The sequence below is a fragment of the Paenibacillus sp. YYML68 genome (assembly GCF_027923405.1).
In the GTDB taxonomy this organism is placed as follows: Bacteria; Bacillota; Bacilli; order Paenibacillales; family NBRC-103111; genus Paenibacillus_G.
In genome coordinates, this window is record NZ_BQYI01000001.1 from 928,186 (window position 1) to 985,856 (window position 57,671).

Consider the following 57,671-nt stretch of genomic DNA (forward strand, 5'->3'; position numbering starts at 1 on the left):
GCATGCTGGGAGACGGCACGACAGCTCCGGCCGAGGTGCCGGTAGCTGTAGCACTACCGCAGCATGTGTCGATCGTCTCCATCTCTGCCGGCCTGTACCATTCGCTTGCACTCGACAGCTCGGGTCAAGTATGGGGCTGGGGCAGAGGCGATGAACGGATGGGCACTGCTGTGGACGACTGGAACGATGCGAGCAATGTGACTTCGCCCGTCGTTGTACCCGCACTCTCAGGCATCGGAGCTGTCAAGGTGGAGGCGACTCAACAGAACTCCTTCCTGTTGAAGGCCGACGGAACGGTATGGGGCATTGGCAGGAATAGCTCAGGCGAGCTAGGAGCCGGTGATACGGCGGAGCATGTGACGGCTGTACCGATGAGGGAGGCTGCTCACGTGTCACGGATCGCAGCCGGGTCCAGTCATACGCTCGTCATGACTCACACAGGGAATGTGCTCGGCGCGGGTTACAACGTGTCAGGGGTGCTCGGCATAGGTGAGACAACGTATGAGGAATCTACACCGAAGCAGGCTCTGCTGTATGGAGCCGCCGAGCTGTCCGGTCTTCGCGTGGAAGGCTATGAGCTGGAGCCGCAGTTTGCGTCCAATACGTACTCGTATTCGATCACTGTTCCATTCGTGCAGGACGAGCTTGTCGTTACGCCAACGATGGCCCATCCGCTGTCAGCGACGCTCGAGCTGAAGGGCGCTGTTGGGTCAAGCTCCGGCGGACCGATTTCTGTCCCCTTGCAGGTCGGGCCGAATACGCTGGAGCTAGCGATTACGGCGGCAAGCGGCAAGGTGCTTACTTATACGTTGACTGTGAACCGTCTGCTTGGGGCGGAGGTCGCCGGTCTGGACATCCGTTCAGGGAACACAAGCTTCACGATGAACCCGGCTTTCAGGCCTGATATATTCGATTATGAGGTGAAGGTGCCGGACGGGGTGACGAGCATCAGTCTGGTTCCTGATGCGGATGCGATGCTGGAGCTGCTCGTTGAGCTTGAAGGCGGGACGAATCTACCTCTTGCTTCCGGTGAACCGATCACGGTGCCGATTGCTGGTACGGTTACGTCGCTGCAGGTGAAGGCGAATTTGCCCAAGGAAGGCTTAAGTACACTGTATACGCTTCGGCTGCTCTCGGGCACCAAGGAGCTTGCAGCTGGAAGCAATCATATGCTCGCGCTGCAAGGCGGTCGAGTATGGACGTGGGGCAGCTCTGCATACGGTCAGCTTGGTAACGGAACGATGGGCTACGATGTGAAGCGGACTGTTCCAGCGGCCATCGGCTTAACCGATATCGTGCATGTTGCAGCCGGAGGTATGCACTCGCTTGCGCTCAAGGCCGACGGAACGGTATGGACATGGGGCAAAAACGAGTACGGAGAGCTTGGCAACGGGAGGAGCGGCGGCTCGGAGGCGCAGACAGCTCCCGCACAGATTGGTGTAGGTCAGCCGCAATTTAGAGAGATTACGGCCCTTGCGGCAGGCAACAATTATTCCGCAGCGCTGCAAAATGACGGTACGGTATGGTACTGGGGCAGGCTGACGATCAACGCCTCCCAATCCAGCGCACCGATCAGGCTGACGGGCATTGACGAGGTGAAGGCGATCGCAGCAGGCCATGAGCACCTCTTGCTGCTGAAGAGAGATGGAACTCTGTGGACCGTTGGAGCGAATGAATACGGCCAGCTGGGCATTGGTACAACTGTGGCTGCGCACGCGCCTGTCCAAGTGCAGCTGCCGAATAACACCGCGGTAACGTCGATCGCAGCAGCAGCGGCTCACTCCCTTGCACTAGATCAGAGCGGGAATGTGTGGGGCTGGGGTTTATACGATGAACGACTTGGCTTCGCCAAGCCAGAGTCCGCTCAAGAAGCGGAGAAGCAGACGCAGCCTGTATTGCTATCGTCGCTGTCGGGGAAGGGCGCTGTTCGTGTCGAAGCGAACGAGATGAACTCTTATATCGCAGCTGATGACGGGTCGGTATGGGGAATTGGCGTGAACGGAGTGGGCGAGCTTGGAGACGGGACGTATGTATCCAGAGTCGAGCCGGTGAAGGCGATGCTGCCGGAGCCTGTACGCGCCTTTACAGCCGGAGGCATGTCGATCGCAGGAATGTCCATGGACGGAGCGATGAGAGCGAGCGGCTACAACGACTACGGACAGCTTGGCGATGGAACGGTCATCTCGAGCCCGTCACCGGTGATCACGCTTCTGTATCAATCGGCAGACTTGTCGGGGCTTGCTGTAGATGTAGGTGAGCTGACGCCTGCCTTCCAATTCGGACAGCTGGGCTATGAGCTGAAGGTGCCGAGCACCGTATCCAGCATCAGCATCACTGCCATACCAGCCTATGGCGACATCCTCGGGTTGTCCATCGGCGGACAATCCGGCTCGGGAGGTGTTCCGCAGCAGGTCCCTCTCGAGATTGGACTGAATACGGTTATGGTGACCGTGACTGGAGCTAATCAGACTGTTAAGAGCTACGTGCTTACGATACATCGTGAGGCAAGCGCGAGGCTGAGTAGTCTCCAGCTTGAAGCCGCAGGGGCTCCGATAGTCTATGAGCCAGCGTTCAGTCTGAATGATTATGAGTATACAGCGACCGTCGATCCATCCGTTACGGAGGTGGAGCTCTCCTTCCTGCCTCTTGACACGGGAGCGTCGGCTGTGATCGATGGGCATCCGGTCTCGGGTTCCAGCTCCGTATTGCCGCTTGAGAGTGGTACGAACGTCGTGGAGCTTGTGATTACGGGCAGCGATGGGATCACGAAGCAGCCGTACATGCTGAAGATTATACGCGGTCTGCCGTCAGAGTCGAAAGCGCAGGAGTGGAGCCGAAAGCTCGAGTATCAAGGCTATGCACTCGAAGGGAAAGCCGTGAAGGCGGTAGAGCGACCGGACGGCGGTTACGCAGCGCTCGTGGTGGATGAAGCTTCATTCGTACCGAACTCCAAGATCGTATGGCTGGATCGCAACGGTGAGGTCGAGACCTATACGATGCTGTACAAGCGACTTGTGGACTTGATTCGGGTCGGCGATGAGTATGTAGTGCTCAGCGACGATGGCTGGAATGGACAGTCAGCGACTATGTTCAAGGTCAATAAGGCGTCTGGGCTCGTCGCAGGAACGGATCGGTATTACGGCTCGTCCTACAATGGACAGGATACGGTCAAGGTTATACCGAGATCGATAAGGGCCACAACGGACAGCTCAGGAGCGCTGAACGGCTATATCGTCTCGAGTACGATGGAGAGGCAGCCGGGCATGCAGGAGGCGCACGTACTGAAGCTGAGCGCGGATGGCTGGAAGGAATGGGAGCGTGCGTTCGTTTCTCCGGCAGGCGACACACTGGATGTGACCAAGGCGTTCCAAGCTTCAGATGGCGGCTACTTCGTGGCCGGGACCGTCAATCCGGATAACCCAGACAGCGATATGTTCGCCTTGAAGCTGTCATCTGCAGGCTCTGAGCAATGGTTCACAGCGCTTGGAGGCAGTGGAGCAGAGTGGACCAGGGATGTGATCGAAACAAGAAGTGGAGCATTCCGTCTGATCGGACGAACGAGCACGGGCGTGACGGACGGCGGGACGCGCATCTATACAGCTGAGGTTGGTGCAGACGGCTCCAAGCTCTGGTCGAGAGCATGGACCGACCTGGGAGTCGCTTCCTCTGGTCAATCAATTGCAGCGGTAGATGGCGGATATGTAGTGGCTGCTACAGTCAATGGTCAAGCTTATACATTCATGACCAACGAAGCCGGGCACCGGATATGGTCAAGCGCGATATCACCTCTCTATAACGAGGAGACCGCCGTTCAGGTGGAGCCGACGCTTGATCAGGGCTGGCTGCTGGCGAGTACAATCGACGGCTCGAAGGGCTTCCGCTTCATCAAGTTCGCTGGCATCGACTTGTCGTTGTCCGCGCTGACTGTAGGCGGTCAAGCGATAGACTTGAGCGATAGCGTCAATGTGCGCACCCTGGCGAAGCCAGTCGAATCGCGCCATTCTTATCCGAACGGGAAGACGCAGACGTGGACGGTTACAGAGCCGGGCGCAGCGGAGATTCGGGTTCATTTTACCAAGATCCAGACGGAGAAAGACTATGATTACTTGACCACGAGCGCTGGAGACAGCTGGAGCACAAGTGATGAGCTGACGGACATCTGGAGCAGCTGGATGACGGGGGACCAAATCTCGATTCAGCTGAAAACGGACTCGAGTATAGATGGATACGGCTTCCATATTGATAAGCTGGAGTACAAGCTGCCGTCGACGGGCGACGGGCGAACGATCACGAAGGTCGTCACCATTCCAAGCGAAGCCCAGGAGATCGTGCTCGTGCCGACGATGGTCGATCCGACTGCCGGACTGCTGACGATCGACGGAACGCCGCATACGAGTGCTGCACCGATAACGATACCGGTTCAGACCGATGAGAAGACGGTCACGATCGCAACCGTTGGCTCGCATGCCGCTCTGGGGTATACGTACATCGTGAAGCTGATCAAGCTGTCCTCTGATGCGACCTTGAGTCAGCTGAGCTTAAGCGGGGTGGATCTCACTTTCGTTCCGACGCAAACCTTATACGAAGTGAAGGTGCCGTACGAGGTCGGCAAGCTGATCGTGCAGGCTGACCCGAATCACAATCGAGCATTATTGACTGTCGAGGGCGGGATGTACGATCCGGACACGAGGGCTCTGCTGCTGGAGCCAGACAAGACGACGGAGCTCATTATCCGTGTGACGGCTCAGAATGGCAGCGTGCTTGCGTATACGGTACGTATTCATCGCGAGGCCTCACCACTGTTGACCATACCGAAGGAGATCGAGTACATTCAGGAGCCGAGTGAGCTGATCGATAGGTACGGGCTTGGTACAGTGTACAGTGTAACCAGCGATTCCGATGGCGGCATTCTGCTTACCGGCGCGACAAGCGAGGAGGGCAGAGCACGAATTGTGAAGCTGACGTCGTCGGGCGAGGTGGAGTGGATCTCTCCATTCGAGGACAGGTACAGCTATATTCATCAGCTGACTGTGCAGACGGACGGAGCTTACACGGCGATCGGGACGACGACGGTGGATTGGATGGAGCATCTGCTGTATGTCGAGCTGGATCGGTCTGGGCAAGTGACGAAGCAGGCGCTGCTTCCATTGGAGATATCATTGAGCTTGCATCAGGTTCTGCGTACAGCAGATCAAGGCTACTTGATCGTTCTCTACGAATATGGTGAGTCGAATGAACACTCTCGGAAGATCAAGCTGATGAAGCTGAGCGCGGATGGAACGATGGTCTGGGAGGAGCAGGTTGAGGATAGTGAGGGCGACTCCATCGAGGATGTGGTCGAAGCACCGGACGGAGCTGTCTACTTGCTGGGTACTTCGTCTAACGGTGAAATGATCTGGTATCGTACGTGGCGTGAGTCTGACGAATCGTTCTCGGTGGTGAAAAAAACGTTCACTTCATCGCTGCGGCTGAACGGACGAGCGATTGCGGCAGCGGAGGACGGTGTGCTGCTTGCTGGCTCGATTGTGAGCGAGGCTGGGACGCGCAAGGGAATGCTGCTCAAGGTCGATGAGAACGGGACGGAGCAGTGGAGACGAATCTATGAATCTCCTTATGGTCTGGAGCTTCATACGTTGACGCCGACCTATGACGGGGGCTTCCTCGTAAGTGGCGCGGAATATGAGCTGCCGGATACGGAATACGGACAGCTCCGCATGCTGAAGCTGGATCAGGATGGCAATGAATATTGGAAGCTAGGCAGCGGAAGGTATGAAGGTCATGTCAGTCCGAGTAAAGTAGTTGAGACCGTCTCAGGCGGATATGTCGTATTGAATGAGCTGACGCATTCCGGATACTACTTCGTGATGAAGCTCGCTGATGAAGCGGTTAGTCTTAGCGCGCTGGTGCCTAGCACAGGCGAGCTGAGTCCTGCATTCGAGCCGAGCATTCTGCAATATGAATTAAACGTCGATTATGCGGTGAACAACCTGAAGCTGGGAGCTCAGTCTGATTCGAGGCTGCAGCCGATGACAGCTGAAGCGTATGTGCCGGGGACGACGGAGCCGATTGCCGTTGAAGTAACAGGCGAGGGCGTTATCCACATTGCAGACTTGCCAGTTGGTGAAACTGTCTTGAAGCTCGGTATCGTAAGAGCTGATGGCATAGCCCGCAAGTCGTACACGGTTCACGTGACGCGAGCTATTCAGGATGAAGCGGCTGCTGTGGCCGAAGCGCTGCAACAGCTCACGTGGGAATCGATTCGTGGAAGCAATGAGTTGATCGAGGCTGTCGTGAACGATGTGCAGCTGCCGAGCTCGGGCGCGGCTGGCACGAAGGTCGAATGGTCGTCGAGCCATCCGCAATATGTATCAGCTGTGGATGGAACGGTGGTGCGGCCCGCTTATACGGAGGCTGATCAAGCTGTCGTGCTGACCGCAACTGTTACGCTCGGAGCTGTAAGTGAGCAGAAGAGCTTCACACTGAACGTGGTGAAGCTCGAGATGACGGACGCGGACCGATTAGCGGAGGCCGCGGCAGCGTTGGTGGCATCCGCGATTACGGCGGATGCGGGGAATGTGACAGGCAGCAAGGTGACGCTGCCTGAGGCGGGTCTCCACGGCACGGTGATCGCGTGGAGCAGCTCGAATCCGTCCGTCATCGGAACGGACGGAACGGTGGTTCGGCCGCCGCATAACGGCGAAGACGCCGTCGTCACGTTGACAGCGACGCTCACGCTAGGCGGCCTGAGCGTGGTGAAGAGCTTCACACTGAACGTAGTGAAGCTCAGCATGACCGACGCGGACCGACTGGCGGAGGCCGCGGCAGCGTTGGTGGCATCCGCGATTACGGCGGATGCAGGGAATGTGACAGGCAGCAAGGTGACGCTGCCTGAGACCGGGCTCCACGGCGCGGTGATCGCGTGGAGCAGCTCGAATCCGTCCGTCATTGGAACGGACGGAACGGTGGTGCGGCCGCCGCACACAGGCGAAGACGCCGTCGTCGTGTTGACGGCGACGCTCACGCTAGGCGGCCTGAGCGTGGTGAAGAGCTTCACACTGAACGTGGTGAAGCTCAGCATGACTGACGCGAACCGGCTGGCTGCGGCCGCGCATGCCTTACACGCATCCGCGATAACACCGGATGCGGGGAATGTGACAAGCAGCAAGGTGACGCTGCCTGAGGCGGGTCTCCACGGCGCGGTGATCGCGTGGAGCAGCTCGAATCCGTCCGTCATTGGAACGGACGGAACGGTGGTGAGGCCGCCGCATAACGGCGAAGACGCCGTCGTCGTGTTGACGGCGACGCTCACGCTAGGCGGCCTGAGCGTGGTGAAGAGCTTCACACTGAACGTGGTGAAGCTCGAGATGACGGACGCGGACCGGTTGACGGAGGCCGCGGCAGCGTTGGTGGCATCCGCGATTACGGCGGATGCGGGGAATGTGACAGGCAGCAAGGTGACGCTGCCTGAGACCGGGCTCCACGGCGCGGTAATCGCGTGGAGCAGCTCGAATCCGTCCGTCATTGGAACGGACGGAACGGTGGTGAGGCCGCCGCACCATGGCGCAGACGCCGTCGTCGTACTGACGGCGACGATCACGCTAGGCGGCCTGAGCGTGGTGAAGAGCTTCACGTTGAACGTAGTGAAGCTCAGCATGACCGACGCGGACCGGCTGGCGGAGGCCGCGCAAGCCTTACACGAATCCGCGATTACACCGGATGCGGGGAACGTGACAGGCAGCAAGGTGACGCTGCCTGCCACAGCTCTCCACGGCGCTACCATCGCGTGGAGTAGCTCTGCCCCGTCCGTCATCGGAACGGACGGAACAGTGGTTCGGCCGCCGCACACAGGCGCAGACGCCGTCGTCATACTGACGGCGACGCTCACGCTAGGCGGCCTGAGCGTGTCGAAGAGCTTCACGTTGAACGTAGTGAAGCTCAGCATGACCGACGCGGACCGATTAGCGGAGGCCGCGGCAGCGTTGGTGGCATCCGCGATTACGGCGGATGCGGGGAATGTAACAGGCAGCAAGGTGACGCTGCCTGAGGCGGGTCTCCACGGCACGGTTATCGCGTGGAGCAGCTCGAATCCGTCCGTCATCGGAACGGACGGATCAGTGGTGCGGCCGCCGCATAATGGCGAAGACGCCGTCGTCGTACTGACGGCGACGATCACGCTAGGCGGCCTGAGCACCTCGAAGAGCTTCACCCTAACAGTGGTGAAGCTCAGCATGACCGACGCGGACCGATTAGCGGAGGCCGCGCAAGCCTTACACGCATCCGCGATTACACCGGATGCGGGGAATGTGACAGGCAGCAAGGTGACGCTGCCTGAGACCGGGCTCCACGGCACGGTGATCGCGTGGAGTAGCTCGAATCCGTCCGTCATTGGAACGGACGGAACAGTGGTGCGGCCGCCGCACACAGGCGCAGACGCCGTCGTCACGCTGACGGCGACGCTCACGCTAGGCGGCCTGAGCACCTCGAAGAGCTTCACCCTAACAGTGGTGAAGCTCAGCATGACCGACGCGGACCGATTAGCGGAGGCCGCGCAAGCCTTACACGCATCCGCGATTACACCGGATGCGGGGAATGTGACAGGCAGCAAGGTGACGCTGCCTGCCACAGCTCTCCACGGCGCTACCATCGCGTGGAGCAGCTCTGCCCCGTCCGTCATCGGAACGGACGGAACGGTTACGCGGCCGCCGCACACAGGCAAAGACGCCGTCGTCACGCTGACGGCGACGCTCACGCTAGGCGGCCTAAGCACCTCGAAGAGCTTCACCCTAACAGTGGTGAAGCTGCCGAGACCGCTTAGCTCCGACGCGAGCATTGCGGTCGTGAGGGCGGGTGCGGATGTTCTTTTCGAGGATGGACAGACGGTGCCGACGTCTTGGAGTTATTTTACCGACGGGACAGAAGCAAGTCTTACGATTGAGCTGGCCGATCCGAATGCGACGATGAAGCTGAGCAGTAGCGTAACGGATGTGACGTACGCATTCTCAGGGGCGATGGGTACGCTGACGGTGACGAATATTACGTACCAGGAGGTGCGCATTATTCCACTGCTCGTAACGGCGGAGGACATGACGACGAAGCCGTATCATATTATCGTGGCGCGCCTCACATTGACCGATAGTGAAATTGTGAGCAGAGCGGTCGACAGCATCAGCGAGCAGAGTATACGCGGGCAGAACGCAAGCTTGTCTCAGGTGAAGAGTAATCTGGTGCTGCCGGGGGACGGTCCGAACGGAACATCGATAAGCTGGATGAGCAGCATGCCGCACATCATTGAGACGAGCCCGATCGCCGGTAAGGTGGTCAGGCAGCCGAATCAGAATGTGACCGTGAGTTTGACAGCTACGGTGACGAAGGGTGTGTACGCAGCTGCGAAGACGTTCCAAGTGAACGTGCTAAAGCTAGACGCACAGGAAAGCGACGAGGCGCAGCTCCTACAGGTCACTCCGCTACAGAGTGGGCACAAGGTGCTGAAGGTTGGACCATCGTTCTCGGTAGTGCTGGCACAAGGAGCAGTCTCGCTGGATGTGGCGCTTGCCGTATCGGACAAGGCGAAGATCGTATCGGTAGAAGGCGCGGAGACGTTGAGCCAAGGCTACAGACTCCCTGCACAAAATGGCATCTACCGCGTCATCATTCAATCTGAGAGCGGCAAGCTCATGACGCATGAGCTCCAGCTGATCGTGCCTCTTGCGATGCAGACACCGATTGCGGCCGATACGAGCAAGCCTATGGTGTACAGCGGGGGCATTGTGCTGAACTTAACATCAGCCTTCGCAGGCTCGGCTTCTACTGTGACAGCCGCGTTGGTTCCAGTGAACGGACAGCGGGAGCAAGGCATGAACCGCGCGGGCGCCGTCGTCGATATTACACTAAGCGGTGTGACGATTGATCCTGCCAAGCCGGTCGCTCTAACTTTACCGGTAACGAGTGTAAGTGATTGGGCGAAGGTCGCTGTCTTCTATTACAATGAGGCGACGGGCGAGTGGGAAGCGCTGAAGACGGAGCGTGATTCTGTCAACCAACAGGTTACGGTTCATGTGACGCACTTCTCGACGTACGGTGTGTTCGAAGCTGATCAAGCTGCTTCGCCGCGGCTGATGCTTAGCGAACAGTCTGAGCTCATATTGCCGGTTGCGCCAGAGGGTGTAAGCTACTATTACACGCTTGACGGCTCAGAGCCTGGACGCGATAGCTTGAAGTACAGCTCAGCGGCTAAGCCGACGGTTGGACCTGCTGATCTCGTTCGAGTGACGGCTGTGAAGTCGGGGGTGCAGAACAGTCCGATTGTATCAGCCGCATCGCTGGGCTACATTCGCCAAGGCAGCCTGCAGCTGACCGATGTCAATCAAGACGGAGCGGTTAATCGCTTGGACATGATTGAGCTACTGAAGCTGCTCCCTGCAAGAATTGTTTTAGACTAGGAAAAAGGTAAGGACTAAAAAGGGCTTCCATTTAATTGGAAGCCCTTTTTGGTGTACGCTGTGGAAGGGTACCACTACAAGGTGCGCGATCCAGAGAGGCTGTTACGATGCAAAACATCGTAACGGCCAACCACCAGCGCCCCGCCGCGCGCGCCAAGCCTGCCATTACGATGCAAAGCATCGTAATGGCTCACCGTGCTCACCGAGAATAGCGTAAACATCCCCCGTTGACATAGGGTGGGGGGGTATTGTACGATGCTAACATAGATCAATATTCAAATGCTTACCATTCTAAGGAGGACCTATACGATGGCTACTATTACACTGCAAGTGGAAGGAATGTCATGCAATCACTGTGTGAATTCGATCGAAGGAACGCTGCGGGAGCTGGGGGCTTTGGGACAAGTGAATCTGGCAGCTCAAACGGTCACGGTTGAGTATGATGAGAGCAAGCTACAGGTAGAGACGATCAAGTCAGCAATCGAGGAACAGGGTTACGACGTGAAGTAGACGACAAGAAGCAGTCAGCACGAAGTAACACCCAGAAGCAGTCAGCACGAAGTAACACCAAGAAGCAGTCAGCACGAAGTAACACCAAGAAGCAGTCAGCACGAAGTAACACCAAGAAGCAGTCAGCACGAAGTAACACCAAGAAGCAGTCAGCACGAAGTAACACCAAGAAGCAGTCAGCACGAAGTAACAACAAGAAGCAGGCAGCATAACGTAGACCCGTCTAAAGCAAGCAGTCCGGATGCTTGATATCTAGTGCAAGTCGTTTGAAGGGGAGATGCGGGATGGAGAAATCAACAGCTGCACAGCAGCAAGCGACGCTGGGCATCACGGGCATGACGTGCGCCGCTTGTGCGAATCGGATCGAGAAGAGCCTTGGGAAGCTCGAGGGTGTCGAGCAAGCGAATGTCAATTTCGCGATGGAGCAGGCCAGCGTCATCTACGACCCGCAAGTGACCCGGCTGAGCGATATAGTGAACAAGATCGAGTCGCTTGGCTACGGCACGGCGAAAGAGACGCTTGAGCTTCGTATTGGCGGTATGACGTGCGCGGCTTGCGCGGCTCGGATCGAGAAGGGGCTCGGTAAGACGGCTGGTGTCTCTAAGGCAGCTGTTAACCTCGCTCTTGAGGTCGCACATGTTGAGTACAATCCGTCCAGCGTCTCCGCGGCAGAGCTTATTCGCAAGATTGAGAAGCTGGGGTATACGGCTGAGCTGAAGGAGAGCGTGGAGGAGCGGCAGACCGATCACCGTCAGGATACGATTCGCAGGCTGAAGCGGAACGTGCTGTTCGCCGCTGTGTTGTCGTTCCCGCTGCTCTGGGCGATGGTTGGACACTTCGCCTTCACGTCGTTCATCTGGCTGCCGGAGCTGTTCATGAACGCTTGGTTTCAGCTTGCACTCGCGACACCGGTGCAGTTCATCATCGGCTGGCCGTTCTACCGAGGGGCGTATAAGGCTCTTCGTAACGGCAGCGCCAACATGGATGTACTGGTCGCGCTCGGCACGTCGGCGGCCTACTTCTACAGCCTGTATGTGACACTCACGGCAGGGAGCGCGGCCACACACGGTCAAGAACACGGACAGCATCAACAGGTCGAGCTCTACTACGAGACGAGCGCGGTACTTATTACATTGATTTTACTCGGGAAGCTGTTCGAGGCACTGGCGAAGGGCAGATCGTCCGAGGCGATCAAGACGCTTATGGGCTTGCAGGCCAAAAGCGCTCTCGTCCTGCGGGACGGACAAGAGCTGCACATTCCGGTTGAGCAGGTCGTTACGGGTGACATCTTCCTCGTCAAGCCAGGCGAGAAGGTGCCGGTGGACGGCATCGTGCTGGACGGCGTGTCATCTGTCGATGAGTCGATGCTCACTGGCGAGAGCCTACCGATCGAGAAGCGTGCGGACGATACCGTTATCGGCGCTTCGCTGAACAAGAACGGCCTGCTGAAGGTGCGTGCGACGAAGGTCGGCAAGGAGACGGCGCTGGCGCAAATTATTAAGATCGTCGAGGATGCACAAGGCTCCAAGGCACCGATCCAGCGCATTGCTGACCGCATCTCCGGTATATTCGTCCCGATCGTCGTCGGCATCGCGGTTGCCGCCTTCCTGCTCTGGTACTTCCTCATCGAGCCGGGCGACTTCGGGAGCGCGCTCGAGAAGGCGATTGCGGTGCTCGTCATCGCTTGCCCGTGTGCTCTTGGTCTTGCTACGCCCACATCAGTCATGGCTGGCTCCGGCCGCGCGGCGGAGCTCGGCATCTTGTTCAAGGGCGGCGAGCATCTGGAGACGGCGCATCTGATCGATGCCGTTGTGCTCGATAAGACAGGCACGGTGACCCACGGCAAGCCGGTGCTCACGGACGTCATGCCTGCCCACGGTCAGGCGGAGGACAGCTTCCTTCGGGCGATTGGCGCTGCTGAGCGCGGGTCGGAGCATCCGCTGGCCGAGGCAATCGTAAGCGGTCTGCAGGCTAGGGGCGTTCAGCTTAGGGAGGCTGAGCAGTTCGAGGCGATCCCAGGCTTCGGCGTTCGAGCGGTCGTCGAGGGACGCGAGGTGCTGGTCGGTACCCGCAAGCTGATGTCAGCTCAGCATGTGTGGCTGCCCGACGACGCGCTACAGACGATGACCTCACTCGAGGAGGCAGGCAAGACCGCCATGCTTACGGCTATCGACGGCCAATACGCAGGACTTGTCGCCGTCGCCGATACGATTAAGGAATCGTCCAAGGCAGCCGTCGCCCGTCTGCGGCAGCTCGGCATCGAGGTCATCATGATTACCGGCGACAATACGCGTACGGCACAAGCCATCGCCGCCGAGGCAGGCATCCAGCAGGTGCTGGCAGAGGTGCTGCCAGAGGGCAAGGCCGACGAAGTGAGGAAGCTGCAAGCAGCAGGCCGTAAGGTCGCGATGGTCGGCGACGGCATCAACGATGCTCCGGCGCTTGCTACCGCGGATGTCGGAATGGCGATCGGCACAGGCACCGATGTCGCGATGGAGGCAGCGGATGTGACATTGATGCGCGGCGATTTGAACAGCATCCCCGATGCGATGGAGATGAGCAGACGCACGATGCGCAACATTCGGCAAAACCTGTTCTGGGCGCTCGCCTACAACGTCATCGGTATTCCGATCGCGGCGGCAGGCTTCCTCGCTCCTTGGGTAGCGGGCGCGGCGATGGCACTCAGCTCCGTATCCGTCGTGCTCAACGCGCTGCGGCTGCAGCGTATGAAGGTGCGGCAGTAGCTAGGCAGCGCAACGGCTCACACGAGGTGTGCGGCGGCAGGTACTCACTCCGTTCACGCGAGCTCTCAACAAGCAGTCGATTCATGCAGACACTCTCCCCACTCACACGAGCCTCTAGCAGGCAAGTGTACCGTTCAGGCAGCTCCTTAGCACCACACATGCCAACTTAAGGGACCCGATGGCTTCTCACAAGCCAGACGGTCCCTTTTGAGTGTTCATGCCGCTCGTACTTCTGCTTACTCATCTCAAGTGCGTCTGCTGGAAAAGTTTATAAAAAGTTCCCTTCTTCTTTACCGCTTGTTCTACTATAATAGGGGTTGATCTAAAATAGAGATAAACAGGACGAGGAGTGTGGAAAGCTTGAGCGACATCATGATTGGTATCATAATGGGCATCGTGGAAGGCTTGACCGAGTTTTTGCCGGTATCTTCGACCGGACATATGATTTTGACGGCGCATCTGCTTGACTTTACGGGTGAGAGGGCGAAGACGTTCGAGATCGTCGTACAGCTCGGCGCTGTGCTGGCGGTATTCATGCTGTATTGGCGGCGATTCATCGGATTTCTCAATGTCAAGCGCAGCTTCACGAACGAAGGCAAGGTGAATCTCGTGCACATCATGCTGGCGATGCTACCGGCTGTCGTGATCGGTCTGGCGCTGCATAGTGTGATCAAGAAGTACTTATTCGGTCCGGAGACGGTGATCGTCGGCTTGGTCGCAGGCGGTATTCTCATTCTGGTCGCGGAACGGATGAAGGTGAAGGTAACCGCCGAGACGATGGACGACCTGACGTACAAGCAGGCGTTCGGTATCGGACTGTTTCAATGTTTGGCGCTATGGCCCGGCTTCTCGCGCTCCGGCTCGACGATCTCGGGCGGTATGCTGCTCGGAGCGAGCCAGAAGGCAGCGGCTGAGTTCACGTTCATCGTCTCCGTACCGATCATGTTCGCTGCGACAGGACTTGATTTGTACAAGAGCCGCGAATTTTTGTCCGTGGACGATATCGGCTTGTTCGCAGCTGGCTTGATCAGCTCGTTCGTCGTTGCGATGATCGCAGTCGTCACGTTCCTGAACATTATTAAGAGACTGAGCTTGTCCTGGTTTGCGTATTACCGCTTTGTATTAGCAATTGTCTTCTATTTTATTTTGTTCGGCTAAAAAGCTAAGATGAACAAACCGAAGGCCGTCGAAAGACGCGCCTTTTTTTGTGCTGTGGAGAGGATGGGTATTCGTTAGAGCGTACATTGGACCCGTCCCCTAGCCTTCGAATAAATGAACGGCAGGTAACAGTTGACTTTTACAATGAGAACGATTATCATTATCTCATAGCAAGTATGAGAATGGTTATCAACATCATCCCGTTCGGTATTATTATACTCAAAATTGACCATATTTAAAGGAGCTGCAAGCATGCCATCCATATTGGTTGTTGGTGCTGATCATTTAGGCAATATGCCTGATCATTTGGCGGAAATCGGGTTCAACGAAGTGATGCATATGTCGGGTCGTAAGTGTCAGATGGTTCGCAAGGGCATTCCGGATAAGGTGGATGCGGTGCTGGTGCTGACCGATTACGTGAACCATAACTTGACTAAAGTAATCAAGCAGCAGGCGAAGGATCAGGAGGTTCCGATCTACTATGCGAAGCGCTCCTGGTGCTCGGTGAAGAAAGCGCTCTGTGATTGCACGGATACGTGTGAGCTGCTGCAGCAGCGCGGCTCGAGAGGTCATTAATGAACGACGTACATAGATGCACATACATACCGTCTGGCTTATGCGCCGGGCGGTATTTGGCTTAAGCTGCTTGGCGGAGTCCAGTCGCTCCTTGCCCTGTATACCGATGGGGCAATTCGGCAATGAAGAGCATGTATATTATTTGCTATAATAGAGCTGTACGAGCAATTGAGCATAAAGGAGCCGAAGCCCTTGAAGAAGTTCATATTAGGTATGCTGTGCGGAGCGGCCATCATGGCTGCCCCTGTCGTCTATGCAGCTGATGGCGTGTGGGCGCTGTTGTTCCCGGTGAAGCTGCAATTCAATGGAGAAGCCCGCGAGCTGGGGCCGGGTTATCAAATATTAAATGTCGAAGGACATACGTACGTTCCGCTTCGGTTCATGGCCGAGCAGCTGGGAGCGGGAGCCTCCTATGACCCTGAGAAAAAGCTCGTGAGCGTCGAGGCCGAGCCTCAGAACGGAAGCGCGGCGGACAAGCTGGTCTGGGCGGCGCAATACCGGCTGGAGCGGGGGAATGACGGCAAGGCGGTGAAGGCTCTGTTCGGCGAGCCGTCGCAGCTGACGTGGATCGACAGCTCGAAGCAGCAGATCGGGCGGTACGATATTGGAGCGAAGTCCGGGTATAAGTTCAGCAGTCTGACGGCGACAGATATTAAGGGACTGGAGAGCGGGGATCTGCAGGCACAGCTGTTCATTCACTGGACAGCAGGCGGGCTTGTAGATCGCTACAGCCTATGGTACGCGAGGACGCTGCAGGACGGAGAGAGAATATTATTTACTCACAACGTATTCCCGGACGGATCGGTCAGCGGGGCAAAATACGAGTAGCGCGGTACGTCGAGGCTGGAGCGTGAAGCGTTAGGCTCCAACGGGTATATAATTGTCAGCAGGATGGACATCCTATATTTGGTTAAGGTTCAATAAACAATTTACCATTAGGAGGTTCATTATTCACATGCATACCCAGCAACGCTTTGCCGCTCTTGAGTTTCTCGAAACGCAGGAGGCGGTGCGCACGAAGGCTGCGCATATCGAACTGTACGGCGTTCTTTTCTCCATGGTGAGTGATCAGCACTTGAAGGACATCTTGTACAACCAGCAGAAGCGGATGATCGAGGGCTACAACTTCGGTGTGAACCTGCTTCAAGGCCGCGGTGTACAGCTGCACCCGCACACGCCAGAGCTGCGTGTATACGAGCGTCCGCAGACCGGTCTGCAGCAGCCGTCGATGCCTGCTCCGAACCCGAACGCTACGCAACTGAGCGACGTGTCGATCTCGACGATCGCGCTGAACCTGCACAAGGCTGGCGCGTCGATGTCGATGCAGTGGGCTTGCGAGTGCGTTGATCCGCAGGTGCGTCAATACCATGCGACGTCCGCGAACATTTGCCAAGAGATGGCTTGGGAGATGTTCCAATACATGAACTACCGCGGCTACTACCAGGCGCCTCAGCTGGCTGACCACACGATGCGCACGATGATCCAGGCGGTACAGCCGTCCGGTCAGCAGCAGCCGTACCAGACGCATTTTAACCACTAATACGAGTAAGACGTGAAGCCGGCTCTTCGATCTGAGGGTCGGCTTCGTTATGTAGGAAGGCAAGCGCCCCCGTCATGAAGACGAGGGCGCTGTGCTTATTGGAACGAGTCGCTCGCGATTACAATACGAACGTGCGGCTGATGATAACGAGCAAGATGAAGAGCACCAGAATAACACCTGTGGAAGTAAAGCCTGCAGCGTGGGACATATTGAATTCCTCCTCGATTGTCGTTGTAGGTATCGGGGCCTCAGTCCCGATTACGTTAACAGTGTATGGGGGAGGACGGCTGCTTGTTTGGGCGGCAGCCCTTCTTAGGCTGAATTAGGCGTTCGCCGAGTGGATAGGACTTGTATACTAACAAGCCGGGACGACGGTATGAAGATCTGTTATTCGTCATGCAGCTGGGACAGGGGCCTGGGTATTCGTACACTGGTTAAAAATGGACATACCTGCTACGATACGGTTACTACTATTATGAGTGGGCAGCCTACATGAAGTTGATGAGGGGCGTTGCCGCGGACAACGCTTCACGAAGGGAGCAGGCGCTCGATGAATCAAGCGGAGACGATTGCACTCGCACAGCGATATGCAAGAGAGGCACTCGGTCAAGACAGCAGCGGGCATGACTGGCACCACTCGGCTCGCGTCGCTCGAACGGCGGTGCAGCTCGCTCAGCTGGAGCAAGCCGATTCGTATATCGCCGAGCTTGCGGCCTGGCTGCATGATGTAGCTGATGAGAAGCTGAACGAGAGCAAGGAAGCGGGACTGGCTAAGGTGGAGCGGTGGCTTCGTGACGTGTCGGGTGCTGCCGTCGAGGACAGTGCGCATGTGCTGCGCATTATTGCGAATATGTCGTACAACGGCGGTCATAGTCAGCCGCTCGATACGATGGAGGGCAAGGTCGTGCAGGATGCTGATCGGCTGGATGCGCTCGGTGCTGTTGGCATTGCGCGAACGTTCGCTTATTCCGGTTGGAAGGGTCAGCTCATCTATGATCCCGAGCTGTGCCCGCGTGAGCAGATGAGCGCAGCGGAATATCGGCAGCAGCGGAGCACGGCGATTAACCATTTCTATGAGAAGCTGCTGAAGCTGAGGGATCTGCTGCATACGGAGTCGGCCCGCAGGCTGGCGGAGGAGCGTCATCAGTTCATGCTGACGTATCTGGAGCAATTCGCACGGGAGACCGGAGCTGAGCTGCCTGATGTGCTGCGGTAGCAGCAGTCCTATGCGCGGTAGCAACAGCCTTGTGCTATGTAGGGTAGGGAACAGCACACGGTAGCTTCGCCAGTTACTTACGGCAGCGTCCTCCCCTTCCTTCCTCCTTCGGCTTCGATCGCGAGTTCGACAATCGTGCGAATGGTGACGGATGGTGCTGTTCGTTATACGGCACGATTCGCGCTTATGTGAGGTGTTGCGCAGGCTGTCGGTTGCTGGAGAAGCTTGCCGTATACGGGATGCTCGGCTACCCCTATAAATTGACATTGGATGACGAATATATAAGTAAGCACGTACAGCTTGTCTATTACATAAAGGGAGGAATCAACGATGCAGCTGATGAATTGTGGAGGGTGCGGCAAGCTGCAGTTGGGACGAACGCAAGTATTATGTCAGGATTGCTTGAGAAGTCATATGGAGCTTGGCCGTCGTATCCGCGATTTCATGAGCAGCCATCCGCGAGCCACTGTCATCGATATATGCAGGGAGATGGGCGTCTCGTTGCAGGTCGTCAATGAATATACGAAACGGGCATAGTCATCTCGAGCTGAGATGGCTATGCCCGTTGTCGTTCTAGGCGATGGCGTGCTGCGGGCGATTACGGAGCAGGTGTGTCCACAGTGGAGGTGCCTGGGGTGACAGGCTGTCGCTTGATGCGGCCGAAGGCGAGCCATGCCGCAGCGAGCAGCGTTAAGGCTGCTGTGCCGGTAAGGGCGAGCCCCGCAGCGCCGTAGGCGGCAAGACTGGCAGCGGCGGCAAGCGGGCCTAGCGCTGCGCCGGTATCGAGGACGACCGTATAGGTCGTCATGTAGGCAACTGCCGAGCGTGAGGCGGCTTCGTCGGCGGCGAGCGCGTCGGTCAACGTCGTGAGCGCGGTGCCGGCCAGCATGAGGCCGAGCAGTGCCCCAAGCCACGCTGCGAACGGCAGCGGTGTGCTGAGCGCTGCGAAGCACACGGCAGCGGCAGCGAGCAGCAGTGTGTACAGCCCTAGGCGGTCGCCGTGTCGATCGGACACTCGGCCGATCCACGGGGAGAGGAAGGGCGACCATGCCCAGCGTGCGGCTTGCACGATGCCGGTGAGCGCGGCTGCTCCGAGGGACGCGCCGAGTAAGGCAGGCCAGTCGCCGACGGTAAGCCGGTGCGCAATCAACGGGCTGAGGCCGGACAGGACGACGCCGAAGAAGACGAAGCCGAGCATGAAGCCGGAGGCGAGCGTCAGCAGGCTGCGCGGCGAGCCAGACAGCCGCCGCGGGCGTCGGCTCGGGCTCGGCTCGGCTGGTGCAGCAGCGGAGTCCGTCTGCGCCGCAGGCTCCGCAGGTGCGGAGCCTCTAGGTACGAAGCGCCACGCGAGCGGAGTCGCCGCTGCCATGAGCACGGCGAAGGCGATGGCGATCGGCCGCACGCCGAGCACGTCGGCGAGCAGCCCGCCGGCCAGCATGCCGCCTAAGCTGCCAAGCCCCATCGTGCCGTTGTAGCGGCCGAGCAGCTGGCCGCGCTCTCCTTGCTCCGGTGCGTTGCCGAGGATGGCCAGATAGCCGCCGATGCGCAGCAGCGACCAGGCGGCGCCCCACAGCAGCCGCGCGATCAGTAGCGGTAGGAACCCTTCGCAGACGCCGAACGTCAGCGTCGTTCCTGCTGCAAGCGCGACGGCGACCGTCATCCCTAGCCGCAGCGGGATGCGGCTGTACAGCCAGCCGATGCATGGCCCAAGCGGTAGACGGATGAGCCGATTGACGGAGAGCAGGATGCCGACCTGCCACAACGAGTCGAGGCCGAGCTGTGAGCCATAGAGCGGCAACACGATATACAGCATCGAATCGCCAAGAAGACAGACAGCGGTGAGCCAGGCGATGGCTGTAGCTGTTTTTTGACTGGAATGCGGGCGGGGGGTGTCTGCTTGATGCACCAGAGGGATCAGCTCCTATCTTGGAATTAAGCTCTATTGTACGTGGTAAAAGGGGAATAAAAAGTGTAGAGTCATATTCAAATATTTCACCTTTTACCACCAAACAGGGGCACAAGGGGGAGAGCGCATGCGCTTGGAGCATTACTGGATCGAAATGAATAAGCGGTTCACCTCATTGGCAGAAGGGGAATGGATGCACGTCAGTCTCGAGGAGCTATCTGTGCAATTGCATTGCACACCGCGCAATGTGAAGCTTGTCGTGAAGCGGATGGAGGAGAAGGGCTGGATCGAATGGCACCCCGGACAAGGCCGGGGGCGGCGCTCCCGTATGCGGCTCATGCTGCCGATGGAGAATGTCGTGCTCGTAGAGGCGGAGCGGCTGCTGGCGGAAGGCAAGTTTCAGGAATGCTTGACGCTGACGGAGGGGATGAGCTTAAGCTCGGCTGCACAGTCGCAGCTGGATACGCTGCTGCGGCAGGCGTTCGGATACCGGAGACTGGAGGCAGGCGAGGGTGAAGGCAGGAGCGTGCTGCGCTTTCCGTTCTACCGCACACCGGGCAGCTTGGACCCTGCATATACGACGCGGCGAACGGAGCTTCATCTTGTGCGTCAGCTGTTCGATACGCTGATCGTGTATGATCGTCAGCATGGAGGCTACATGCCGGGACTCGCTCATAGCTGGAGCGTGAGCGAGGATGGCTTATGCTGGACGCTCGACCTGCAGAAGCATGTTCGATTTCACGATGGCACGCTGTTCACCGCCGAGGATGCGGCTTATTCGTTAAGGCGGCTGATGTCAGGCAGCAGCGTCGCCTCACCCTACGCTTCGCTCTATAACGTCATCGCTGCCGTCGAGACGCAGGGCGCTTATCTGCTGCGACTGCGGCTGCGCGAGCCCGCGCCTTATATGCTCGCCCTGCTGGCAGCTGCGCCTGCGTCGATCGTGCCCGTCCATCGGGCAGCAGCAGCACCGTTCGCACTGCAGCCGATCGGCACGGGACCGTTCCGCATTAGCAGGCCGGACCCGCGCTGCGTGGCGCTGGATGCGAACCCGCATTACTACAATCGTCCGGCGCTGCTGGACCGGATCGAGCTGTGGCAGTGGCAGCCAATGCGACCGACTTCGGTAACGGGGACGGAGGCGAGCGTGACGTCGGGACGGCTTAACTTTCGCCATTATCGGCAGAGGGCTTCAGAGCGTCTGGACCAGCATTGGCAGGAGGGGGAGCGAATCGACCGCGGCTGTAAGTACGTGGTGCTGTGTAGAAATGGCGACGGACCGCTGGAGCAAGCTCGCGTTCGGGAGAGGATTCACCAGATTGTGCACAGTGATGCGGCGGCTCGTCAGCTGGGCGATAACCGCGGGCCGCTCGCGACGTCGCTGATGATGTCGGATGAGGAAGGGGGCGCGGACCGGGCAGGCCGTGCCTTGTCCGAGGCTTGCCACACCGATGAGCATCAGCAGTCGCTTATGTCGCTGTCCGGTGAAGCTCATGCGGAGCGTCATTCGACAGCGTTCCACGGCAATCGTGAGCATCTGCTTCCGCTGGCTCGTCCGCTTCGGCTATGCACGTATCGCGGGGCGGGCGATGTCGAGGACGCGCAGTGGTTATGTCGAGCGTTGACGGAGGCGGGGCTAGCGGTGCATGTCGAATATGTCGACTACGAGCAGCTGTATAGGTCCGACGAGGTTGCGCTTCCAGCCTGTGACCTGCTGCTGCTCGAGCTGCCGGCGGCTGAGGATGATGAGTGGACGCTGCTGAGCATGCTGGCTAGTGAACGCTCGCCCATACGGCGCAGCCTGCCTAGAGAGCAGGATGAGGAGCTGCAGCAACGATTGAAGCAGGGACTGGCCGCCCCTACTCGCGAGGAGCGTCTTGCTGTGCTGCATGAGGTGGAGCGAATGCTGATCGCACAGCGCAGCCTCGTTCTATGGTACCGCTGGAGACAGATGGCGTCTTGGCCACCGGGGATGGAGGGCGTGGTGATCAATGACTTGGGCTGGGTCGAATACAAGCGGATGTGGATGCGGGAGGATCGTTCTTTTACATAATCTTAACCTGTAGTAAAGATCTGCTTAATATTCCCTCCTTATACTGATTGAGGACAAGCCTGAATCTTGGGAGGAGCATAACGATATGAGTATTAAGAACGTATGGGCACGAGGTCTCTTGACGCTTGCGATGGCGGCATCTGTCGTAACTCCAGTAGCAGCGGCGGAGCAAGCGGCCAGCAGCGCGACGAATACTGGAACGGGGTCTGGTAGCGTTACGGGATCGACCAGCATGAAGACGATTACTTTGTTTCATACGAATGACATTCATGGCCGTGTCGAATCGACCAAGGACAATATTGGCTATGCCGAGATGGCTGCTTGGGTGAACGATTACAGAAAGTCTCAGCCGAATACGCTGCTCATCGATGCGGGCGATACGTTCCACGGACAGACGATTGCGAACCTCGTGCGCGGGGAGAGCGTCGTGAATGTGATGAACGCAGCGGGCTATGATGTGATGGCTGCAGGCAACCACGATTTCAACTACGGAACCCAGCGTCTCGTGGAGCTGAGCAAGCTGACGAAGTTCCCGGTGCTTAGCGCGAATGTGAAGACGGCTGACGGCAAGCGTCTCTTGGAGCCGTATATGATTAAGGAAGTCGACGGCGTGAAGCTCGGCATCTTCGGCTTGACGACACCGGAGACAGCTTACAAGACGCATCCGAAGAACGTTGAGGGCATTACATTCGTAGACCCTGAGGCAGAGGCGAAGGCGATTGTCGCGGAGCTGAAGGATAAGGCAGACGTCATCATCGCGATCGCACACGTCGGCATGGACGAGTCGAGCGTAGATAAGAGTCTCGATATTGCGAAGGCGGTTCCTGAGATTGATGTCATCATCGACGGACATAGCCACACGGAGCTGCCGACAGGCATGGTGGAGAATGGGGTGCTGATCGCGCAGGCCGGAGAGTATTTGAAGAATATCGGGCGTGTCGATCTGACGATTGAGAATGGCAAGGTCAAGTCCAAGACGGCAGCGCTTGTGATGAAGAAGGAGTTCACCGACAAGAAGATCGCGCCGGACCAAGCGGTACTGGATATCGTGAACGCGGTGAAGAAGGAGCAGGACGCCGTGCTGAAGGAGGTCGTCGGTACGACAAGCGTGAAGCTGGTCGGCGATCGTGAGGTCGTGCGTGTCGGCGAGTCCAACCTCGGCAACCTGATTACGGACGCGATGCTGAGCGAGACCGGCGCTGACGTGGCGCTGACGAATGGCGGAGGTATCCGTGCTTCCATCGAGGCAGGCTCGATTACGAAGGGACAAGTCATTACCGTGCTTCCTTTCGGCAACTACATTCAGACGAAGAAGGTAACCGGCGCCGACCTGAAGGCAGCGCTCGAGCACGGCGTATCTGCTTATCCAGAGTCGCTGGGCGCCTTCCCGCACGTGAGCGGCATGACGTTCGAGTTCGATGCGGCTCAGCCGAAGGGGTCGCGTGTTACAGCGGTGCTCGTGAAGGGTCAGCCGCTTGATCTGAATAAGACGTACGTGCTGGCAACGAACGACTTCATGGCGGCAGGCGGCGATAATTATACGATGTTCAAATCGCAGCCGCTTCTGAACGACTATTCCTCCCTCGAGGAGTCGCTCATCACGCATATCCGCAAGCTAGGCATGATCAACGCAGCAGTTGAAGGTCGCATCAAGGTGAAGGCTGCTCCTGCAGCAGCTGCTCAGCCAGCTGCTGGTTCGACTGCAGCACCTGCTGGAAGCATGACAGAAGCTGCGCCAGCCGTTGCTAAGGCATACATCGTCAAGTCCGGCGATTCGCTGTGGAAGATTGCGAAGCTGAATAAGACGACGTGGCAGACGCTTCAGAAGCTGAACAAGCTGTCGAACCCGAACCTGATCTTCCCGGGTCAGCAGATCGTTCTGCCTTAGCTGGTTCGATTCATCAGATGATACGAAGCACCCCCGCATGTATCCGTATGGATACATGCGGGGGTGCTTTAACTTAGGGGGAAGCGGGTAGTGGTGGCGCCGTACTGCCCGGCTGCGCTCAGCCTAGGCGGAGTGGTCAGGCGGCCTCGGTTCCTTCGACTCGCTGAACAGCACCTCGGTCATCGTCTTCAGCTTCTCCATCACCTTGCCGTAGCCGAAGCCGACGAGGAAGGCGATGCCGATCTTAGCCTGAACGGTGGAGCCGGTCTGCAGCAGAAGAATACCGCTCTGGAACAGAATAATGGTCATCACCGCCGCTCCAGCACACGTGATCGGCCGCAGCAAGTAGTACAGCACCCACCGCTTGCTGAAGCGGTCGTAGAACTCGTGGAACAGACGCAGCGCATACAGCGTGCCGCCAATCGCTCCTGCCAGTCCGTAGTACACATAAGGCTTAAAGCTGACGAGCGGAACGCCCAGCAGGTGCGTGATCGCCTCGCTCTTCACCAAGGCGCCGATCCAGAACGAGCCGACGAACCAGACGACTAAATAGACCGTGATCGTATGCTTCAGCCATGGAGGGGTGGAGGGCATGGTGAGTATCCCCTTTCTATTTCCGTACGTTCGCTGCTTGAGATGAACGGCTTGGAGCAAGCAGACGTCTTACTAGGTATATATGCACAGACGTGCGAGGCTACAACTATCGGATGACTTGAATAGGAGAGGGAGTATGGCTGCACCAGTTAGCCCAGTTGCACGAACGTATTTGTATTCATATTCCTATAAATAAAGCAGGTGAGGCCTGAATGTCTGAATCACTAGAAGAAAAGGTTGAACGGCTGGAACTATACGTACATTTATTGCGTGATATTGCACTCGAACCGGAACAATACCGACTCTGGGACTGGATTATTGTACATGGCTTAAATGGGGAGCAGTATAAGCAAATTAAAGCGATCTTAAAAAAGCACGTATTACTTCTTGGAAGCCTAAAAGATGGCGAAGAGCCTTCTTTTGAGGAGATTTCCAGCGAATTAATGAAGGTACTTTCCCCAAGTGAGTACCTTGCTAATGAAAGAGGAGTCATGCAACTATTGAGAAACGCTGTTAAGATGACCCCATTTGAATCCTTGCAGTACTATCTCGACAAGAGCGAACAGGTATAGAAACACGAAAGGCTGCTTCATGTGAGGCAGTCTTTCGTGTGCTTATCAATTCATATCAATCATACACGTACTGTGGGGGAGGGGGGGATATTACGAAAACTTACTTTACTTTGGTAACGCATTAATGTATTATCTAGTTAATTGAACAGAGAGTGAGAACAGCTTAGATATCGCGTGTTCATCGTAATCGAATTGATCATCTAGGAGGCTCGGAAGCGATGCGTAGAATCATGGAGACAACGGAGAAGGTTCGAATAGCCGGACGCGCACAACCGAACGGTTGTGAAGCGGAGGGGGCAGCAGGTACAGCGCTGCAGGGCCAGCTGCATGAGCAGGTCGAGGCTGAGCCGCAGTCCGGCATTCGCCCGCGTCGCGTGCTCGACCGTCTCACGCCTTACTCTGCTGGCAAGCCGATCTGGGAGGTGCAGCAGGAGCTCGGCTTGAAGCGGGTCGTGAAGCTGGCCTCGAACGAGAACCCGCTCGGCCCTTCACCGATGGCGATTGCTGCTATGCAGGACGCGTTAGGTGAGCTGCACCGCTATCCGGATACCCGAGCGAACCGGCTGCGCGCTACGCTGTCCGACGTATGGATGCTCAGGCCCGAGCAGATGATCGTGACCAATGGAGGGGATGAGCTCGTGACGCTGCTGTCCGAGACGTTCCTGGAGCCAGGGGATGAGGTTATCGTCCCAGCGCCGACGTTCAGCGAATACGAGTTCGGGGCTCATCTGATGGACGCAGCGGTTGTCACCGTTCCGCTATCTGAGAGCTTCCGCTATAGCGCATCTGAATTGCTGGCTGCCGTCACGCCGCGCACGAAGCTCGTATGGCTCTGCTCCCCGAACAATCCGACGGGGACGTACATCCCGAAGCCGGAGCTGGAGCGGCTGCTTGCTGAGCTGCCTCCGCGTGTGCTGCTTGTCTACGATTCAGCTTACTGCCACTTCGCGTCAGCGGATGACTATACGAGCGGACTCGAGTATGTGCGGCAAGGACGGTCGATTCTCGTGCTGCAGACGTTCTCCAAGGCGTATGGGCTGGCAGGCATCCGCGTCGGTTTCGGTGCAGCACCGGAGTCCATCATTCGTCGCATGATGCAGGTGAAGGAGCCGTTCAATGTGAACGCGCTCGCCCAGACCGCAGCGGAGGCGGCCGTTCGGGACTGGATGCACGTCGCGCGGACGGTGGAGCACAATGCGCTAGGTCGTGAGCAGTTATATGCCGCATTCGACAGACAAGGTCTTCCGTATACGAGAAGCATGGCGAACTTTGTACTAGTGGAGCTCGGTGAGCGTGCGGAGGAGCTGTATCAGGCGTTGATGGCTAGAGGCGTCATCGTCCGCTACGGCGGGGCTTGGGGGCTGCCCAGCCACATTCGCGTATCGGTAGGCACCGAGGAGGAGAATGCGTTCTTTATCGAGAGTCTGGAAGCCGTGCGGACCGAGACCGAGGCGGGCTGCAACAGCACGCAGTAAGCGATGGAGGCGGTACAGACAGAAGACTCGAGGAATGAAGGAGGAGCGCCAGACTTGGAAGTCGGAGACTTCATCCTGTAGAGCCCAGCTGTACGACCTTCGTCCCCCTCTCTTGAGAAAAAAAGAACGGAGCACGCGTTACGCGCTTGCTCCGTTCATGATTATAGTCCTTAACAGCGTATGTGTAACGGCGATCGGTTAGAACCTGCTGTTAGGAGGTGCTCCCGCACGCTACAGCTTCGGCTCGGCATGGCATTTCCGACAAACCGGATAGTACGAATCGTTGCCGCCGATCTGAATCTGCTCGCCGGTATAGATCGGCTTGCCGTCCTCATCGACCCGCAGGTTCATAATCGCCTTGCGCTCGCAGAACCAGCAGATCGTCTTCATCTCTTCAATTTTATCGGCATACAGCAGCATATATTGGCTGCCCTCGAACAGCTCGTTGCGGAAGTCGTTCTTCAGCCCGAAGCCCATGACCGGAATGCGGAGCTCGTCCACGATACGTGCCAGCTGCAGGATGTGACCCTTCCCCAGAAACTGTACCTCATCGACCAGGATGCACGATACTTTGGACGGATGCTCCTTCACTCGCGTGAAGACGTCCGTATCGGTATAGATCGGGATCGCCTCGCGCCGAAGTCCGATCCGTGAGGAGACGTATCCGACCTCATCCCTGTCATCGATCGCCGAGGTGAAGATGAGTACCGATTTATTTTGCTCCTCGTAATTGTGAGCGACCTTCAAGATTTCAATCGACTTGCCGCTATTCATTGCACCGTAACGAAAATATAATTGGGCCATGACCCCGCCACCCTTTTCCCCAAGTAGTGCTCGTCGAGCCAACGAAGCCTATCATAGCATAATCGCTAGGGACGGGTACAGAGGCAGGTGACATGGTCTGACATCTGCGTTAGGCCTAAGCTTACGCTGACGGCTAGACTCCTCGATGTGCAATCGGCAGAACGATCTTCACGGTCGTACCGACAGTAAGCTCGCTCTGGATGTCGAGATGACCGCCATGCTCGGCTATCATCTTCTGGCTGATCATGAGGCCAAGTCCGGAGCCGCTATCCTTGGTCGTGAAGAACGGCTCACCTAGCCGCTGCAGCACCTCGGGCGGGATGCCCGGGCCGTTATCGGCGAACGTCAGCACCAGATGTCTGTCCTCGATCAGCTCGGAGCTGATGTCGATTCGGCCTCCATTCGGCATCGCTTCGATCGCATTTTTCATCACGTTAATGAACACCTGCTTCAGTCGATTCTCCTCACAATATACATGCGGCAGCGTCTTGTGCAGGCTAGTGTGTACCTCGACATTCCGGAGATTCGATTGCGATTCCAATAGCGAGATCACATGCTCAATGATCGGTGACAGCGGGCGGTTCTCGAACGTCGCAGCCTGCGGCGGCTTCGCCAGCATGAGCAGCTCGTTAATGATCTGCTCGATCCGATTGAGCTCCGAGATCATAATGTCGAGGTAGTAATCCTTGTACTCGGCGGCGGTCTTCATGAACTGGGTGAAGCCCTTCAGCGAGGTGAGCGGATTGCGAATCTCATGCGCGATGCCCGCAGCCAGCTGCCCGGCTACAGACAGCTTCTCCGTGTTGCGCAGCAGCTCCTCCGTCCGCTTCCGCTCGCTAATATCGCGGCATACGATGGAGATGCTCGTAATGTCACCATCGGGTCCAACAATTGGAGAGATGGTCATGCTGATGTCCAGAATCTCCCCGCTCTTCTTGCGGCGTTTCGTCTCGAAGCTGGAGATCTTCCGGCCTTGCAGCGCTTGACGGAGCAGCAGCTCCGATTCAATCCAGAGGTCGTCCGGGACGACGAGAGGCAGCTTACCGACTAGCTCGGCCTCTGTATACCCGTAGCAATTCTGGAACGATTGATTCACTCGCAGCACCTTGAATTCGGTATCCAGGAAGGAGATGTTGTCCCCGGCCTGCTCAATTAAGGAGTTCAGCTGAAGCTTCGTCATGTGCAGCTCATCGTGCAGCTCCTTCTGCTTGGTGACGTCGCGCATGAAGATCGATACGCCTGACTTGGCCGGGTAGGAGCTCACCTCGAGCCATTTGTCCAGCATTGGGAAATAAAATGGGAAATGAACAGGCACTGCTTCCTCCAAGGCGCGCTCGCATTGCTTGTAGAAGCCGGAATTGATCCATTCGGGCAAAATCGTATGCAGGCCGCGGTTCAGCAGCGATTCCCGACTGTAGCCAAGCAGCTGCTCGGCTGCGCGGTTGACGTATATAAACTCGCTCTTGCGATTCAGCATGACATAAGCATCGTTAATCATCTCAATCCAGGCGGACATGCGGGTCAGTGCCTCGGCGAGTGAGTCCTCAAGCGACTTGCGCTCCGAAATATCCTGCAGCTGCATGTAGATATAGGACGGACCTTGGCTGTTGCCAAGCAGTCCGCAAGCGTTCAAGCTCATCCAGACGGTCCCTCCGTCTGCGCGCTGCCAGCGCAGCTCTGCCTCGTATTGCGGCATCGTTCCGTTCACGAGCTGGCTCAGGTTGTGCATGCAGAGCAGCAGATCTCCGGGATGCAGCAGTGTCTGCAGATTCATACGCTGCAGCTCCTCCGAGCTGTAGCCGAGCGTCTTGCACAGCGACTCACCTGCCATGACGAGATTGCACTCTGTATCGAGCAGTAGCGCCCCGTTCGGGGAGCTTGCGAAGTGCTTGAGCGCCAGCTCGATCAGTACACGCTCCAAGGCGGGGGACTGTTTGCTCCGTTCACCGTTATTTATAGATGGGTGTGTCCGGTCAATCATCTTGAGTTTCCTCCAGATTCAACATGTATAAGGCTTAATTATTCGTCAAAAATCTACAATTCCCTTTTTTTGACCACTGTATAAACATTAAATTTACATAAATTTCTTGCTGACACAGGGTAGGATGAAGGATGCGAAGAAAGTAGAGACAGGTTTATTTTCAATGCCATATTTAGAAGTCGCTGTTAATATAATACAACATCTTAGCAGGTTGATCGAACCAATTCTGAAGATGAGGGGACGGCGCGGAGCATGATGAGAACTTATGGACATGGTTACCCTGTGAAGCAGGGGCTATACGACCCAGCCTTCGAGCACGACGCCTGCGGCATCGGCTTCATTGCACATATGAAGGGCGTTGCGTCTCATGACATTGTGGCAGCAGCGTTAACGGTGCTGTGCAATCTCGATCATCGGGGCGGGCAGGGCTGTGAGTCGAATACCGGGGACGGTGCTGGTATTTTGGTGCAGCTGCCGCATGCTTTTTTGCTCAAGGTGAGTGGTGAAAGCGGTCTGCAGCTGCCACAGCCCGGACGGTATGGCGTCGGGATGCTGTATGTGCCGAAGGAGGAAGCTGCGCGGCTCGTCTGTGAGCGGATCGTGGAGGAGCAGATCGCGGCTGCAGGGCTGTCTCTGCTTGGGTGGCGGACGGTGCCGACCTGTAGCGAGACGCTCGGTGCGGCGGCGCTGTCTGCGGAGCCGTGTGTGCGGCAGGTGTTCATCGGAGCGTCAGATGATCTGGAGGACGAACTGGCGTTCGAGCGTAAGCTGTACACTATTCGTAAGCGTATCGAGCGTGAGGTGCGCGAGTCGGCCGAGGCGGGGCGTCTGTATGCGGCGAGCCTATCGAGCCGGACGATTGTGTACAAGGGGATGCTGACACCGGAGCAGGTGGACCGTTATTATACAGACCTGCAGGACCCGGACTTCCAGTCGGCGATTGCTCTAGTTCACTCGCGCTTCAGCACGAATACGTTCCCGAGCTGGGAGCGGTCGCATCCGTATCGGTACCTCATTCATAACGGGGAGATCAATACGCTGCGGGGCAATGTGAACTGGATGCACGCCCGGCAGGCGATGTGCCGCACGGAGCTGTTCGGCGACGATTACGACGCAATATTGCCGATTATCGACAGCACGGGCTCGGATTCGCAGATGTTCGACAACTGCCTCGAGTTTCTACTATTATCTGGTCGCTCGCTGGCGCATGCGGCGATGATGATGGTGCCGGAGCCGTGGTCGAAGCATTCGACGATGAGTGATGAGAAGAAGGCGTTCTACGAATACCACAGCTGTCTGATGGAGCCGTGGGACGGTCCTGCGGCGATCGCGCTGACCGATGGCAAGCAGGTGTGCGCCGTGCTCGACCGCAACGGGCTGCGGCCTGCGCGCTACTATGTGACGAGCGACGACTGGATCGTGCTGTCGTCAGAGGCAGGCGTGCTGCCGATCGCGCCGGAGCGCATTGTGGCGAAGCGGCGTCTGGAGCCGGGGCGCATGCTGCTCGTCGATACGGAGGCGGGCCGCATGATCAGCGACGATGAGGTGAAGGAGCGCATCGTGCGCGAGGCGCCGTATCGCGAGTGGCTGGACCAGCAGCTCGTGTCGCTGTCTGCGCTGCCCGAGGCGGAGGGGGTCCTCGTTGAGCCGCCGTTAACGGGCGAGGCGCTCGTGCGTAGTCAGCAAGCGTTCGGCTACACGTACGAGCAGCTGCGCAAGCTGCTGGAGCCGATGGCGCGTACGGGCGTCGATCCGATCGGCTCGATGGGCTACGATGCGCCGCTCGCCGTCCTCTCCGAGCGCCCGCAGCTGCTGTACAGCTACTTCAAGCAGTTGTTCGCGCAGGTGACGAATCCGCCGATCGACGCGAACTTCGAGGAGATCGTGACGGCGCAAGGGACGACGATCGGACCGGAGGGCAGTCTGATCGACCCGAAGCCCGAGTCGTGCCGTCACATCAGGCTGGAGACGCCGATCTTGACGAATGCGGAGCTGGCGAAGCTGCGCCATATTGAGCGGGACGGCTTCCGTGTCGTGACGCTGTCGATGCTGTTCCCGGCGGCGGACGGCGCTGCCGGGCTGGAGACTGCGCTTGCGCGCCTGTTCCGCGAGGCGGATGAGGCGCTCGGGAGCGGGGCGACGCTGCTCATCTTGTCGGACCGCGGGCTGAGCGCTGAGGCGGCGGCGATTCCGGCGCTGCTCGCCGTGGCCGGACTGCACCATCACTTGATCCGCGAGGGGACGCGGACGAAGGCGGCGCTGCTCGTCGAGTCGGGCGAGCCTCGCGAGGTGCATCACTTCGCGCTGCTGCTCGGGTACGGAGCGGGAGCGATCAATCCGTACGTCGCGTTCGACACGCTGCAGTCGATGGCGGAGCAGGGGCTGCTCGCAGGCGTCATCGCAGAGAAGGCGGCCTTGAATTACGTCAAGGCGGCGACGAAGGGCGTCGTCAAGGTGCTGGCGAAGATGGGCATCTCGACGATCCAGTCGTATCGGGGGGCGCAAATTTTCGAGGCGATCGGGCTGGATACGTCGGTGGTCGAGCGGTATTTCACCTGGACGTACACGCCTGTGGGCGGTGTGAAGCTGGAGCAGCTGGCCGAGGAGACGCTGCAGCGTCATCGGAGTGCGTTCGGCGCAGCAGGAGCGGTGGGCGAGCGGGTGCTCGACACAGGCGGTGAGCTGCAGTGGCGCAAGGCAGGCGAGGACCATCTGTACAGCCCGGAGACGGTGCATGCGCTGCAGACGGCTGTTCGCACGAACGACTACAGCCTCTATAAGCGGTTCGCGAGTCTTATCCATCAGGAGAATGAGCGGTATATGACGCTGCGCTCGCTGCTGTCGTTCCGCGACGGGCGCGAGCCGGTGCCGATCGAGGAGGTCGAGTCCGCCGAATCGCTGTTCAAGCGGTTCAAGACGGGGGCGATGTCGTTCGGCTCGATCTCGCAGGAGGCGCATGAGAGTCTGGCGATTGCGATGAACCGGATCGGGGGCAAGAGCAATACAGGCGAGGGCGGCGAGCATCCGGAGAGGTTCACCCCTGATGCTAATGGCGACCTGCGGCGCAGCGCGATCAAGCAGGTGGCGTCGGGACGGTTTGGCGTGACGAGTCATTATCTGGTGAACGCCGATGAGATTCAGATCAAGATGGCGCAGGGGGCGAAGCCGGGCGAGGGCGGTCAGCTGCCAGGCACGAAGGTGTACCCGTGGGTCGCTGAGGTGCGCGGGGTGACGCCGGGTGTCGGTCTGATCTCGCCGCCGCCGCATCATGACATCTATTCGATAGAGGACTTGGCCGAGCTGATCCATGATTTGAAAAACGCCAACCCCCACGCCCGCATCAGCGTCAAGCTCGTCTCCGAAGCTGGCGTCGGCACGATTGCAGCTGGAGTCGCGAAGGGCAAGGCCGACGTCGTCCTGATCAGCGGCTATGACGGCGGCACAGGCGCTTCGCCGATCACGTCGATTCGGCACGCGGGCTTGCCGTGGGAGCTCGGCCTTGCCGAGACGCACCAGACGCTCGTGCTGAACAACCTGCGCAGCCGCATCTGCGTCGAGACGGACGGCAAGCTGATGACCGGACGCGACGTCGTCATCGCTGCGCTGCTCGGCGCGGAGGAGTTCGGCTTCGCGACGACGCCGCTCATCGCGCTCGGCTGCATTATGATGCGCGTGTGCCATCTCGATACGTGTCCGGTCGGCGTGGCGACGCAGCATCCGGAGCTGCGCAAGCGATTCGCCGGGGACCCGCAGCATGTGGTGAACTTCATGCGCTTCGTCGCCGAGGATACGCGGGAGCTGATGGCGGCGCTCGGCTTCCGCACGATCGAGGAGATGGTCGGCCGTACCGAGGTGCTGGAGACGAAGCAGGCGGTAGCGCATTGGAAGGCGAAGGGCGTCGACCTGTCGCCGCTGCTGCACCAGCCGGACGTCTCGGAGGACGTCGGACGGTATTGCTCGCTGCGCCAGGACCACGGCCTCGACCGGTCGCTCGACCGCACGGTGCTGCTGCCGCTCTGCGAGCCTGCGCTTGAGCGGCAGGAGAAGGTGCACGCCATCGTGCCGGTGCGCAACGTGAACCGCGTCGTCGGCACGCTCGTCGGCAGCGAGGTGACGCGCCGCTACGGCAAGGAGGGACTGCCGGCGGAGACGATCCGTCTGCACTTCGACGGCTCCGCCGGGCAGAGCTTCGGCGCCTTTGTGCCGAAGGGGATGACGTTGTCGCTCGCGGGCGATGCGAACGATTACTTCGGCAAGGGGCTGTCGGGCGGTAAGCTGGCGGTGTTCCCGCCAGAGCAGTCGCCTTTTGACGCGGAGGAGCATATCATTATCGGCAATGTGGCGTTGTACGGAGCAACGGACGGCGAGGCGTACATTCGCGGCATCGCGGGCGAGCGGTTCGGCGTGCGTAATTCGGGCGTGCGCGCGGTCGTGGAGGGCGTGGGCGACCACGGCTGTGAGTATATGACGGGCGGGCGCGTCGTCGTGCTCGGCCGTACGGGCCGTAACTTCGCAGCCGGGATGTCCGGGGGCATCGCCTACGTGCTCGACGAGGACGGGACGTTCGCGGAGCGGTGCAACCAGGAGATGGTGCTGCTGGAGACGGTGGAGGAGATCTATGAGGCGGAGGAACTGCGCAATATGCTGCAGCACCACGTGACGTATACGGATAGCGCGGTGGCGCATCGCGTGCTGCAGCAATGGGAGCAGTATGTGTGGAAGTTCGTGAAGGTGATCCCGAAGGACTACAAACGGATGTTCGAGGCGATCGAGCGCGTGAAGCGGTCTGGTCTGTCGCAGCAGGAGGCGATGCTCGTGGCGTTCGAGGAGAATCGGCGCGATGTGTCGCGGGTGGGCGGCAACTAGGCGGTCGTCGGTGGTGCTCATCGGTGGCGGTCATCGAGGGGGAGCGGGTACGAAAGCTGGCGGCGGCCAGGTGGTCGCAGCGGTCATTCAGAAGGAGGAGCGGTCGATATGGGGAAGCCAACTGGATTCATGGAATATGAGCGCGAGGCTCCGGCCGAGAGCGGGCCGCTCTTGCGCCTGGCGCATTGGAGCGAGTTCGCCGTTCCGCTCGAGGAGGAGAAGCTGCAGCGGCAGGGCGCGCGCTGTATGGATTGCGGCATCCCGTACTGTCATACCGGCTCGATGCTGAGCGGGCTGGCGGCGGGCTGTCCGGTGCAAAATCTGATCCCCGAATGGAACGATCTCGTCTATCGCGGTCTATGGCGGGAGGCGCTGGAGCGTCTGCATAAGACGAACAATTTCCCCGAGTTCACAGGCCGCGTATGCCCGGCCCCGTGCGAGGGCTCCTGCACCGTCGGCCTGAACGGCTCGCCGGTGACGATCAAGAGCATCGAGAAGGCGATCATCGACCGCGGCTTCGCGGAGGGCTGGGTCGTGCCCCGGCCTCCGGCGGTGCGCACGGGCCGCAAGGTCGCTGTCGTCGGCTCGGGGCCGTCGGGGCTCGCCTGTGCCGCCCAGCTCAATGAGGCAGGCCACAGCGTGACCGTGTACGAGCGGGCGGACCGCGCAGGCGGGCTGCTCATGTACGGCATCCCGAACATGAAGCTCGACAAGTCGTACGTGCAGCGCCGTGTCGACCTGCTTGCCGCCGAGGGCGTCACGTTCGTGACGGGAACGGAGATCGGCAAGGACATCCCGGCTGCGCAGCTGCAGGAGCAGTTCGACGCGATCGTCCTGTGCGGCGGCGCGACGAAGGGGCGCGACCTGGTAATCGAAGGTCGGGAGCTCGACGGTATTCATCTGGCGATGGAGTTCTTGTCGCGCAATACGAAGAGCCTCCTCGACTCGGGGCACGAGGACGGCGCCTTCCTCTCGGCGGAGGGCAAGCACGTCATCGTCATCGGCGGCGGCGACACCGGGACCGACTGCGTCGGCACGTCACTGCGTCACAAGTGCGCGAGCGTGACGCAGTTCGAGATTATGCCTCGGCCGCCCGAGACCCGCCAGCCGGGCAACCCTTGGCCGGAGTGGCCGAAGGTGCACAAGGTCGACTACGGCCAGGAGGAGGCGGCCGCCGTCCAGGGCGACGACCCGCGTCGATATTCGATCTCGACGAAGAGGTTCGTCGGCGACGAGGCCGGCCGCGTCAAGGAGCTACACACGGTGCAGATCGAGTGGAGGCCGGACGATCAAGGCCGATTCGTGCCCGTCGAGGTGCCGGGCAGCGAGAAGGTGTACCCGGCGCAGCTCGTGCTGCTCGCGATGGGCTTCGTCGGACCAGAGCCGACGGTGCTCGAGCAGCTCGGCGTGGAGCGGGACGCGCGCAGCAACGCGAAGGCGGAGTACGGTCGGTACGCGACGAGCGTGGAGGGCGTATTCGCAGCGGGTGATATGCGACGGGGGCAGAGTCTTGTCGTGTGGGCGATTCACGAGGGCCGCGAGGCGGCGCGTGAGGTGGATCGATATTTGAAGGATTCGAAGGGCTGAGGGTAGTGGGATGAGGGGGCGGCTCTGCCTGGCTGGATGTGGTAGGTGACGGGTTCTGGATGGCAGAGCTGCTTCGGTTGTGATGGGAGATGCGGTGTAAGTGGATTTGGGGATCAGGCTGGGGGGAGCTGATCTTTGAGTTCACTTTTTTGTGTAGCCTCGATGCTTCCATGCTTCATTTTACAGACCTAAGAGAAGATGCTATCGTGTAACTATGCATTCCAGATTTTATACTATAATCCAATTTTGAAAAGCGTGGTCTCTGTACGGATGTTGGCCGCTATTCTGAATCACTAGCGTTACAGCTACTATATAAAGGAGAGGTAATATGGCAGTTGGTTTCAAGGCAGGCTTGTTATGGTATCCGGTTGGTCAAAGTGACTTTTTGCATTCCTTCTTTTCAACAATTTCTTATCATCTCGAGCCTCAAGGCTGGGGAACGAGATATCCATACCTAATGAACCAACTATATTATAGTAAGGTTCATCATAAGAATCTTCAGCTACTATTAAGCGAAGTAGTTGAGGTTAGAGAAAAGTTAAAAGACTATTCTCCTTCACAAGCTATTTGGGACATTGAAGATCTTTCAAAACAACCGCCTTGGGGAAATGATATCAGTGAGGAGATCACTAGTCTTGAAAATTATTTTGTCACTTACGATGGGAAGGATTTGTTTGATCGATTTATTCGGGCAATTCATGAAGCTTTAGAATTAAAATTAGACCTTGGAATACATGAATCATAGTAACTCATCATTGACAGCGGTGAAGACGTTCTAGTTTGGACTGTAAAGTAAATCGTGGAACCTTTGAGATAGATTCAAATGGGACATACTGTCGCCGCTCTACTTCCGCCATTAGAAGTGAGCGGCGAAACTGAGCAAGGCAAAATCTATCCGAATAAACGTACGGTTGTCAAACCACTCCATCGTCGAAATGCGCCGAATTTCTTTTGAAATCTGCCGTAATTCAGATGGTTTTTTATGCCTAGTTCAAAAAATGCTGGTTTGATCGTTACTGCCTCTATGGTACATGAATTAGAACTGGCCTAGGTACTTCTTAACGTTCCTTACCAGGTATGGTGCCGCCTGATGATATCCTCGGAAGGAATATGATGAACGCAGTTTTTCACTCGGGCGGCAACCCGTTCGATATTCAATCGATAATCACCTGAACCAACATAGAACATGACAATCTCAAAGCCTTTATTCTTCGCTTCACGCATTTGACGAATGACGTTACCGCCTGCTAAAGTTGTCTCGATTGCCACTGCCGTTTTTGCCAGCGAACACAAACATGGTTGCAATGGAGTTATTCATTTTGGAGCTCCGAATCCTCGATACGTTCTATTACGCCATTGCTATATTCCTTAACCAAATGACCATCACTTGTCTTATACACAATATAGGTTCCATTCGCTTTTGCATCCAATTTAGCTTGATCGCCTGTTAGTTTAATGAACTTATGTAAGTCCTGCATCCGGTTCACACGCATCACCGCCTGAGTATAATTGTAAGATTCGGCAACTAGCCCCAACCATCTGTGCCTAAAATTATAGCATAAGAACCTTTACACAACAGCTAGTGTCATGATCGATCTCTTGATGATACGTGTCAGCAATCGCTTCAGTACCTATAGAGCAAATGTATAAGCTCATCACTATACTCAAGTTATCTCGTGGTGAAAATCGTCATGCAAGGTAACTAGATTGATAAGTTCTGCACTCACAGACCTATCACGTCTCGTTCTAGGTGGCAACCTGTGCTAGTGAATAAATTTAACGTGAGGATTGGTGATTGCGACGGTGAAGTTATTTCAATTAGAACCTGAAGTGCCGGGTGGTTTTGGAGATCATAGCAAGTTCTTGTGGGATGAAAATGGACTGATACTCAGGCCCTCCTCTACCCAATTTCAAACACCTCGTACCCACGGTTAACGTGTCAATGAACGATTACACTAGCACAAACTGGGATGAATACGATTTTTACATTAAAAATAAGGTAGACCTAATTGTGTCAGACAGGGCAATGGACGTACTGAGAAGGTTTAAGCTAAATCATTGCGATTGGATTGAATTGTAGGTCCAGGTAAAGGATGTGTCAGAGTTGGCCGTTGGCTTTAAAGTAAACTTCTTCTGGTTTCCAGTTGGCACAGGTGACTTTTTACATTCATTTTTTTCAACAATTAGTTACCATCTAGAATCAGAAGGATGGGGGACAAGGTACCCTTATTTGATAAATCAGGTATATAATGGTAAGTTAGGAAGCTATGATGTTGCAAATGTACGAGCTGAGCTTATGGAAATAAGGGAAAGGCTAACAGAATACTCGTCGTCGCAAGTAATATGGGATATTGAAGATCTTTCAAAGCAACCACCATGGGGAACTAATATTAGTAAGGAAATTACCTCCTTATCAAACTATTTTGTTACAAATGATGGTAAAGATTTGTTCGACGTATTCTTGGAAGCATTAAATTGTGCATCCAAGTATGACTTTGATCTTGAGATACATATCGTATAATAAATGGATATGTATAGTAGCAGTGTAGACTTATTTATGCTTAGACAACGAATGAGGTCGGTTTGATCCTACTGATCGACTCCGAGGCTGTTTGTCAACGCTCACGTAATTTGTCGGTGAAATCACCACCGCCAACGACGTGAGCGTTTTTGCTTCAGTCAAATTAATTGCTGATGATGTAATGGGCGGTTGTTTTGCATGAAATTCGAACATGCTATCCAACAAGCCCCCCAACAGCCTCACAAGGCCATCAGGGGGCTCCACACCCAAGATCTATCTCATCCACACGTACCGTTCGTTAAAAAATTCTCCGCTTCCAGCCCATCAGCTTCGCCATCGACTCCACGTAGTAGTAGTCGCCGTAGATCAGCGACACATCAATGTTCTGCCCCGCTGGCTTATGTCCGGTGCCCGCGATCAGGATCGCCTCATGGTTAGGCTCGTCCCATGTGGCGTAATGGGTCGTCAGCGACAGCAGGATGCGTTCGGCCGCTCGGCGGTACGGCAGTCCCGCAGCGCCCGGCAGCGCCTCGGCGAGCTCGAGCAGCCCCGACGCGGCGCAGGCGGCCGCCGACGTGTCGCGCGGCTCGTCGTCGAGCGAATCGGCCGCGCGGAAGTCCCAGTGCGGCACCGCGTCCTCGGGCAAGCACGCGATGAAGAAGTGCGCGACGCGCTGCGCGGCCTCGAGATACTTCGTGTCCCCGGTGTACCGGTACACGTTAGCCATCCCGTGCAGCGCCCAGGAAGCGCCGCGGCTCCATGCGGAGCTCGGGCCGGCCCCTTGGCCGCCGAGCGATTCGATCAGCTCGCCGCTGGCAGGGTCGAAGCTCAGAATATGGTTCACCGAGCCGTCCGGACGGATGAAGTGGTTCACGACCGTTTCCGCATGCATGCGGCCCACCTGCTCGAAGCGCGGGTCCTCCAGCTGAGCCGCCGCCCAGAACAAGAGCGATAAGTTCATCGACGAGTCCACGATCGCCCAGCCCCGCTTGTCCTGATTCCAGGCCCGCAGGAACTTGCCTGCATAATTGAACCGTCCAGCCAAGAAGTTAGCGGCATAGACCGCCCGACGCAGCGCATCGCTGCAGCCTGTAAGCTGATGCTTAATGACAGCGGTCGGCAAGAACTGGAATCCGACATCGTGGTGGAAGTTGTTGTCCTCGGTGAACTTGCGCTCCAGACGAATATCCCATTCCCAAGCCGCTGTCTTATAATGCTCCTTGCCTGTCATGTCGTATAGAATCCACAGGATGCCCGGCCAGAAGCCCGACGTCCACCAATCGAGACGCATATCGTCGTAGATGCCGTCGTCCTTCGCCACGTGCGGTGACTTGTCCCCGAGCTGTCCGATCATCCGATCGACCTTCACCTGCAGCTGCTCCCACACCTCGGGCAAGATGCCCTGCAGCTGGGCTGCTTCCTTCCATTGCTCATGTAGCTGTGCCATGCTTCGTGTCCTCCTTAGTATCAGATAATAGGATCAAGCCAACGTAACCACTCTATTCTTCCCATGTGACCCAAGCTGTCGGCAGTCCCTCGCACTTCACGCTGATGACCGATACGGATCGCCAAGACGTACTGTCGCTGCTTCGCTGCTCCGTCGCAGAGGCCGGGCCTCCTGCCGAGAAGAAGCCCGTCTCCGTAATCGCCGCAGGCAGCGCACCGTGAGGATCGATATAGATGCCAGCACGGCCTCCGGCCAGCTGCATGAGCCGCGAGCCGCGCACCGTGCCGAGGTTATCGAGCAGACGTCCGTCCCCGCTGAGACCGAAGCGGACGAAGTGCATCGCATCCGCGCAGAAGTGCCCTGCCGCATCGTAGGCTCTCGCCTCGACATAGACGCGCCCGTCAGCCTGCTTCTCGGCATGCACCTTCAGCTCGACAGGCTCGCCCCATGTTGCCGTCGTGTACTCGAACGTGTGCTGGTCCTCCACCGTGACGCCGTCCTTCCAGCCGATGACGCGGAGCTCGTTCTCGCCAGCGAGGAACGGTGATTCCCAGCGCAGACCCGCGCAAGGGAAGCTTTGCGAGTCGCGCTTTTTCCTCCCGAGGCTGACGCCGTTCAGGAACAGCTCGGCTTCGTCGCAATTCGAGTACACTCGAATCAGCTTGCTCTCGTTCGGCGCTCCCCACCGTACAGGCATCGTATGGCCGTAGATACGAATCATCGGCTGCTCGCTCCAGTACGATTGGAACACATAGTAGGCGTCCTTCTTCGTGAAGTCCCGCTCCACGATCCCCTTCATGTTCAAGTAAGGAATTGGAGAGTCCGGCCGCACCGGTGTGGCAAAATCTTTAAACGACCACTGCGCCGCGCCCGTCAGCCAGTCCATCTTCTCCTGCGCCTTCAAGTACCAGTCGATCATATCGCAGAAGTACGTCTCCGACCAATCCCCGTCGCGGGAGACGCGCGGCTCTCCGCCGATCAGCAGGTAGTCGCCGTCGCGCTCATCGGTCTGACCTTCTCCGCGCGGGATCAGCTCGAAGCCTGTGAACGGCTGCTCCACATGCCGGGTCGCCAGATTGTCCGCTCCCCACTCCATATGGAAGAACGAGCGCACATGCTCGAATGCCTGACGGCTGCTGCTCTCATAGTCGGTATAGATGCCGCGATACCAGCCCGCCCAGATGGAAGGCGAATACACATCGACGATATCTTTGCAAAATTCACAGCGCCGTATCGCCGTCAGCCGGCTCGGATCAAGCGCATGCGACAGCTCGTGCAGCTCCTGCATGAAGTCGCGAATCTGCTGCTGGTCGAAGTAGTCGAAGTCGCATTCCCAGTCGTTCTCATTGCCCAGTCCCCACAATATGACCGATGGATGATTATAATGCTGCTCAATCATCGACTTCAGCATATCGCGGCATTGCTGCTGGTACGACTCGCCCCCGAGTCCGCCGCGGCACCACGGAATCTCCTCCCACACGAGCAGGCCGAGCTCGTCGCAGCACTCGAGCACGATTCGCGATTGCTGGTAATGACCCAGACGTATGAAGTTCGCGCCCATGTCCTTGATGAACTGCAGCTCGGTACGGATCATCTCCTCGGTCATCGCTGCTCCGACGCCTGCGTGGTCTTCGTGACGGTGCGTGCCGCGCAGCAGTAGTCGCTCGCCGTTCAGCTTGAACGGGCCGTGCGGCACGAATTCGAACGATCTGACACCGAAGGCGGTCTGCTGCGACGTAATGCCGTAGCGGCTCGACAGAATGACCTTGCACTGGTACAGATGAGGCTCTGTCGTCGACCAGAGCCGCGGCGTTTCCAGCACCGTGTCGAGCACCGCTCGCGACTGCTCCCACGGAACGGTTGACATCCGCTGCTCGGCCACCAGATGACCCGTTGCATTGCGTATACAGACCGTAATGTCTAGTGCATCGTCCTTCCCCAGCGGATTGTACAGCTCGGCTCGGACTTGAACGCTGCACGTGCCGTCCTCCCGCAGCACTGGCTCGACATGCAGCTGCTTCCACGAGATCGCAGGGACGTGAACAAGATTCACGTACCGATACAGCCCGCCATACAGGTTGAAGTCACTCGCATCCGACGGAATCGTCTCCAGCTCCCGGCTGTTGTCGCACACAATCGCGAGCGGGATTTCTCCCTCGTAGCGCTCCAGCTCCCCGGCTGAGGCCGCCGCCTCCGTAATGTCTACCGTGAATTCATCGTAGCCGCCGAGGTGCTCGCCGACGAGCTGCGTGTACACGTAGACGCTCGTCCGCTGACCCGCGCCCTCGAAGTGAAGCAGCGTCCGGCCCTCTGGATACGGATTGTGCTCGGTCAGCCGGGTGCGGTACCAGCCGGGTCCTTGGTAATATTTCGTATCCGGGTCCATGACATCCAGTGCGTTGTACGTATGTGGCAGTGTAACCGTATGCCACGGCACGTTGTAATGGTTATTCAGCTTGTCCGCTCTCCACACTTCCCAGACGCCCCCGAGGCTGCCGGTGTAGTGCTCCCACGAATCGATTAAGCGCTTCTTCCTCAACGGTTGTGCCTCCTCTTGTCGTCCTTCATGCTAGCTATGATTTCCATACGCTGTTGCTTCTTATAACTATATGATAGCAGTCCGCGGGGCGGCTTTGTTGCACTCCTTTATGATAAAATGTTGTTACATTACGATGCTGCAGCATACGTGCTTGCGGGCGAAGGAGACACGAGCGTCGATGAAGCTGATGAACTACATGAACCTGAACCGGCATCCGGTTCAGCTGTCGTTCCATAAGGATCGGTCCCATGAATTTGTTGAAATCTATCACGCGCACCAAGGGATGGAGATCTTGTATGTACACGAGGGGCGGGGGCATATCGTGGTGGACAAGCAGATCTTCGAGCTGCGGCCGGGGGCGCTCTTCTACTTCCGTCCGTACCAGCTGCACCGGATTCGAGTGAACGGACTGCCCGAGCAGCCGTACATCCGTTCGCTGTTCGTATTCGAGCCCGCGGCTCTGGAGGCGGTGCTGGGCGCGTTCCCGACGCTGCAATCGTTCCTGCGCCAGCTGTACCGGGACCCCTCGACCCCGCAACAGCTCGGGGAGCTGCCGCTATCTGACATCGAGGGGCTGCTGCATTACTATTCTGGTGCGCTGGAGCGATGTCCCCCTGAGCAGCTGCTGGAGGAGCAGCTCTTCTTCCTGAGCACGCTGCTGCAGCGCATTCGATCGGCGTGGGTTCAGCAGAGCGAGGCGTCGGGAGCGCAGGCGGCGCATGTTGGGGGCAAGGTGCAGAGCGCAGCGGAGCAGATGCTGGAATGGCTGGAGGACCATTACACGGAGTCCTTCGAGCTCGATCAGCTGGCGCAAGCGGTGCATCTCACGCCCAATCACGTCTCGAGCCTGTTCCGCCGCAGCGTAGGCAGCACGATCACGGAATACATCACCGCCCGGCGCATACGCCAGGCGTGCTGGCTGCTTCGTACGACCGACCTTGCGATCAAGGAAGTGGGCGAAGCAGTCGGCTACCCGAATTTCTCCTACTTCTGCCAAGCCTTCAAGCGTCACGTCGGGCAGACGCCGTATCGGTTCAAGAGGGAGGAGGGGTAACGGAATGCTTCCTGTATTGACTGGGTGTCATTGCATGGAATCTCTTGAAAATCAAGCTGAATTGAGGCACGCTGTTATATCCGACGGACTCGGCAATTTCCTTGATCGTCAACCCATTATCTTCCATTAACTCCACAGCCGCTTTCATTCGTAATTGATTCAGATACAATATAGGAGAAATCTTAAATACTTTAGAATACGTATTGCTCAAATAGGTGGGGTGTACGCCGACATAATCAGCCAGCTCTTGAAGAGAGATAGGGGTGTTGTAGTTTTTCCGGATATATCGATTTAACTGAATTAATCGTGGATCGATCCGCTCGCGGTTATTAGGCGTCTGCGGGGGCTTATTCATAGGTTGAAGCAGCTTTATGATCCGCGAGCAGCTGTTTTCATTCGGTGTCTCTTCATTTAATAGGGCTTCAAACGGAGTACGCTCAAAGTCAGTCAAGTAGAAGTCTCTAGGCATGTTGATGCCACAAGTAAATTTAATTCCTTGAAGGGTGACAGGGCGGCTGTTCTTATTATGTATGGAAAAAGGACCGTGACTGCTCTGAAAGAGTCCCGGTGTCTTGTCATTTAATTCAACTTGGATACGATTCACGTGTATATGTACGGCATGATCGGATTGGATATAGATGAAGTCATATTTGTGGGTATGCCATCGTTCGGACTCGCCAGGGAATAGGACTGCGCTCCTAATAATAGTATGTATTCTCATAATATCCCCCATTTCCAAGTATATTAACAATTTACATATGTTTATATTCTACAGATTATATTGTACAAGACTACAACGAATGGTAGATTGTGTAATATGTCGTATCATAACATATGGAGACGATTATATGAACTTTCAATGGGACAATGTCGAACAATTTGCTCAATATGTAGCGCAAGGTGAGCGATCCTTCTCGGATAAAATCAACTTCCTGCTCGATTTGAAGGCGCATACATACACGTGTGATTCAAGGATCAGCCCTCTAGATTACTTTGAATGGGTGTCAAGGCTGTCGGCTGTTTGCCCCTCTACGGCCTTGAGCTTTTCCATGCATCTCTACACGCAGTGGGGGATGCAGCATATAGTTCCAGACGAGTTGCGGGATACAATCTTGCACACAGACTCGGACGACGCTAAGTTATTTGGATCATTGAATGAGCCTGGCATTTATTTTCTAAGGGAAGAGCAGCTCAATCCTGAGCATTTCTTAATACGTGCCATCCAGACAGACGACGGCTACGTTGTTAATGGGGTTAAGAAATTCGTATCACTTGAGCCATTTGTCCACTTCCTGCCTGTGTATTGTTATGTAGAGAACCCGCGAGACCAAGAGGCGCGAATTGCGGTCCTGCTCCTGAGAAAAGGGGCTGCAGGCATTCATATACAAGCCGATTGGGATACGATATCTATGTCTGAGAGTTACAGCAACAGTGTGTGCTTCGACAATGTGCATGTTCCACATACGGATGTTCTTCTTAAGGATAAGGACGCCTTACAGCAAACGAATGTGTTTGCCTATTTATTTCGATTAAGCATTTCCTCGGTATATTACGGTATTGCTCAGCATGCCTATCAGCTGGCTCTAGACTATTGCAAGAGCAAGCAAGTGCCTCATACGAATCGTACGTTGTCCTTCTTCCCTGGCGTTCAATTTTCAGTTGCCGAAATTGCAATGCTGCTCGAAGGAAGTCGTTCCCAAATAATTCGATATTGCGAGCTGCTTCACTCCTATCTTGAAGGCAAGCCTTCAGTGGATCATATCCCGATCATCAGCTTGATGACTAAGGAGATCGTAGTGAACCACGCGGAGCAAGCTGTCAATCTCGCAATGAAAATCGTTGGAATCAGCAGCATTGCCAAGCATCATGTTCTTTCGAAGCTATATCAAGATGTGAAGGCGGGTCAATTCCATCCCCCTCAATCCGATGTGACTTACGAAATGATCGCCAAGCATGAGCTCGGTGTGTTGACTCACCGATCCCGCTGGTTATAGAAAGGAGTCACGTGATGAACGTAACATTCGACATCCCATTGAAGCTTATAGATAAGGTAGAGCTTTTGCTGGAGCGAATTCCATATTTGTCAGAAAGCATTTCGGGCATGGTGTACAACAAGGATAAGCATACTGTGGAGTTAACTGTGAAGGACAACGATCTTCATTCGAAGGTCATGAACGAGCTGAGAGAATCATATCACGAATTGTGCAGCAGTCTTGAGAACACTCGAGTCATCAAGGAACGGGTGGTCAGGAGCAACCTGACCCCAGATCCCGATCTACATGAGCGCACGGCTCTTAAGGCAGCGGACGGTTTATTCTACATGGATGAGTATGACATGATGGTGATGGAACGCTTGGATAAGGAATTTACCCGAATAGCAGTGAAGCACGGGGCCGAGCAACGAGAATATCCATCTATATTGAATAGAAGCAATATGGCACGCAATCAATATCACATTCATTTTCCACAAAACATATACGGGGTTACATATGTGCCGCATGAATACAAGGCGATTACCAACTTTCGCAAGCTGGCTCTAGTTGAATCGAATGACGAGTCCTTCGTATTTCATGGTGAGATCCTGCAGCCTTGTATATGCTACCACTGCTATGAAGAGCTTCAAGGCAAGAGGCTGCTGGATGGGACTGTGCTCACGGGGAAAGGCAAATGCTTCCGTCACGAGATTGAATGGAGAAAAGATAACTTCAGACGCAACGAATTTACGATGCGAGAAATTGTTTATATCGGAACAGCTGAATCCGTCGTGCATAAGCGCGATCAAATAATGGAGGATGTATGGCGTTTTTTTGGCTCCTTAGGTCTCAAGGGGAGGATTGCAACAGCGACGGATCCCTTCTTCTTTAGCGCGGACTTGAAGACTAAAGGAACATACCAGATGATGAGCAACGCCAAATACGAATTGCTCGTGACTATATCGAGCGGTAAGGAAGTTTCTATCGCTTCCTTTAATTACTGTCAAGACCTGCTGTGCTCCAAGTATGACATAACGGATGATCACGGAGCCGTGCTTCACTCCGGCTGTGTGGCCTTTGGGATTGATCGCTGGAAGGAAGCACTTAAGGATACACATGGCCAAGATTTGGAGCAGCGGCTTGCTATGGATGTCGGAAGGGGGATGCTGCTTTGACGATTCCACAAGTGTCGATGCTCGAACAAGTGGTGACGAAGAAGTTAAGTGAAGTTCTCAATCGAGAACTTCATCTGGATCAGGGGGCGGACTTACGGAGTGAAGGTCTGGATTCCATCAAGATGATCGAGTTCATTGTCAATCTGGAGGTTGAGTTCGATATCCAGATTGATGATCAGGACCTGTTAGTTGAAAACTTCTCAACCGTTCACAAAATTACAACATTACTCTCACAAAAATACGGGGTGTAGCGATGAGTCGTTTCGTTATTTTGGTTGAGTCTGGCAACCGCGGCGCAGAGATTCCCTACTTCAATAAACTGGGGCTTCAAGTCATCTTCCTTACTTCAGGTGTAGTTCCCTACGATCCACATCATATCGATCAAGCTGCACAGTTCATTGCGGACCGAGGAATCATCAAGTATGAACGACTTGCTGAGATTATTCGTGAGCTTCATCATTCGCATCTCATCGAGACGATATGCTCCACAAGTGACTTCTTCATCCCTTCGGTATGTCAGCTATGTGAGACTTACGGATACCGTTCCTTAAGCTCCAGCGCCGCGTTCACTTTTCATCATAAGGATAGGTTCAGGGCTAGACAAAGGGAGCTGCAATATAACGTTCCGGAATTTTATGTGTTTGAGGATATAACGGCCGCAGTACAGTTTTATCACAGCTCTGATCAGAAGGTATGGATCTTTAAGCCTGTCAATGGGAATGAATCGGTAGCCGTGCAGCTCATTCAGTCTGAGCAAGGACTCAAGGATTGCTATAAGCAGCTGCAATACCTCTCCCGATATACAGGCGCCTTATTGAAGCCCAGCTTCATATTGGAGGAATATATCGAAGGGAACTTGTACAGCTGTGAGTTTATGGTGTCAGGTGACCAGCTTCAAGTATTCGGGGTAACGAATCGACTCATGAGCCGGCCTCCTTATTTCGTTGAATTAGGGTATACGTTTCCCATTCAGGGGGACATTGCACAGCTCGTTATTGAAGAAACGAAGAGATTCATTCAGGACTTTCAGTACGATTTTGGTCCCTGTCATATCGAGTATATTGTCAGCCCGGATAACCGCGTATATATCGTAGAAGTGAACCCGCGGCTGGTTGGTCCGCCGAATCCATGGATGATTGATCATGCATTAGGGATCTCTGTTTTTGACAGTGTATGTTCCTTATATGTGACAGGGACCATATCGGATAACGCTTCATACAATCATAAGTACTCCGCATGTCTGGAGGTTACTAGCCCGGTCGAAGGATATTTGAACCGATTACACCTCGAGGGGAACTACTTGAATCGGGATGATGTTCTTGTCATTGTGCAACAAGAGCAGGAAGCCTATATCCATCGTGCGACATCCAATACGGATATTTTGGCAAGGATTCTCACAGTGGCCGACAGTATGGATGGAGCTCAGAGGCTTGCCCAAGAGATATACGATCGTGTACGTCTTGAGGTCAATGTGAAGCCGCTTACGTTACCGAAGCATGATGAGTGGTCCATCTAGAGCTGCATGCAGTGACAGCTCATAAACGGGGGAACTTATGATGAAACAAGCTACAACCCAGGTAGGACATCCGCCTAGTCCTCTCCAAAAGCCCAAGCTGATGAACATATATAGCTGGACGCTTCGATTTCTTAAGCCGTATAAGTGGTTATTTGGTGCTAGTCTACTATTGGGATTAATGATGGCTTCCGCACAGGTTGCTATACCTACATTTATTCAACTGCTGGTGGATGACATTCTCCCAGCTCAGGATGTGTCGAGATATCAGGAGATACTCATCGTATTAACAGGTGTGATTGCTCTGGTCATCATCGCGACCATTGTGAAGCATGTAGCGGATCGTAAGGTGCAGGAGTGGGTTGCCGGAGATATGCAGATCGGAGTATTTCAGAAGATGCGCAGTCTTGGGTACTCGTTCTATGAGAAGCATCCTGTGGGCGAGATTTACTCCTTGTTTCATACCGAGGTCGAAGCCCTTCAGAAAATTTTTCGACAGTACCTTCCGACGATTATTCAATATGCGATTACGTTCGCGGTTACGTTTACATTCATGGTCATGCTGAATTGGCAGCTCACCCTAGTATTCATTCCAGGTATTGCTATCTACTATATGATCGGTCCCTTCTTCGAAAGAAAGTCTGCGCAATATGCCAAGAAGCTGGCTGACTCTCATGCAGAGCTGAACAAAAAGCAATACGATAGTATCTCAGCCTTGATGGAGCTGCGCGCTTATGGGCGGGAGAAGTGGAACTTAGATCAGTTGCTGGAGCGAGATCGAGGGACAGCGGAGATCGATGTCATCTATTTCAAGCTCATTAACTACCGTGGGGCATTTCGAAGAGTTGCGGTTTATTTCAGTGGTGTATTGATGTTTATCGGTGGATATTATTTCGTTAAGGAACAACTGCTCACCTTCGGACAGTTTATAGCTTTTACACTGCTATATTACAAGGTGATGTTTGATCTCACGATACTGATTACGAACTTGACCGAGCAACGGGTGTTGCTGCAGCAGACGATTCGCCTATATGAATTTATGGAGCTTACGCCTGACGTAGTTGAAATTGAACATCCTGTACACCTGCGTGAAGTTCAAGGGAAGATCGAATTCCAGAATGTTCGCTTCGGCTATACGTCCTCCTCGGATGTGGTGAAGAACATGAGCCTTGTCATACAACCAGGTGACAAAGTCGCATTGGTTGGTACGAGCGGACATGGGAAGTCCAGCTTGATTAAGCTGTTATCCAGATTTTATGACCCGCAAGAGGGCGCTGTTTATTTAGACGGGGTGAACTTGACCCAGCTATCGTTACGACAGTTGAGAGAGAGTATTGGATATGTCTTTCAGGAAACGTACTTGTACGGAGGTACGGTCAAGGAGAACATACGATTCGGCAAGGAGCAGGCGACGGATGACGAGATTATTGTAGCGGCCAAGGCTGCTTCAGCTCATGAGTTTATTATGGCATTGCCTCAACAATACGATACGATCATCGGAGAGCGCGGGAACAAGCTCTCAGGTGGTCAGCGACAACGCATTGCGATCGCTCGTATGATCTTGAAGAATCCAGCCATCGTAGTCTTGGATGAAGCGACATCGGCCCTTGATCATGAGAGTGAAGCGGAGGTCAAACAAGCATTGGATCAATGGTTTCATGATCGAACGATGATCGCGGTCGCACATCGAATATCGACGATTCAAGATTTCGACAAAATCGTAGTCATAGACAATGGTCAGATCGCTGAGGCTGGAACCTACGATAGCTTGCTTGAGAACAAAGGGGCATTTTATCAGCTTCTGATGGGAGAGAAGGGAAATGCTGCAGACGCTTAGATGGATTTTCAGCTATATTTCACAAGTCAAGCTCCTATACATTACGGCATTAGTGTTGTTACTTGTCTCGGTTGTAACGAATTTGCTTATTACGATCAGCCAAAAATATATCATTGATGATGTGTTTATTTCTGGCAATTATGAATTGTTTCCGTATTTCCTGATGTTCTTTATTCTCATGGCTTGCTCATACATCGCATCGTGGTGCTTTAAAGATATTTTATTCAAACGAGCCTCAGACAAGCTGCGACTGATCATGAGAGAAGAGTACATGCAGTATCTGTATCGTATGCCCATCAAAGATTACCAGAAGGAAAGAATCGGAAGCTTCGTCTCTTACTTAAATGAATTCATAAACTCCAAAAATGTGTACATATGGACCTTCCCGAGATTAGTCGAAAAATTGGTTCATCTCCTATTTCTATTAGCGATTGTCGGGTATGTAATGCCAGAATTGTTAGCGATCATTATTCCTCTCTCTGTGCTCTTCATCATTCAAGGCAAATATTTTGGCTCGCGAATTCAAGCCTTATCGATCGAGAAGAATGAATTAAAGGCAAAGCACAATGTCCATATTGAAGAGGGAATATCCTCCTCAAGAGAAGTAATTGCCTTTCATAAAGCTGAATGGGAAATGAACAAGCTTAAGCAAAGCTTTCAAAAGTATATCGATAACATATTCGACATGGTTAAGCTGGAGAAAAGACAGCTGTACCTGACTGAACCATTACGATGGAGCTCCAATCTGTTGATTCTAGGGTATGGCGGATATCAGGTCATTCAAGGGAATGTGTCGATCGGAACATTTGTCGTGTTCTATCAGTTATCTATTCAGATGCTAGACGCCATTCAAGGGGTGTACAGTTCGACGATGCAATTTTCCAGTGCGTATGGAGGCATGTTCAAGGCGAAGCATATTATTCAAGGAGATCAGATTGATGTCGGGGACGTGGAGCTCACTCACGCCATCGAGAGCATAGTCTTGAAGGATGTCAGCTTCTCGTATCGAGATGAACAAGCCAAAGTTCTGAAGTCGATCTCGCTGCAAATCCCAATAGGGAAGAAGCTGGCCATCATAGGGGAAAGCGGCTCTGGCAAGTCAACGATAGCACAGCTTCTCCTTCGGTTCTATGAACCGGATGAAGGGAGCATCGAAGTGAATGCCGTCACTCTCAACCATATAAACAGAGAGTCATGGTCGCAAAAAGTGAATGCGGTGCTACAAGACGCTTATCTGTTTCCCGATACGATCCGAGCCAATATCGTGATGGGAAGAAGCTGTTCACAAGCACAACTGGAGCAGGCCTGCCATATTGCTGAAATCCACGACACGATTATGGAGCTACCGAATGGTTACGAGACGCTGCTCGGTGAGCGCGGCGTTACTTTATCTGGTGGGCAACGACAACGAATCGCCTTGGCTCGAGCTATTCTAGGAGACCCAGAAGTGTTGATTCTGGATGAGGCTACGTCAGCGCTGGATTTGGAGACAGAGAGGAGAGTGATGGCGAATATCGATGCAGTAAGAGAAGGAAGGACAACCATCATTATCGCTCATCGCTTATCGACTGTTGAGAATGCGGATGTGACGTATTCAATTAGCTAACAGATGGGAAACATGTATGAAGTATATACTCTAACATATATCGGAGGTAACATGGATATTTTGCAAATTGTTAATCATATAGAAGTGACGAACTATACGGTATTAATCAATCGCCATAATGTTGCTGTTGTAAGAGGAACGTATAAGAACGGAGATGCCTTAATAAAGATTTTTGGCAAAAGAGAAGCATATGAGCGAGAAGTGGAGTGTAATAAGCTTTTAACTGCTCATAACTTGCGGGTCCCTCCATTGATTGATGCTTTGCAAGTAGATTCATATTTCATTATGGTTCAGAAGTGGCTTGAGTCCGTACCGTTGGATCAATGGTATCCGAAGCTCACCTTGGAGCAACAAGTTCATGTCATGAATCAAGCGGGAGCAAGTCTTAGCCAAATGCAATTTTCTATATCAACTATAGAACTTTCGCAATCGAAATTTTGGCATCGGTTTGAACACAACGATTTTAGTGAATTTTCTTGGAAGCAATATATTTATTCTCAGTATGACAAATGGAAAGGAAGAATTAAATTTACAGAGATCGATCTTCAGCTTGGCCTTGATCAAATGGTCAACGACGTCGGCATCGCTATCGAGGGAATTGATAGTGTTGAACGTATCACCATTCTGCATTGCGACTTTATTTTCCGAAACTTATTGGTATCTACGGAGACTAATAACCTGCTGGCCATTATCGATTTTGAGAATGCGCTAATCGGCGACCCGTTGTATGACTTGGCCAAACTAACGTGGGTTGATTTGGACCCTAAGAAGGACCAGCAACAAATCCAGGCATTGATTCAAGGATGGAACAAGTACGCAGATACTAAATTTGATCATAGTATTTTCAACACTTACCAAGCTTTACAGGCGATTGCAGCAATATCTTGGGTGGATAAGCAAGAGGAGCTATCAGAAAGTAATTACGCATACAGAAATCGAGCCATACAGTTTATTTCGAATCTGTTAGTAAGGTAGTGATACACATTACAATCATAGCTATAGAAGGATTAATGCAGGTAGGAAAGACTAGCTCCATCATGAGAATTGCAAACAGTTACTCAAACGTAGTGACTATTCCAGAAGTTATGCCTTTGCATTTAATCGAGAGTGAAAGGGTCAGGAGTGGTGAGCAAAATTATTATATATTGAACGATTTAGCAAAAAGTGCAGCAGCAAAGGAGGTTATTCACAACAACAAGGATCAGGTTATTTTAATAGATAGATATTTCGTTTCTACCTTGGCTTACCTATTAACCGAGCGAGTCTTGGAGAGTAACTCGAGGGAGTGTTCTTTTTTTGAATTATACACTGAATGGTATGGTGAGACGATACTTCCTGACCGTTGGATATTTATAGAAGATGACCCGCGTCAATCTTGGATGAGATCCTATGAGAAGGCTTTGTTAGGTTCTGCAGGATGGACAAGCCTTGAATTTGTGGAAATTATGGACTTGAGCTATAGAAAAGTTTTTCTGGAAATGCAACAGAGTATGAACGCGAACGTTTCTTATATTCGCTCATCATCAATCAGAAATGATTCAGCGGAGCTGGACAAGCTTATTTTTTCAAATTGAAGGAGTACATCCTATGGTTGTTATGATGATAACTATATTTTCACTAATATTAATTGCATTTTCGTACAGAATGATATGCTCCGTTAAGGGATACAACAAACTGCAAGAGGAGATCAACCACTTCAATTCTATACGTGCACATACATGTAGTGAGAATGTCTTATACATCTTGTTACCATGCCATAAAGAACAGTCAATCGTTGAAGAGACACTCTCATATTTTTGGGACCTGGTCAAGAACGAGAGCAATGTAGTTCTGATCGCTATAACGGGAGAAGCGGAAACTATTGATAAACGTGCGAACATTGATCGTATACATGCATTAATCGATAACTGGTGGGCAAAGTTCAATCAAGAGTTATTTTATCAGACTAATAACGGCGTATTTCCACTTTCCTACTACAACAATATCGAGCTTATTCGATTGAAGAGTTTATCGTTCAGTGACTTCAAAAATAAAATAGTGGACCTTTATCAAGGCATACCTTCAACGAATCAACTTATTCAACAATGGCAGGGGGAGCATGTGGAGGATCGAGTCATCTTACTTCATGATTGTAATCCACATAGTAATAAGTCATCTAAAATAAACTATGCTTTACATTTTTTGCTAGAGCGTCATGATGTAAATTCAAGTATTAATTTAGGTACTACATATTTAGCTGTATATGATTTTGATTCTAGACCTCATGAAGCGACATTTAAGTGGTTTAACTGGAAAGTTAATCAACTGAACTTAAATGATGAAGCTTTACCTGCCGTTTTTCAGCAGATTCCTCACCAGTTAGGTAGCCAAATTCAACAAATAAGTAAAAACTCACTTTCCTTTTCTACTGCTATATGGCATCTAGAGAGAACGTTGGGAATTGAAGCCTATTTACTTTACTCGAATATTTGGAAGTCTAAATTCATCAGGGGGTGTATGGGCGCAGGTATATTTATTAATATGCAGCAATTAAAAGAAATGCATGGGGTACCCGAACACAATGATGATATCTCGTTTGGTTATCGATTGGATGTAATCGGAAAGTCAAGATGCTCGATACCTTTTCCGAATTACTCCCAGCCCACTCCATCTACGTTTAATAAGGTTCGACAATACAAGCGCATATATTCAGCGGTGTTTAGCGCGGGACTGGAGCTCGAATGGTCTAAGAAATTTTTTCCTAAGTATGTTGAAAAGAACGGCAGAATGAGAATTATTAGTACCTATATCAACGATAATTTCCATGTATTTAGATTCATATCTTTTTTGTTACTTATTATCCTTACCTTATGCTCAAAGTTTTATTTTTTAGGAGCGATGTTGATTAGTGTGTCCTTTTTAAGTTACTGGCTCACATACAAGTCTTATCTGAATTTTGCTAACCGATTATTAAGCTTAGGCAATTATCCACCATTACGCCCTTCCATATTTGCAAGGCTGGTTTCTGTATTTAGTTACGACGTTTTTAAAGTCATTATTTTGACCCACTTTCTTTGTTCGATGTATATAAAAAAAGATACGATTACCACGATATCGATAGATAAAACAGATAGATGACGAACACAAAACTAGTTACTGTGAGGAATCAATCATGAGAGTTGCTATTCTTGATACGATCTGGTCAGGGGCACGTGAATTATTTGAACAATCAGGCTTTGAGGTGAATTCCCAGCCTGAAGGATCAGAGGTCATTATTGTGCGTAGTGGTATCAAGTTAAGGAAGGATGACATTGACTACTTATATAAAAGCGGGTTGCGGTTGATTTTAAGAGCAGGTTCTGGGCTGGATAATATTGACACAGTAACCTGCAAGTCACTAGGAATTGAAGTCGTTGCGTTTCCTGGACTGAATGCAAATAGTGTCGCTGAAGTTACACTTGCTTTTATGCTTGCAACTTCTCATCGCTTATGGGAAGGCGGAGTAGGTCTTGTAAAAGGCGAGTTTAGAAAAAACCAGTTGTGGGGAGAAAACTTAACCAATAAAAAGATAGCAATCATAGGCTACGGAAAGACAGGCAGAGCTACTACACAATTATTGTTAAATCTAGGTGTGAAAAAAGTTTATGTGCATACCCGTTCAAAGCTGAATGACGATATGAATGGTAAAGTAATCAGCAGCTCACTGGAAGAGTGTCTCACTGCTGATATTATTTCTCTTCATGTTCCATTAACAGCTAGCACGATAGATCTCATTAATCATGAGAATGTAAATAAACTTAAAAAAGGAACGATTCTAATCAATATGGCTAGAAGGGAAGTGGTTAATCACGAAGCAGTTAAAGCCGCTATACTTACTCAGACGATTTCGAGCTACGCCTCAGATGTATTAGACCCGATTATGGATCACGATTTGCTCAGTAAGGATAATGTACTTGCTACTCCTCACCTAGGGGCGCAATGTGAAAGTATCCAAGAAGAGATTGCTAGGAATATGAACGAATGGTTGAAAAAATGGAGGGTAGAGCATGAACATATTCGATGCTGATTTGCATTGGATTGAGATGGAGCATGACTTAATAAAAAAAGCAGGGTTGTTACGGTCAAGAGTGATGCCTAGAGATGGTTGGGATCGAACATTAGGTGGTAAATTTCCTGAGAAAGCAATCTCACAGAAAGACCTACTACATTTTATGGAGAGTAATGTTATATCCAAGGCTGCAATCCATCCTACGCGTTGCTTATCACTAGGGATGATACAGGAACGTGCCATTGCTGCACAGATTGCTGAGTCATTCCACCAATATGTGCTTGAGCAAATGGTTCAACTACCTAAAGATAAGATTTTTCCAATGGCATTAGCTGTTCCTCAAGACATTGATTATACCATAAGAAAATTACCTCAATATAAAGAGATGGGGTTTCACGGTATTCTCTTATTGCCTCATGGGCACAACAAGGTCTTGGGTGATGAAGAGTTTATGGAGTTTTATGCCACTTGTGAGGATTTAGGAATGACAGTCACCATCCATGCTAATTCTTTCGGTGCGATAGGGACAGCGGGATATTCTAGATTTGCAGAGGTACATTGCTTGTCATTTCCGGTTGAATTGATCAGGCAATTTATAAGCATGACATTATCCGGTGTATTCGAGATCTATCCTAAGCTTCACGTCGCGTTTCTCGAGGCAGGGGTGGGTTGGATGCCTTACTGGATTAATCGTTTAGATGATGAATTCGATAAGAGGCATGAGGAATTACCAATTGAGAGTCGCCCATCCGAAATATTAAAAAAATCAAAAGTTTATGTGAGTTGTAGTGGATATGAGAAAGAAATAGCGGAGGTTGATGGTCTACTAGGTGGTGGAGTGCTGTGGCAATCTGATTATCCACATTGGGATCATACTAATCATGTTAGTGTAGAAGTAATCAAAAATCGTATTTCGGAAGACTTATTTCGAAAAGTAATGTGGGATAATCCGTTAGAATGCTACTTGAAGTATACGGAATAGGGGGAGAAAGCTTGTTAGTAGAGATTCCCGAATTTATTTCAAATGCAGCACATGTAGAGATTCTAGATCAAGGTTTGGTTCGTTCGAATACGATAGTAGCTATATGTAGTGATATTGAATTAAATATAACTTTAAACTTAAAAACCCAGAGAGAATGCAATCTAGTGTTTTTCAATGAATTGAATAAAGAAAACACTAAGGTTATAGGTAAACTACTAAGCAGTAATGCAGTGACCGAGGATCTCTTATTAGGGTATTGGATGTCCGCCCACAGCGCTTTTCGGGCCATGCAAGCCAATGAAGGTGAAGGAGGGCAGGTAGCGGCATCTGCTGTTCCAGTCAAATTTCTTGTTAAAAGAAATGATGGATTACAAGTTTTTATTGATGCCTTAGAGAACCAAAATCTTGAAGATGGAGACATCGTTGTCATTGCGGATAAACCGATCGCAATAGCTACTAATCGGGTAATCCCTAGGTCTCTACTTGGTGAAGCTGACCCTAAATTTTTAAGTTATGATGATCGAATAAAATTGGTATCGAAGATCAATCTCGCTAGCCAAATATCACTCTACCCCAAGAATATACTGATGATAGACTACATAGATGAGCTGGAGGCTAGTTTGGGAGCATATAACCATAATAGACTGTGCTACGTAATTTCTTCAATGATTCACAGCCAGCTCGGAAAAAAAGTAGATGTCGTGATTAGCGATTCAGATACAGGCGTCGATCAAGCTCAACCACTCATTGGATTTCCAACAGTGGGTTCGACTCCACTAGGTGTGACAGCCGGCTTATCCATTTATGAGGCGCTACGAGTTAGTGCATTAGCAGAGTTGGTACGGGGACACAACAGATTGATTCCGATTGTCATTTCTAAACCAAGTGCACGTAATCAGATAAGACCTCATATCGGTTCTGAACGTAATTATCCAGGAATGATTCATATCAATCTTGAGCAGGAGTTTCATAGAGGACTACTAACATCTGTATACTGGGAGGTGCAAAAGAATGACTGATAAATTAAAAATTTTTGATGTCGATCAGCATTTGTGTGATTTGAATATATGCGACTGGGAATTGAATGT

At 54.0% G+C, this 57,671-nt stretch carries 40 protein-coding genes and 2 pseudogenes (2 of these 42 only partly in view); 31 read left to right on the forward strand and 11 right to left on the reverse strand.

Translation table 11 applies throughout. The annotated features are described in order from the left end of the window. The 7 genes from PAE68_RS04260 to PAE68_RS04290 form a co-directional block, all read left to right on the forward strand. Nucleotides 1-10,439: the 3' portion of an immunoglobulin-like domain-containing protein gene (locus PAE68_RS04260; RefSeq protein WP_281884410.1), read on the forward strand. The gene continues 2,560 nt to the left of window position 1, outside the view; the window shows 10,439 of its 12,999 coding nt (coding positions 2,561-12,999); its start codon lies beyond the left edge, outside the window; its stop codon occupies nucleotides 10,437-10,439. Nucleotides 10,440-10,748: 309 nt separating this feature from the next. After that, complete coding sequence (locus PAE68_RS04265) at nucleotides 10,749-10,949, forward strand: copper ion binding protein (RefSeq protein WP_281884413.1); 201 nt, start codon at nucleotides 10,749-10,751, stop codon at nucleotides 10,947-10,949. A gap of 284 nt (nucleotides 10,950-11,233) precedes the next feature. Beyond that, nucleotides 11,234-13,693 carry a heavy metal translocating P-type ATPase gene (locus PAE68_RS04270; protein ID WP_281884415.1) on the forward strand — a complete coding sequence of 820 codons (2,460 nt, stop codon included), beginning with the start codon at nucleotides 11,234-11,236 and terminating at the stop codon, nucleotides 13,691-13,693. A 360-nt stretch (nucleotides 13,694-14,053) separates the two neighbouring features. Next, the gene (gene bacA, locus PAE68_RS04275) at nucleotides 14,054-14,851 is read left to right on the forward strand and encodes an undecaprenyl-diphosphate phosphatase (RefSeq protein ID WP_281884417.1); all 798 of its coding nucleotides are present in this window, start codon (nucleotides 14,054-14,056) and stop codon (nucleotides 14,849-14,851) included. A 252-nt stretch (nucleotides 14,852-15,103) separates the two neighbouring features. Continuing rightward, nucleotides 15,104-15,427 carry a DUF2325 domain-containing protein gene (locus tag PAE68_RS04280; RefSeq protein ID WP_281884419.1) on the forward strand — a complete coding sequence of 108 codons (324 nt, stop codon included), beginning with the start codon at nucleotides 15,104-15,106 and terminating at the stop codon, nucleotides 15,425-15,427. 192 nt (nucleotides 15,428-15,619) lie between these two features. Then, a complete protein-coding gene (locus PAE68_RS04285) occupies nucleotides 15,620-16,255 on the forward strand; it encodes a stalk domain-containing protein (protein ID WP_281884421.1) in 636 nt (211 codons plus the stop codon). A 127-nt stretch (nucleotides 16,256-16,382) separates the two neighbouring features. After that, on the forward strand, nucleotides 16,383-16,967 hold the full coding sequence (locus PAE68_RS04290) for a spore coat protein (RefSeq protein ID WP_281884424.1): 585 nt from the start codon (nucleotides 16,383-16,385) through the stop codon (nucleotides 16,965-16,967). Nucleotides 16,968-17,085: 118 nt separating this feature from the next. On the opposite strand, the gene PAE68_RS04295 is transcribed toward PAE68_RS04290, so the two are convergent. Further along, nucleotides 17,086-17,175, reverse strand: a complete 90-nt coding sequence (locus PAE68_RS04295) for a YjcZ family sporulation protein (RefSeq protein WP_281884426.1) — start codon at nucleotides 17,173-17,175, stop codon at nucleotides 17,086-17,088. A gap of 342 nt (nucleotides 17,176-17,517) precedes the next feature. Between PAE68_RS04295 and PAE68_RS04300 the strand changes: the two genes are divergently transcribed. Together PAE68_RS04300 and PAE68_RS04305 are read left to right on the forward strand one after the other, a co-directional pair. After that, entirely contained in the window at nucleotides 17,518-18,183 is a 666-nt protein-coding gene (locus PAE68_RS04300; RefSeq protein ID WP_281884428.1) for an HD domain-containing protein, read from the forward strand. A gap of 330 nt (nucleotides 18,184-18,513) precedes the next feature. Further along, nucleotides 18,514-18,720 carry a hypothetical protein gene (locus PAE68_RS04305; RefSeq protein WP_281884430.1) on the forward strand — a complete coding sequence of 69 codons (207 nt, stop codon included), beginning with the start codon at nucleotides 18,514-18,516 and terminating at the stop codon, nucleotides 18,718-18,720. A 61-nt stretch (nucleotides 18,721-18,781) separates the two neighbouring features. Here PAE68_RS04305 and PAE68_RS04310 read toward each other — a convergent pair whose 3' ends face one another. Both PAE68_RS04310 and PAE68_RS22760 read right to left on the reverse strand, forming a co-directional pair. Further along, nucleotides 18,782-19,198: a hypothetical protein gene (locus tag PAE68_RS04310; RefSeq protein ID WP_281884432.1), complete on the reverse strand. Its 417-nt coding sequence runs from the start codon at nucleotides 19,196-19,198 to the stop codon at nucleotides 18,782-18,784. A gap of 108 nt (nucleotides 19,199-19,306) precedes the next feature. Next, a pseudogene (locus PAE68_RS22760) lies at nucleotides 19,307-19,996 on the reverse strand (MFS transporter); the annotation flags it as partial. Between the two features lie 220 nt (nucleotides 19,997-20,216). On the opposite strand from PAE68_RS22760, the gene PAE68_RS04325 reads away from it, so the two are divergent. Both PAE68_RS04325 and PAE68_RS04330 read left to right on the forward strand, forming a co-directional pair. Next, a complete protein-coding gene (locus tag PAE68_RS04325; protein ID WP_281884440.1) occupies nucleotides 20,217-22,142 on the forward strand; it encodes an ABC transporter substrate-binding protein in 1,926 nt (641 codons plus the stop codon). Nucleotides 22,143-22,227: 85 nt separating this feature from the next. Continuing rightward, the gene (locus PAE68_RS04330; RefSeq protein WP_281884442.1) at nucleotides 22,228-24,030 is read left to right on the forward strand and encodes a 5'-nucleotidase C-terminal domain-containing protein; all 1,803 of its coding nucleotides are present in this window, start codon (nucleotides 22,228-22,230) and stop codon (nucleotides 24,028-24,030) included. A gap of 123 nt (nucleotides 24,031-24,153) precedes the next feature. Here PAE68_RS04330 and PAE68_RS04335 read toward each other — a convergent pair whose 3' ends face one another. Continuing rightward, the gene (locus PAE68_RS04335; RefSeq protein ID WP_281884444.1) at nucleotides 24,154-24,624 is read right to left on the reverse strand and encodes a hypothetical protein; all 471 of its coding nucleotides are present in this window, start codon (nucleotides 24,622-24,624) and stop codon (nucleotides 24,154-24,156) included. A gap of 212 nt (nucleotides 24,625-24,836) precedes the next feature. Here PAE68_RS04335 and PAE68_RS04340 point away from each other — a divergent pair, with 212 nt between their 5' ends. Both PAE68_RS04340 and hisC read left to right on the forward strand, forming a co-directional pair. After that, nucleotides 24,837-25,196 carry a hypothetical protein gene (locus PAE68_RS04340; protein WP_281884446.1) on the forward strand — a complete coding sequence of 120 codons (360 nt, stop codon included), beginning with the start codon at nucleotides 24,837-24,839 and terminating at the stop codon, nucleotides 25,194-25,196. A gap of 218 nt (nucleotides 25,197-25,414) precedes the next feature. Next, nucleotides 25,415-26,671 carry a histidinol-phosphate transaminase gene (gene hisC, locus PAE68_RS04345; protein ID WP_281884448.1) on the forward strand — a complete coding sequence of 419 codons (1,257 nt, stop codon included), beginning with the start codon at nucleotides 25,415-25,417 and terminating at the stop codon, nucleotides 26,669-26,671. A 231-nt stretch (nucleotides 26,672-26,902) separates the two neighbouring features. Here the strand turns inward: hisC and PAE68_RS04350 are convergent, their stop codons facing one another. Then, nucleotides 26,903-27,475, reverse strand: a complete 573-nt coding sequence (locus PAE68_RS04350; RefSeq protein ID WP_281884451.1) for a thymidine kinase — start codon at nucleotides 27,473-27,475, stop codon at nucleotides 26,903-26,905. A gap of 133 nt (nucleotides 27,476-27,608) precedes the next feature. Beyond that, nucleotides 27,609-29,456: a PAS domain-containing sensor histidine kinase gene (locus tag PAE68_RS04355; RefSeq protein WP_281884453.1), complete on the reverse strand. Its 1,848-nt coding sequence runs from the start codon at nucleotides 29,454-29,456 to the stop codon at nucleotides 27,609-27,611. Between the two features lie 255 nt (nucleotides 29,457-29,711). On the opposite strand from PAE68_RS04355, the gene gltB reads away from it, so the two are divergent. The 3 genes from gltB to PAE68_RS04370 all read left to right on the forward strand — a co-directional run bounded on the left by gltB (nucleotide 29,712) and on the right by PAE68_RS04370 (nucleotide 36,654). Then, a complete protein-coding gene (gene gltB, locus PAE68_RS04360) occupies nucleotides 29,712-34,322 on the forward strand; it encodes a glutamate synthase large subunit (RefSeq protein WP_281890890.1) in 4,611 nt (1,536 codons plus the stop codon). A 108-nt stretch (nucleotides 34,323-34,430) separates the two neighbouring features. Further along, entirely contained in the window at nucleotides 34,431-35,909 is a 1,479-nt protein-coding gene (locus PAE68_RS04365) for a glutamate synthase subunit beta (RefSeq protein ID WP_281884455.1), read from the forward strand. 328 nt (nucleotides 35,910-36,237) lie between these two features. After that, nucleotides 36,238-36,654, forward strand: coding sequence for an immunity 70 family protein (locus PAE68_RS04370; RefSeq protein ID WP_281884457.1), 417 nt, complete (start codon nucleotides 36,238-36,240; stop codon nucleotides 36,652-36,654). 329 nt (nucleotides 36,655-36,983) lie between these two features. Here PAE68_RS04370 and PAE68_RS04375 read toward each other — a convergent pair. After that, nucleotides 36,984-37,172, reverse strand: a pseudogene (locus tag PAE68_RS04375) (hypothetical protein); the annotation flags it as partial. 47 nt (nucleotides 37,173-37,219) lie between these two features. Further along, nucleotides 37,220-37,396, reverse strand: coding sequence for a hypothetical protein (locus tag PAE68_RS04380; protein WP_281884461.1), 177 nt, complete (start codon nucleotides 37,394-37,396; stop codon nucleotides 37,220-37,222). Between the two features lie 617 nt (nucleotides 37,397-38,013). Here PAE68_RS04380 and PAE68_RS04385 point away from each other — a divergent pair. Then, the gene (locus tag PAE68_RS04385) at nucleotides 38,014-38,430 is read left to right on the forward strand and encodes an immunity 70 family protein (RefSeq protein WP_281884464.1); all 417 of its coding nucleotides are present in this window, start codon (nucleotides 38,014-38,016) and stop codon (nucleotides 38,428-38,430) included. Nucleotides 38,431-38,728: 298 nt separating this feature from the next. On the opposite strand, the gene PAE68_RS04390 is transcribed toward PAE68_RS04385, so the two are convergent. Both PAE68_RS04390 and PAE68_RS04395 read right to left on the reverse strand, forming a co-directional pair. Then, nucleotides 38,729-39,877, reverse strand: a complete 1,149-nt coding sequence (locus PAE68_RS04390) for a YyaL domain-containing protein (protein WP_281884467.1) — start codon at nucleotides 39,875-39,877, stop codon at nucleotides 38,729-38,731. A 52-nt stretch (nucleotides 39,878-39,929) separates the two neighbouring features. After that, nucleotides 39,930-42,416: a glycoside hydrolase family 2 protein gene (locus tag PAE68_RS04395; protein ID WP_281884469.1), complete on the reverse strand. Its 2,487-nt coding sequence runs from the start codon at nucleotides 42,414-42,416 to the stop codon at nucleotides 39,930-39,932. A gap of 178 nt (nucleotides 42,417-42,594) precedes the next feature. Here PAE68_RS04395 and PAE68_RS04400 point away from each other — a divergent pair, with 178 nt between their 5' ends. After that, a complete protein-coding gene (locus PAE68_RS04400; protein WP_281884471.1) occupies nucleotides 42,595-43,470 on the forward strand; it encodes an AraC family transcriptional regulator in 876 nt (291 codons plus the stop codon). Here PAE68_RS04400 and PAE68_RS04405 read toward each other — a convergent pair. Continuing rightward, entirely contained in the window at nucleotides 43,451-44,191 is a 741-nt protein-coding gene (locus PAE68_RS04405; protein WP_281884474.1) for a helix-turn-helix domain-containing protein, read from the reverse strand. The genes PAE68_RS04400 and PAE68_RS04405 overlap by 20 nt on opposite strands. Nucleotides 44,192-44,318: 127 nt before the next feature. Between PAE68_RS04405 and PAE68_RS04410 the strand changes: the two genes are divergently transcribed. The 13 genes from PAE68_RS04410 to PAE68_RS04470 all read left to right on the forward strand — a co-directional run. After that, on the forward strand, nucleotides 44,319-45,464 hold the full coding sequence (locus PAE68_RS04410; RefSeq protein WP_281884476.1) for an acyl-CoA dehydrogenase family protein: 1,146 nt from the start codon (nucleotides 44,319-44,321) through the stop codon (nucleotides 45,462-45,464). Nucleotides 45,465-45,529: 65 nt separating this feature from the next. Then, a complete protein-coding gene (locus PAE68_RS04415; protein ID WP_281884478.1) occupies nucleotides 45,530-46,618 on the forward strand; it encodes a class-II aminoacyl-tRNA synthetase family protein in 1,089 nt (362 codons plus the stop codon). Then, nucleotides 46,615-46,869 carry an acyl carrier protein gene (locus PAE68_RS04420; RefSeq protein WP_281884480.1) on the forward strand — a complete coding sequence of 85 codons (255 nt, stop codon included), beginning with the start codon at nucleotides 46,615-46,617 and terminating at the stop codon, nucleotides 46,867-46,869. Before PAE68_RS04415 ends, PAE68_RS04420 begins: the two co-directional genes overlap by 4 nt. 2 nt (nucleotides 46,870-46,871) lie before the next feature. Continuing rightward, on the forward strand, nucleotides 46,872-48,134 hold the full coding sequence (locus PAE68_RS04425; RefSeq protein WP_281884482.1) for an ATP-grasp domain-containing protein: 1,263 nt from the start codon (nucleotides 46,872-46,874) through the stop codon (nucleotides 48,132-48,134). A gap of 169 nt (nucleotides 48,135-48,303) precedes the next feature. Further along, nucleotides 48,304-49,968 (forward strand): ABC transporter ATP-binding protein, encoded by a 1,665-nt coding sequence (locus tag PAE68_RS04430; RefSeq protein WP_281884485.1) that lies wholly within the window; start codon nucleotides 48,304-48,306, stop codon nucleotides 49,966-49,968. Beyond that, complete coding sequence (locus tag PAE68_RS04435; protein WP_281884487.1) at nucleotides 49,952-51,574, forward strand: ABC transporter ATP-binding protein; 1,623 nt, start codon at nucleotides 49,952-49,954, stop codon at nucleotides 51,572-51,574. Before PAE68_RS04430 ends, PAE68_RS04435 begins: the two co-directional genes overlap by 17 nt. 51 nt (nucleotides 51,575-51,625) lie before the next feature. Beyond that, a complete protein-coding gene (locus PAE68_RS04440; RefSeq protein ID WP_281884489.1) occupies nucleotides 51,626-52,549 on the forward strand; it encodes a phosphotransferase family protein in 924 nt (307 codons plus the stop codon). A gap of 62 nt (nucleotides 52,550-52,611) precedes the next feature. Then, nucleotides 52,612-53,148 (forward strand): hypothetical protein, encoded by a 537-nt coding sequence (locus PAE68_RS04445; RefSeq protein ID WP_281884491.1) that lies wholly within the window; start codon nucleotides 52,612-52,614, stop codon nucleotides 53,146-53,148. Nucleotides 53,149-53,161: 13 nt separating this feature from the next. After that, nucleotides 53,162-54,691, forward strand: coding sequence for a hypothetical protein (locus PAE68_RS04450; RefSeq protein ID WP_281884493.1), 1,530 nt, complete (start codon nucleotides 53,162-53,164; stop codon nucleotides 54,689-54,691). 34 nt (nucleotides 54,692-54,725) lie between these two features. Beyond that, the gene (locus PAE68_RS04455; protein WP_281884496.1) at nucleotides 54,726-55,619 is read left to right on the forward strand and encodes an NAD(P)-dependent oxidoreductase; all 894 of its coding nucleotides are present in this window, start codon (nucleotides 54,726-54,728) and stop codon (nucleotides 55,617-55,619) included. Further along, nucleotides 55,600-56,583: an amidohydrolase family protein gene (locus PAE68_RS04460; protein WP_281884498.1), complete on the forward strand. Its 984-nt coding sequence runs from the start codon at nucleotides 55,600-55,602 to the stop codon at nucleotides 56,581-56,583. The genes PAE68_RS04455 and PAE68_RS04460 overlap by 20 nt, the downstream gene beginning before the upstream one ends. Nucleotides 56,584-56,594: 11 nt before the next feature. Next, the gene (locus PAE68_RS04465; RefSeq protein WP_281884501.1) at nucleotides 56,595-57,602 is read left to right on the forward strand and encodes a hypothetical protein; all 1,008 of its coding nucleotides are present in this window, start codon (nucleotides 56,595-56,597) and stop codon (nucleotides 57,600-57,602) included. Further along, nucleotides 57,595-57,671 carry the beginning of an amidohydrolase family protein gene (locus PAE68_RS04470; protein WP_281884503.1) on the forward strand. It continues 991 nt past the right edge of the window, so 77 of the gene's 1,068 nt are visible here — the first part of the coding sequence; the start codon lies at nucleotides 57,595-57,597; its stop codon lies off the right edge, out of view. The genes PAE68_RS04465 and PAE68_RS04470 overlap by 8 nt, the downstream gene beginning before the upstream one ends.

Bases quoted from the DNA above. Each gene is read 5' to 3' on its own strand.
- PAE68_RS04265 (WP_281884413.1), top strand. From the start codon at position 10,749: ATGGCTACTATTACACTGCAAGTGGAAGGAATGTCATGCAATCACTGT.
- PAE68_RS04270 (WP_281884415.1), top strand. From the start codon at position 11,234: ATGGAGAAATCAACAGCTGCACAGCAGCAAGCGACGCTGGGCATCACG.
- PAE68_RS04280 (WP_281884419.1), top strand. From the start codon at position 15,104: ATGCCATCCATATTGGTTGTTGGTGCTGATCATTTAGGCAATATGCCT.
- PAE68_RS04290 (WP_281884424.1), top strand. From the start codon at position 16,383: ATGCATACCCAGCAACGCTTTGCCGCTCTTGAGTTTCTCGAAACGCAG.
- PAE68_RS04295 (WP_281884426.1), bottom strand. From the start codon at position 17,175: ATGTCCCACGCTGCAGGCTTTACTTCCACAGGTGTTATTCTGGTGCTC.
- PAE68_RS04300 (WP_281884428.1), top strand. From the start codon at position 17,518: ATGAATCAAGCGGAGACGATTGCACTCGCACAGCGATATGCAAGAGAG.
- PAE68_RS04305 (WP_281884430.1), top strand. From the start codon at position 18,514: ATGCAGCTGATGAATTGTGGAGGGTGCGGCAAGCTGCAGTTGGGACGA.
- PAE68_RS04325 (WP_281884440.1), top strand. From the start codon at position 20,217: ATGCGCTTGGAGCATTACTGGATCGAAATGAATAAGCGGTTCACCTCA.
- PAE68_RS04330 (WP_281884442.1), top strand. From the start codon at position 22,228: ATGAGTATTAAGAACGTATGGGCACGAGGTCTCTTGACGCTTGCGATG.
- PAE68_RS04335 (WP_281884444.1), bottom strand. From the start codon at position 24,624: ATGCCCTCCACCCCTCCATGGCTGAAGCATACGATCACGGTCTATTTA.
- PAE68_RS04340 (WP_281884446.1), top strand. From the start codon at position 24,837: ATGTCTGAATCACTAGAAGAAAAGGTTGAACGGCTGGAACTATACGTA.
- hisC (WP_281884448.1), top strand. From the start codon at position 25,415: ATGCGTAGAATCATGGAGACAACGGAGAAGGTTCGAATAGCCGGACGC.
- PAE68_RS04350 (WP_281884451.1), bottom strand. From the start codon at position 27,475: ATGGCCCAATTATATTTTCGTTACGGTGCAATGAATAGCGGCAAGTCG.
- PAE68_RS04355 (WP_281884453.1), bottom strand. From the start codon at position 29,456: ATGATTGACCGGACACACCCATCTATAAATAACGGTGAACGGAGCAAA.
- gltB (WP_281890890.1), top strand. From the start codon at position 29,712: ATGAGAACTTATGGACATGGTTACCCTGTGAAGCAGGGGCTATACGAC.
- PAE68_RS04365 (WP_281884455.1), top strand. From the start codon at position 34,431: ATGGGGAAGCCAACTGGATTCATGGAATATGAGCGCGAGGCTCCGGCC.
- PAE68_RS04370 (WP_281884457.1), top strand. From the start codon at position 36,238: ATGGCAGTTGGTTTCAAGGCAGGCTTGTTATGGTATCCGGTTGGTCAA.
- PAE68_RS04390 (WP_281884467.1), bottom strand. From the start codon at position 39,877: ATGGCACAGCTACATGAGCAATGGAAGGAAGCAGCCCAGCTGCAGGGC.
- PAE68_RS04400 (WP_281884471.1), top strand. From the start codon at position 42,595: ATGAAGCTGATGAACTACATGAACCTGAACCGGCATCCGGTTCAGCTG.
- PAE68_RS04405 (WP_281884474.1), bottom strand. From the start codon at position 44,191: ATGAGAATACATACTATTATTAGGAGCGCAGTCCTATTCCCTGGCGAG.
- PAE68_RS04410 (WP_281884476.1), top strand. From the start codon at position 44,319: ATGAACTTTCAATGGGACAATGTCGAACAATTTGCTCAATATGTAGCG.
- PAE68_RS04425 (WP_281884482.1), top strand. From the start codon at position 46,872: ATGAGTCGTTTCGTTATTTTGGTTGAGTCTGGCAACCGCGGCGCAGAG.
- PAE68_RS04435 (WP_281884487.1), top strand. From the start codon at position 49,952: ATGCTGCAGACGCTTAGATGGATTTTCAGCTATATTTCACAAGTCAAG.
- PAE68_RS04440 (WP_281884489.1), top strand. From the start codon at position 51,626: ATGGATATTTTGCAAATTGTTAATCATATAGAAGTGACGAACTATACG.
- PAE68_RS04445 (WP_281884491.1), top strand. From the start codon at position 52,612: ATGAGAATTGCAAACAGTTACTCAAACGTAGTGACTATTCCAGAAGTT.
- PAE68_RS04450 (WP_281884493.1), top strand. From the start codon at position 53,162: ATGGTTGTTATGATGATAACTATATTTTCACTAATATTAATTGCATTT.
- PAE68_RS04455 (WP_281884496.1), top strand. From the start codon at position 54,726: ATGAGAGTTGCTATTCTTGATACGATCTGGTCAGGGGCACGTGAATTA.
- PAE68_RS04460 (WP_281884498.1), top strand. From the start codon at position 55,600: ATGAACATATTCGATGCTGATTTGCATTGGATTGAGATGGAGCATGAC.